This window comes from Salinactinospora qingdaonensis (genome assembly GCF_039539445.1).
Taxonomy (GTDB): Bacteria; Actinomycetota; Actinomycetes; order Streptosporangiales; family Streptosporangiaceae; genus Salinactinospora; species Salinactinospora qingdaonensis.
Window position 1 is genome coordinate 1 of the sequence record NZ_BAABDD010000012.1, and the last position, 57,671, is coordinate 57,671.

46 protein-coding genes are annotated in these 57,671 nt (G+C 68.9%); 29 read left to right on the top strand and 17 right to left on the bottom strand.

Going from position 1 to position 57,671, the window contains the following annotated elements:
- Positions 1-287 precede the first annotated feature (287 nt).
- Positions 288-848 (top strand): ATP-binding protein, encoded by a 561-nt coding sequence (locus ABD848_RS13990; protein ID WP_344971837.1) that lies wholly within the window; start codon positions 288-290, stop codon positions 846-848.
- 215 nt (positions 849-1,063) lie between these two features.
- Here the strand turns inward: ABD848_RS13990 and ABD848_RS13995 are convergent, their stop codons facing one another.
- Positions 1,064-2,005, bottom strand: coding sequence for a type IV toxin-antitoxin system AbiEi family antitoxin domain-containing protein (locus ABD848_RS13995; RefSeq protein ID WP_344971839.1), 942 nt, complete (start codon positions 2,003-2,005; stop codon positions 1,064-1,066).
- Positions 2,006-2,217: 212 nt separating this feature from the next.
- On the opposite strand from ABD848_RS13995, the gene ABD848_RS14000 reads away from it, so the two are divergent.
- Positions 2,218-2,445, top strand: coding sequence for a hypothetical protein (locus tag ABD848_RS14000; protein ID WP_344971841.1), 228 nt, complete (start codon positions 2,218-2,220; stop codon positions 2,443-2,445).
- A 1,100-nt stretch (positions 2,446-3,545) separates the two neighbouring features.
- Positions 3,546-4,559 (top strand): protein-L-isoaspartate O-methyltransferase family protein, encoded by a 1,014-nt coding sequence (locus ABD848_RS14005; RefSeq protein WP_344971843.1) that lies wholly within the window; start codon positions 3,546-3,548, stop codon positions 4,557-4,559.
- Positions 4,560-4,685: 126 nt separating this feature from the next.
- Here ABD848_RS14005 and ABD848_RS14010 read toward each other — a convergent pair whose 3' ends face one another.
- The 5 genes from ABD848_RS14010 to ABD848_RS14030 form a co-directional block, all read right to left on the bottom strand.
- Positions 4,686-4,976, bottom strand: a complete 291-nt coding sequence (locus ABD848_RS14010; protein WP_344971845.1) for a hypothetical protein — start codon at positions 4,974-4,976, stop codon at positions 4,686-4,688.
- Positions 4,977-5,284: 308 nt separating this feature from the next.
- Positions 5,285-6,022, bottom strand: a complete 738-nt coding sequence (locus ABD848_RS14015; RefSeq protein WP_344971847.1) for a hypothetical protein — start codon at positions 6,020-6,022, stop codon at positions 5,285-5,287.
- 38 nt (positions 6,023-6,060) lie between these two features.
- Positions 6,061-7,281, bottom strand: a complete 1,221-nt coding sequence (locus ABD848_RS14020; protein WP_344971849.1) for a type II toxin-antitoxin system HipA family toxin — start codon at positions 7,279-7,281, stop codon at positions 6,061-6,063.
- Positions 7,278-8,942, bottom strand: coding sequence for a DUF262 domain-containing protein (locus ABD848_RS14025; protein ID WP_344971851.1), 1,665 nt, complete (start codon positions 8,940-8,942; stop codon positions 7,278-7,280). The genes ABD848_RS14020 and ABD848_RS14025 overlap by 4 nt, the downstream gene beginning before the upstream one ends.
- Positions 8,943-9,450: 508 nt before the next feature.
- On the bottom strand, positions 9,451-9,945 hold the full coding sequence (locus ABD848_RS14030) for a MarR family winged helix-turn-helix transcriptional regulator (RefSeq protein ID WP_344971853.1): 495 nt from the start codon (positions 9,943-9,945) through the stop codon (positions 9,451-9,453).
- A gap of 233 nt (positions 9,946-10,178) precedes the next feature.
- Between ABD848_RS14030 and ABD848_RS14035 the strand changes: the two genes are divergently transcribed.
- From ABD848_RS14035 to ABD848_RS14070, 8 genes are all read left to right on the top strand, one after another.
- Entirely contained in the window at positions 10,179-10,838 is a 660-nt protein-coding gene (locus tag ABD848_RS14035; RefSeq protein WP_344971855.1) for a nitroreductase family protein, read from the top strand.
- An 83-nt stretch (positions 10,839-10,921) separates the two neighbouring features.
- Positions 10,922-11,596 (top strand): phosphoribosylanthranilate isomerase, encoded by a 675-nt coding sequence (locus tag ABD848_RS14040; protein WP_344971858.1) that lies wholly within the window; start codon positions 10,922-10,924, stop codon positions 11,594-11,596.
- A gap of 67 nt (positions 11,597-11,663) precedes the next feature.
- A complete protein-coding gene (gene upp / locus ABD848_RS14045; protein ID WP_344971860.1) occupies positions 11,664-12,329 on the top strand; it encodes a uracil phosphoribosyltransferase in 666 nt (221 codons plus the stop codon).
- Positions 12,326-13,249, top strand: coding sequence for an EamA family transporter (locus ABD848_RS14050; RefSeq protein WP_344971862.1), 924 nt, complete (start codon positions 12,326-12,328; stop codon positions 13,247-13,249). Before upp ends, ABD848_RS14050 begins: the two co-directional genes overlap by 4 nt.
- Positions 13,250-14,059: 810 nt before the next feature.
- Positions 14,060-17,893, top strand: a complete 3,834-nt coding sequence (locus ABD848_RS14055) for an amino acid adenylation domain-containing protein (protein WP_344971864.1) — start codon at positions 14,060-14,062, stop codon at positions 17,891-17,893.
- Between the two features lie 150 nt (positions 17,894-18,043).
- Positions 18,044-18,271, top strand: coding sequence for a tautomerase family protein (locus ABD848_RS14060; protein ID WP_344971866.1), 228 nt, complete (start codon positions 18,044-18,046; stop codon positions 18,269-18,271).
- An 18-nt stretch (positions 18,272-18,289) separates the two neighbouring features.
- A complete protein-coding gene (locus ABD848_RS14065; protein ID WP_344971868.1) occupies positions 18,290-19,234 on the top strand; it encodes a pseudouridine-5'-phosphate glycosidase in 945 nt (314 codons plus the stop codon).
- Positions 19,235-19,389: 155 nt separating this feature from the next.
- Positions 19,390-20,364: a ribose-phosphate diphosphokinase gene (locus ABD848_RS14070; RefSeq protein WP_344971871.1), complete on the top strand. Its 975-nt coding sequence runs from the start codon at positions 19,390-19,392 to the stop codon at positions 20,362-20,364.
- Positions 20,365-20,515: 151 nt separating this feature from the next.
- On the opposite strand, the gene ABD848_RS14075 is transcribed toward ABD848_RS14070, so the two are convergent.
- The 6 genes from ABD848_RS14075 to ABD848_RS14100 form a co-directional block, all read right to left on the bottom strand.
- Positions 20,516-20,890 (bottom strand): hypothetical protein, encoded by a 375-nt coding sequence (locus ABD848_RS14075; protein ID WP_344971873.1) that lies wholly within the window; start codon positions 20,888-20,890, stop codon positions 20,516-20,518.
- Positions 20,845-22,176 (bottom strand): hypothetical protein, encoded by a 1,332-nt coding sequence (locus ABD848_RS14080; protein ID WP_344971875.1) that lies wholly within the window; start codon positions 22,174-22,176, stop codon positions 20,845-20,847. The genes ABD848_RS14075 and ABD848_RS14080 overlap by 46 nt, the downstream gene beginning before the upstream one ends.
- Positions 22,173-22,883, bottom strand: a complete 711-nt coding sequence (locus tag ABD848_RS14085; protein ID WP_344971877.1) for an ABC transporter ATP-binding protein — start codon at positions 22,881-22,883, stop codon at positions 22,173-22,175. The genes ABD848_RS14080 and ABD848_RS14085 overlap by 4 nt, the downstream gene beginning before the upstream one ends.
- A gap of 242 nt (positions 22,884-23,125) precedes the next feature.
- A complete protein-coding gene (locus ABD848_RS14090) occupies positions 23,126-23,602 on the bottom strand; it encodes a hypothetical protein (protein ID WP_344971879.1) in 477 nt (158 codons plus the stop codon).
- Positions 23,599-25,368, bottom strand: coding sequence for a polymorphic toxin-type HINT domain-containing protein (locus tag ABD848_RS14095; RefSeq protein ID WP_344971881.1), 1,770 nt, complete (start codon positions 25,366-25,368; stop codon positions 23,599-23,601). The genes ABD848_RS14090 and ABD848_RS14095 overlap by 4 nt, the downstream gene beginning before the upstream one ends.
- A gap of 131 nt (positions 25,369-25,499) precedes the next feature.
- Positions 25,500-25,850 carry a hypothetical protein gene (locus tag ABD848_RS14100; protein ID WP_344971883.1) on the bottom strand — a complete coding sequence of 117 codons (351 nt, stop codon included), beginning with the start codon at positions 25,848-25,850 and terminating at the stop codon, positions 25,500-25,502.
- A gap of 604 nt (positions 25,851-26,454) precedes the next feature.
- Between ABD848_RS14100 and ABD848_RS14105 the strand changes: the two genes are divergently transcribed.
- Positions 26,455-27,270, top strand: coding sequence for an SAM-dependent methyltransferase (locus tag ABD848_RS14105; protein ID WP_344971885.1), 816 nt, complete (start codon positions 26,455-26,457; stop codon positions 27,268-27,270).
- A 293-nt stretch (positions 27,271-27,563) separates the two neighbouring features.
- Here ABD848_RS14105 and ABD848_RS14110 read toward each other — a convergent pair whose 3' ends face one another.
- A complete protein-coding gene (locus tag ABD848_RS14110) occupies positions 27,564-28,220 on the bottom strand; it encodes a TetR/AcrR family transcriptional regulator (RefSeq protein WP_344971887.1) in 657 nt (218 codons plus the stop codon).
- A gap of 189 nt (positions 28,221-28,409) precedes the next feature.
- On the opposite strand from ABD848_RS14110, the gene ABD848_RS14115 reads away from it, so the two are divergent.
- Entirely contained in the window at positions 28,410-29,174 is a 765-nt protein-coding gene (locus ABD848_RS14115; protein ID WP_344971889.1) for an SDR family NAD(P)-dependent oxidoreductase, read from the top strand.
- A gap of 156 nt (positions 29,175-29,330) precedes the next feature.
- Here the strand turns inward: ABD848_RS14115 and ABD848_RS14120 are convergent, their stop codons facing one another.
- Entirely contained in the window at positions 29,331-30,590 is a 1,260-nt protein-coding gene (locus ABD848_RS14120) for a hypothetical protein (RefSeq protein ID WP_344971893.1), read from the bottom strand.
- A gap of 215 nt (positions 30,591-30,805) precedes the next feature.
- Positions 30,806-31,090, bottom strand: a complete 285-nt coding sequence (locus ABD848_RS14125) for a hypothetical protein (RefSeq protein WP_344971896.1) — start codon at positions 31,088-31,090, stop codon at positions 30,806-30,808.
- 180 nt (positions 31,091-31,270) lie between these two features.
- On the opposite strand from ABD848_RS14125, the gene ABD848_RS14130 reads away from it, so the two are divergent.
- The 10 genes from ABD848_RS14130 to ABD848_RS14175 all read left to right on the top strand — a co-directional run bounded on the left by ABD848_RS14130 (position 31,271) and on the right by ABD848_RS14175 (position 45,775).
- Positions 31,271-31,600 carry a hypothetical protein gene (locus ABD848_RS14130; protein WP_344971900.1) on the top strand — a complete coding sequence of 110 codons (330 nt, stop codon included), beginning with the start codon at positions 31,271-31,273 and terminating at the stop codon, positions 31,598-31,600.
- 106 nt (positions 31,601-31,706) lie between these two features.
- Positions 31,707-34,007, top strand: a complete 2,301-nt coding sequence (locus ABD848_RS14135) for a PDDEXK family nuclease (protein ID WP_344971901.1) — start codon at positions 31,707-31,709, stop codon at positions 34,005-34,007.
- 228 nt (positions 34,008-34,235) lie between these two features.
- The gene (locus ABD848_RS14140; protein WP_344971903.1) at positions 34,236-36,041 is read left to right on the top strand and encodes a hypothetical protein; all 1,806 of its coding nucleotides are present in this window, start codon (positions 34,236-34,238) and stop codon (positions 36,039-36,041) included.
- Positions 36,038-36,757, top strand: coding sequence for a hypothetical protein (locus ABD848_RS14145; protein ID WP_344971905.1), 720 nt, complete (start codon positions 36,038-36,040; stop codon positions 36,755-36,757). The genes ABD848_RS14140 and ABD848_RS14145 overlap by 4 nt, the downstream gene beginning before the upstream one ends.
- Positions 36,754-38,628 carry a hypothetical protein gene (locus ABD848_RS14150; protein WP_344971907.1) on the top strand — a complete coding sequence of 625 codons (1,875 nt, stop codon included), beginning with the start codon at positions 36,754-36,756 and terminating at the stop codon, positions 38,626-38,628. Before ABD848_RS14145 ends, ABD848_RS14150 begins: the two co-directional genes overlap by 4 nt.
- Positions 38,625-40,406 carry an RAMP superfamily CRISPR-associated protein gene (locus ABD848_RS14155; RefSeq protein ID WP_344971909.1) on the top strand — a complete coding sequence of 594 codons (1,782 nt, stop codon included), beginning with the start codon at positions 38,625-38,627 and terminating at the stop codon, positions 40,404-40,406. Before ABD848_RS14150 ends, ABD848_RS14155 begins: the two co-directional genes overlap by 4 nt.
- Positions 40,403-41,149, top strand: a complete 747-nt coding sequence (locus tag ABD848_RS14160) for a hypothetical protein (RefSeq protein ID WP_344971911.1) — start codon at positions 40,403-40,405, stop codon at positions 41,147-41,149. Before ABD848_RS14155 ends, ABD848_RS14160 begins: the two co-directional genes overlap by 4 nt.
- Positions 41,146-43,626, top strand: coding sequence for a TIGR03986 family type III CRISPR-associated RAMP protein (locus ABD848_RS14165; protein ID WP_344971913.1), 2,481 nt, complete (start codon positions 41,146-41,148; stop codon positions 43,624-43,626). The genes ABD848_RS14160 and ABD848_RS14165 overlap by 4 nt, the downstream gene beginning before the upstream one ends.
- A 387-nt stretch (positions 43,627-44,013) precedes the next feature.
- Entirely contained in the window at positions 44,014-44,532 is a 519-nt protein-coding gene (locus tag ABD848_RS14170) for a fumarylacetoacetate hydrolase family protein (protein WP_344971915.1), read from the top strand.
- 46 nt (positions 44,533-44,578) lie between these two features.
- Positions 44,579-45,775 (top strand): FAD-dependent oxidoreductase, encoded by a 1,197-nt coding sequence (locus ABD848_RS14175; protein ID WP_344971917.1) that lies wholly within the window; start codon positions 44,579-44,581, stop codon positions 45,773-45,775.
- Positions 45,776-46,025: 250 nt separating this feature from the next.
- Here ABD848_RS14175 and ABD848_RS14180 read toward each other — a convergent pair whose 3' ends face one another.
- Positions 46,026-46,655: a helix-turn-helix domain-containing protein gene (locus ABD848_RS14180; protein ID WP_344971919.1), complete on the bottom strand. Its 630-nt coding sequence runs from the start codon at positions 46,653-46,655 to the stop codon at positions 46,026-46,028.
- 95 nt (positions 46,656-46,750) lie between these two features.
- On the opposite strand from ABD848_RS14180, the gene ABD848_RS14185 reads away from it, so the two are divergent.
- From ABD848_RS14185 to ABD848_RS14210, 6 genes are all read left to right on the top strand, one after another.
- Positions 46,751-47,779 (top strand): NAD(P)/FAD-dependent oxidoreductase, encoded by a 1,029-nt coding sequence (locus tag ABD848_RS14185; RefSeq protein ID WP_344971921.1) that lies wholly within the window; start codon positions 46,751-46,753, stop codon positions 47,777-47,779.
- Between the two features lie 998 nt (positions 47,780-48,777).
- A complete protein-coding gene (locus tag ABD848_RS14190; RefSeq protein WP_344971923.1) occupies positions 48,778-49,674 on the top strand; it encodes a hypothetical protein in 897 nt (298 codons plus the stop codon).
- A gap of 6 nt (positions 49,675-49,680) precedes the next feature.
- Positions 49,681-49,914 (top strand): hypothetical protein, encoded by a 234-nt coding sequence (locus ABD848_RS14195; protein ID WP_344971925.1) that lies wholly within the window; start codon positions 49,681-49,683, stop codon positions 49,912-49,914.
- Entirely contained in the window at positions 49,911-51,098 is a 1,188-nt protein-coding gene (locus ABD848_RS14200; protein WP_344971927.1) for a styrene monooxygenase/indole monooxygenase family protein, read from the top strand. Before ABD848_RS14195 ends, ABD848_RS14200 begins: the two co-directional genes overlap by 4 nt.
- A 126-nt stretch (positions 51,099-51,224) precedes the next feature.
- A complete protein-coding gene (locus ABD848_RS14205) occupies positions 51,225-51,923 on the top strand; it encodes a class I SAM-dependent methyltransferase (RefSeq protein ID WP_344971929.1) in 699 nt (232 codons plus the stop codon).
- Positions 51,920-54,865 (top strand): type I polyketide synthase, encoded by a 2,946-nt coding sequence (locus ABD848_RS14210; protein WP_344971931.1) that lies wholly within the window; start codon positions 51,920-51,922, stop codon positions 54,863-54,865. The genes ABD848_RS14205 and ABD848_RS14210 overlap by 4 nt, the downstream gene beginning before the upstream one ends.
- A 451-nt stretch (positions 54,866-55,316) precedes the next feature.
- Here the strand turns inward: ABD848_RS14210 and ABD848_RS14215 are convergent, their stop codons facing one another.
- Complete coding sequence (locus tag ABD848_RS14215; RefSeq protein WP_344971933.1) at positions 55,317-56,933, bottom strand: TROVE domain-containing protein; 1,617 nt, start codon at positions 56,931-56,933, stop codon at positions 55,317-55,319.
- Positions 56,934-57,671 lie beyond the last annotated feature (738 nt).

Consider the following 57,671-nt stretch of genomic DNA (forward strand, 5'->3'; position numbering starts at 1 on the left):
GTAGTTCTCGGCCAAGTCGGCGTAGGCGTACCGACGGACTGGGGGTTCGTCGCATGGATCGCAGTTTAGACCCCTCCACTGGCTCTGGCATTTTCCAAAGATGCCCTTGAGAATTGGCAAATGCCAGCTTATAGTTTAGAGTGTAGCAAGTGATCAGCGCATCACCCTGGGTCAATGAGGGTCGCGCTACTGGGTGTCCGCCCCTGTGTCCGGTGAACTTTGAGTCTTGCCGCGGGCGCCTGCACAACCCCTGGTCTGCTCCCGTGCCTGGAGGAGGAGTGTCTGTCATGCCCGCGCTTGCCCCGATGCCGCCGCTGCCTGAGGTCACCGTCGCGTTGGACGCCTTGGTGCCGCCGCTGTATCGCCACTACTTCAACCGTCGTCCGGATCGGCCCTACTACCTGTACCGTCGCTACGACTTCCCGGGCTTGACCACGTTCCTGCCGCTGGTGCGGGCTTTCCTCGACACGTGCGCCGCCGAGCGGGGCGGGGAGTACCGTTACCTGTTCGCGCTGCTGGGCACCGAACTGGCGAGCAACGCGATCGCCCACACCCACTCGGGGCGGCCCGGCGGCAACTATTCGCTGGTGGTGCGCCGCAGCCAGGCCGGGTTGACGCTGACGTGCCGCGACGACGGCACAGACGATCCTCCCGCCTCGGAGTCGCGGCTGCGGGCGGGCTCGCTGGCGGCCTTCACCGACCCTCAGCCCGACTCCCGGTCGGGCACCGGCTTGGCGCTGGTGGATGCCTTGTCGTCCTCGTGGGGCGACAGCGGCCCGGGTGGCTTTCGCCGCGTGTGGTTCCACTTGGCCTACGACTTGTCCGGTAGCGCTTGGCGCGACGCCTGACCCGCTGGGTCCTTCGGCCGGACGCCCTTCCCCTTGCCGCTTCACCCTCCCCCGGGGCGGCGGGCTGTCCGGCCTTTCCCGGGGTGCGCCCCGTATCCGTGGAGGGGGCGGGGCGCACCCCCATCACCGGCTGCCTGCTCGCGGCGAGGATGTCTGCTCGGCGATCCTCGCGGCCCAGGATCGCCGAGCAGACATCCTCGTGGCGGGTATGGGGGTCAGCGTAGGGCGTGGGTGATGGTGGCGACGATGGCGGCGGGGTGGTCGAGGTCGCGCCAGCCGAAGCGTCGGAGTTTCAGGTGGGGGTAGGCGTTCAGGAGGGCGTTCTGCCGGTGCCGGTCGCCCACGATCGTCTGCGGTCGGCTGTGGGGTTCGGCGCCGTCGGCCTCGACGAGCAGCGGCCCGGCGTCCCACCACAGGTCGCCGTAGAGGGTGGTGCGTTCGCCGGACAGGGGCAGCGGATGCTGTAGGCCGTCAGGGGTGATCCCGGCGTCGACGCAGACCAGGCGCACCCGGGTCTCCAGCGGGCTCTGCGCTCGCGTGTCGGAGAGGCGCCACCATGCGGCGGAGGCGGCGTTGCCGCGGCGTCCGGTGTTGCCGCGGGGTAACCGTGCGAATTCGGCGTCGCCGACCAGTCCGAGGTTGCGGGCGGAGTCCATGAGCGACACGGCGGTCTCCCGGTCGACCTCCAGCACCACGTCGCGCAGGGTCCGCCCCGGGGTGGTCATCCGCAGGCCGTCCGCCGCGTGGATCTCGGTGTGGGCGATGGCGCGCTTATTGGTGCGCACCCCTGGCATGACCGGGCAGCGGGTCGCCCCAGGGAAGGCCAGGTGGATCTCCCGGCGGTCCCAGCGGGCCAGCCCCCGCATGCCCCACAGGCGGGCGGCGGTAGGGCCGCAGACCACACCCGTGGGGCCGGCCGCGAGTCGGGCGGCGAAGGCCATCACCCGCAGCCGCCCCTCGTCGCTGCCGGTATCGACCGGAAGACAAGCCACTGCGTACACGCCGGGGTGGCAGCGGCGCCACTCCCCACGGCGCAGCAGCGTTCTGATGCGGGTGTCGTCGAGCCCGTGACGCAGCGCCTGGCTGCGGGTGATCAGGCCGTACTGCCTGCCGGCTGTGGCGAGGATACCTCGCAGTGCAGATCCCGATATCGGCATGCTTCCGACTGTGCCGACCCGCACCTCCGGCCGCCATCGCCTGCTTCCTGCCTGTGGACAACCCGCCGCCGGCGAGGTGGGGCAGCGAGGGCGGATAGTAGGCTGCCTGCTCGCCACGAGGATGTCTGCTCGGCGATCCTCGCGGCCCAGGATCGCCGAGCAGACATCCTCGTGGCTGTTTCGTCCCCGAAATCTTCACCTCCGAGGTTTCCGTGCGCACTGAGGAGTACCCGCTGCTGTCGGCCCGCCGGATCGCCGCCGGGGACCTCGCGGCGCGCGAGGTGACAGCCACCGCCCTGGAGTGCATCGCCCACCCCGCCGTCAGCATCCCCGCCGGACGTACCCCCGCCGGGGGACCCGTCGGCCTCCACCTCGTCGCCCCGCCGGGCCGCGAAGCCGACCTGCTCGCCGTCGTCTCGGCCGCCGAAGCGCACGGGTGATCCGCCGAATCCACCGAATCCACCGAATCCGCCGAATTCGTCGAGTCCGCCGAATCCGCGGCTTCACGCTGGCGTGGTAGCGCTCCCACTCCGTCGAGCGTCTCACCTGGGACGGCGTAACGGGCCCCGCGGGCCGCTCCACGCCGCCGGTACGTCCACATTCGGCCAACACGCTGGGCAGACAAGCTGGTAGCTTTCGCTAGGCGGTTGCTGATCAAGCACACCACACCGGGTGTGAGCTGCGGGGGTATCGGCGCCTACCAGGCTGAGCTGCCCCGTCGGCGCGGCGCCGCCGTGTCGCGTCCCACGTCCCGTCTCTGGACAACGAGGTGACCCACCCCCGCATGCGTCTCCCCGTCGCCCAGCGGCAGGCCGCTACAGCGCGCCACCTTTGGTGGACGCAGCGCTGCGCGGCCTCGCCCCGACGTCTTGCCGCGCCTGCCCGGTGAGGGCGGCTACGACGGCAGGCACGCTCCCGCCATCCGGAGAGCGGCCGCCGTGTCGCGCGACGCCCTCACCCGCCGTTCCCTGTCCCCGTCAGCCGAGGAGGCGACCGTCGACGTCGAGATAGCAGGCGCCGACCTGAAACTCCTCACCCCCACAGCGCCAGGCCGGATGACTGCGCCGCGCAGCACTCCGCACGCTTTCCGCGCCACCGGAGGGTGGATCGCCCCTACCGGCACCGGCTACCGTCTTCGGTACCGCTTCACAGCGCGGCAGCCGAGCGCAGAGCGTCGGTGGCCGAGCGAGCCACCGCGACCGCGCCGCCGTCACGCCGCCACCATGTCCACATCGTTCACCGCGCCGCCTCCGGCGACGGCGACGCGCTCCTCGAGGCACGCAGCCGGAGACGTCGCCCGCACCCGGCGCAGCCGCCGCCACCCCATCCCGACCGGGGCCACGCCTCGGGGCTCGCAGCGCCACACCGGCCGGCGGATCCACCCGCCCCGCATCCCTGTTCCACGCGACCGCACGCAGCTGAGGAACACGGCTCCGGAAAAAGCGTCGGTACCGGCATCGCCCGTCGACAACAGGGCAGCAGCCACATCACACAACCGAACACCGCGACCAGACAACGACGTCAGACGGGGGGAACCCGCGTGTCCACCAGCGCGACCGATGACGCCATCGCCCGTGCCGCCGAGGCCGTGAGCGAGGAACACTACCGCGGCAGCGACGGCCAAGCCGCCCGCCATACCACCGACACCGCGGTTATCCTGCGCCGCCTGCGGCTCCTCGATCTCCAGCCCGGCCAGCGCGTGCTGGAGATCGGCACCGGATCGGGGATGTCGTCGGCGCTGCTGGCCGAGCTCACCGGCTCAGAGGGCCGTGTCGTCAGCGTCGACATCCTGGCCAACCTCACTGAGCGCGCCGCGCGCCTGCACGCGGAAGCCGGCTACACCACCGTTACCACCCTGGCCCGCGACGGGCTGTCCGGTGCCCCCGAGTACGCACCGTTCGACCGGATCATCGCCTGGACCTCCCCGCCCCGCCTGCCCGACACCTGGCTCGCCCAGACGGCGCCCGGCGCGGTCATACTGCACCCGCTGCCCACGGCGCGGCTGGTCTACTCGACGGCGCTGCTGCGCTGTGTCGTCGATGCCGAAGGGGTGCCCATCAAGCCCAGCGTGCACCGCGCCGACTGTGTGCGCATGGACGCCCCCTACCGGGAGGCGGCCGAGACCGACGCCGCCGACGCCGCCACAGAGCAGGGCTACGTCTCGGCCGAGTGGCTGCACGGGCGCGGCGGCACCCTCGCCCGCGACATCCTCAGCGGGCTACTGGAGGCTCCCCACAGCGAGGACACCTACCTCACCTGGCCTGAGTGCGACCATCTGCGCCCGTGGCTCATCGCCCGTAGACCCCACCGGCTGATCTCGGCCGGGCGCGGCAACGAGATCGGCTACGGTCTCGTCGACGGCGACAAGGGCGAGCACGTCGCCCTGTTCGTGCTGCTGCCCCGGCCGCGCCTCGTCGCCGACAGCGCCCACTCGCCCGCCCTGCACCGGCTGCGCGCCCTCATCGACGAGTGGCACGCCGATGGACAGCCCGCCACCGACACCCACACCCCCGAGCTGCACCGCATCGAGGAGGGCTGGCGGATCTCCCTGTGACCGGGAGATCCGCACGGCCACCACGGCCGGCAGCGGAGGGTGGGGCGACGCTGCGGTCGCCCCACCCCACAGCGGCGTCTCTGGTGGCCGTGCGTGGTCACCGCGTTTCAAACCAGCGTCGCGGCGCTAGTAGACGTAGACGCTGTGCCCGTTGTAGAAGCGCTCCTCCTCGCCGGTGCCGACCTTGCCCAGCTTGCCCCCCGTGCAGTCGACGCTTGAGTAGACGTAGGCCGTCTTGTCGGTCAGGTTGTAGACGTGCAGCGGTGCGCTCTGACGATCGAAGCACCGTTTATCCGGTTCGTGGTATTTGCTGCCGTTGATGTACACGGTTCCCTGCGCGGCGTGGGCCGGGGCGGCGGAGAGGGTGAGGGCTCCGGTAGCGGCCAGGCAGCCCAGGAGAGACAGGACTCGACGCATGATCACTCCCTTCAGGAGTTAACTAACTACTCTGAGTAATAGTTGTGACTGTAGGTCTTGGCCTGCCCTGCGCGCAATGCCTTATGGCCAAGCAGGGGCTCCGGGGCTCTGCCGGTCGGGTGTGGCAGGCGCCCGCAGCAGGGGCACCGACCGGGCACGGTGACGCCGACGGTTCTCCCGCTGACTACCCCGGACTGTCCCTCCAGCCAGGGCAGGCACCGCGGCCGGCGGCCCGAAAGCAACGGGGCGACGCCCGCCGCGGCGCCCCGTCCCGCGGTCGTTCCCGCCGCGGGACGGGGCCGAGGCGTTCACCAGGGGGCGTCGGAGCGCTCGGCGACCTCGGCGGGGAAGAGTTCGATCTGGTTCTCCATGACGGGGACGGGCACCCAGGGCTTGTGCTCGGCGACGGCCCCCACGCACCCCTCCCACACCTGGTGTGCCTTCTCGGCTTCCTCGACCAGGTGTTGCAGTTTCGCCTTCTCCCGATCGGCGAGGTCGACCCGTTGCAGGTGGGCGGCGGTGACGGCCGCGCGGCCGAACTCCTCGGCTTGCCACCCCACCCCCTGGAGGTAGTCCGCGCAGTGGTCGGCCTGGTCCGTCCAGACGTCCACCTTGTCCCTGAGGGCGTCGCTGCTGCCTGGATCTGCCGGCATGCCCTCGTTCAGCCGTTTCACGGGGGTGTCGGCGACGGTCGCGGCGGCGCCCTCGTCGTCGCCGTCGCGAATCCAGACGAGTTCGGAGAGCCACCGCAGATCCACGGCGTTGAGTTCGGCGAAGGCGTCACGAAGTTCCGCCATCTGCTCATCGACATCGGGGAAGTCATGTTCCATGAGCAGCTCACCCAGCTCGGAGCAAGACTCCCGGATTCGGTCGACGATCTCGTCCATCCCCTCTTCGATCTCCGCGATCGACTGCGACAGCCGTTCCTCGATGCCTTCCAGGGTGTTCAGGCCGACCAGCCGCGGCTCCAGTTCGCGCAGGCGCCGTTCGGCGTTCTCCAACTCGGCGATTCGGCGGGAGAGGTCGGACTCCGGCGGTTCCGGCACTGTGTCTCCTGAAGTTGTGGGGGAGGGGCGGGCAGGGTTCAGTTCCCGAATCGGACGTCGCGGATCAGGGGGAGCGACTCCAGGCGGGCGTCGATGTGGGTGGCGACGAACCCTGGAACCGGCACCTCGCGTTTCACCTGGGGCCAGGTGTCGGTCAGCGCCGTCACGGTCTCGGCCACCACGTCGCGCACCCGCTCGGGGGCCAGCCTCGCGCGCTGGGCCAGGTGGCCGAAGTGGCGCAGCGTCACCGTCCGGGCCACCTGCCCGCCGTTGACGGCGAAAGCCAGCCGGTCGTCACGGAACGAGGCGTCGGTGTCGGCGTAGGCCGACACCGACACCAGGTCGTAGGCGGGGGACAACCGCGCGGAACGCCCGTCGGGGTAGCGCAGCGTCCAGTTCTTCAAATGGGCGTCCAGGTTGCCCATCACCACCATCGCCGCCAGTCGGCGCAGGTAGTCGTCGAGATCTTGAGGGCACAGCGCCGCGACGACCCGGGCGATGCCGCTGTAGGAGGCGTTGTCGTACTTCGTGTCGACGGCGACCTCCCGTACCTGCGCCAGGTCCTCCTGGTGGACGCGCCCGCCGTCGAGGCGGTCGAAGCGGCGCACCGCCAGCGCCGTCTCCCCTTCCGCCGCCACCCCGTCGGGCAGGCCGTGCAGTTCGGCGGTGGGCACCAGCCGCGTCTGGGGAACCTCGATTCCGGCCAGCCGCGCCCAGGTCAGCATCGCGTGCTCGTTGCGGGGTACGTCGGCGAAGCGCCGGTCGGGCAGCTTCACGATCCAGTTGCCGCCCTCGCCGGTCATCGGCAGCACCAGGCCCTTCTCCTCCCAGCGCATGGAGAACTTGGCCTGCACCCCCGCCAGTGAGAACCGCACCGGATGGTCGTGGGTGCAGTCGCTGTCCTCGCCGGGCACGCTCAACTCGCCGATGTCGGCGTCGGCGACGACGCGCACCGCCCCCGGAAGATCCTCGCCGATGTAGCAGATCACCCGGAAGTCGTGGGGCCGGGCCATGCCCAGCTCGTGGCCGATGATGCGGCGCAGCCCGCTGCCGCGCTCGGGCAGCAGGTTGGCGAACCACTCGGGTACCGAGCCGCTCGCGGTGCGCCGCTTGTGCGGGTCGGCTTCGAATCCCTGGCCCAGCACCGGATGGTCGGGGGCGCGGTCGGTGTAGTCGAACCAGGTGTTGCCGTCGAGGTAGCCGAGGGTGCCCACCCGGCGGTCGCCGAGGAACACCCCGGCCGTGCGCTCGTCGCTCATGCGGGGCCGTCCTCGCCTGCCGGCGCCGGGTCGGGGGTGTCCTCGAACAGGGTCGACAGCGCGGGGCCGTCGCGGAAGCCGAACAGGGCGTGGTTCTGTACGTGCTCGGCGATCACGGCGCCGGCCAGTTCGGCACGCCGGGCCAGGAAACCGTCGGTGTCGCCGTCGCGCAGCAGCCCCACGCACCCCTCGTCCAGGCACTGGCTGTGGAGCAGACGCTCGTCGACCTCTCCGGCCAGCAGCGCGTCGCGGACCTGGGCCGGTTTGGCGCCGGGGGCCACGACCCGGTTGGCGACGTTCTCGCCCGTCGGCCAGCCGATATCGAAGATCGGCGCGAGCAGCGGCGGCGGGCTGTCGGCCTCCAGGACCGAGGCCACGTCGACGGGCCGTCCGGCGGTCCCGTCGGCCCGCTCCGCCTCGGCGGTGCCCGGCAGCGGCAGCGGGCCGCGTGAAAGCAGACCGAGGATGTTGACCTTGCCCAGGGCGGCGTTGAGGCGGGTGTGGCCCAGGTCCGGGCGCCACACCGCCGAGTCGGGGGTGGGCAGCAGGCCGATGAGGCGTTCGGCACTGCCGACCGGGTCACCGGCCACGGCTTTGGCGTTCTTGCGCAGCCCCGCCGTGTTGCCCTGCGGGGCCACCCCGAGCACCGCGCCGCGCCACACCCAGCGGCGCAGTAGCTGCGCGGCGCGTCCCCGCGGCGGGCCGAACAGGGCGGCGAAGCGGGCGAGCACCGGCACGAACAGCGCGTAGGGCAGTAGCTTGGCGTGGGGGATGTCGGCCTCGTCGCGCAGGAAATCCACCACGTGGCCCAGCGCGTCCCGCGTGGCGGTCAGCGCCGTGTGCAGGTCGTCGGCGCCGTCGAACTCGCGGCGGAAGTCCCGGTCGACCACGGGGTCGCGGACGGCCAGCACGCTCTGGGTGAGCAGCTGTTCGGGCAGCCGGCCGAAACCGAAGCCCGCCACGTCGGCGCCCAGCGAGGTGAGGTCGCCCAGCGCGCGGTCGTCGCGGGAGGCGTGCAGCGCCCGGAAGATGTCGGCGCTCTTGAGCGCCTTGCCGTAGGTGTTCAACCGGTCGAAGATCTCGCGCAGCGTCGTCTCGTCGTCGCCGGTGACCACGTACATCGGCAGCCGGTAGTCGCGGATCGCCGCGATCACCGCGTCGGCGCGGTCGATCTGCTCACCGGTGAGGTGGGGCCGCTCGCGGATCCAGGCGTTGGCGGCGGCGGTGTCCAGCGTCAACGACACGGGCAGCCAGTCCGCGTCGGGACGGCGGCGCCGCGACAGCGAACGGAACTCGCCCGTGGCCAGGTCGTAGTAGACACGGAACCGCGGGTCGACCGTATCGTCGGTCGCGGTGAGCGCCCCCACCAGGCTCGTGATGCGCTGCTGGCCGTCGACCACCCAGTAGGCCGCGCCGGTCTCGGGCGCGGCCACGCTGAGATGGCCCACCGTGACCGTGCCGGCGGCGGCCGGGCGCTGCCACACCAGCAGGTTGCCGATCGGGTAGCCGCGCAGCAGGCTGTCGAACAGCCGCCGCACGTCCACGCTCTCCCACTGGTAGGAGCGCTGGAACGACGGCAGCCGCAGCCTGCCCTCGCGCGCCCACGCCACGAGGTCGCCGGGGCGCGCCTCCCTGATCTCGGGGCGGGTCACCGGGGCCACACCGCCTCCCTCCTCGGTTGCTGCACCGAAAGGCTATCGAAGGGCGCCCCGCCACACGGCCCCATGGCCGGGATCGCCGGAGCACGGGCCGCGCCCGGTCTCTTTACCCGAACGGCTTTGCCATCTCATCAACCGCGTGCCGCGGCTGGTCGCCGAAGCGCCGGCCCGCTACATCGCACTGCTGTCCACCGTCTGCGTCTCCGAGGCCCCTGATCTTGCTTGAGATCGGCAGACAGCGTCTGATTTGGGGTATTTCATCCATCGGAAAGAGCGGAGGGTGTCCATTCCAGCGACGCCCTCCGCGGCTCATCCGGGGGTTGTGCGAGGTGTGATGGCTTGCTGTGATTTCTTTATTGCTTTCCGTTACTTTCGGGGATCTTGTGGCATCACTGGGACTCCGGCTTGCACACAAGGCGATTCGTGGATGACCAACCGTGATCTCGCCACGATTCGCCCGACTTCGGCCTTGCTGTTCTTCGCTATGTAGCTGTTGTCGACGGTCTTGGCGTTAGGACGTGTCGCCCAGCGATTCCAGGAGCTTGCGCAGCAGCCGACTCAGCTCCTCGCGGTCGGCGGCGTCCAGGCCTTCGAGGACGCGGTGCTCGTTGGCCACATGGCCCTCGGCCATCCGGTTGGCCAGTTCCAACCCCTCTGGGGTGAGGGAGATGAGTAGCTTGCGGCGGTTTTCCGGGTCGACTTCCCGCGTGACCAGGTTCCGGTTGACGAGCCGGTCAACGCGATTGGTCAGCGCGGCGGAGCCAACCATGGTCGTAGCGACGAGGTCTTTGGGGCCCAGGGTGTAGGGCGGTCCCGAGCGCAGCAGTGTCGCCAGGACATCGAACTCCCACGGTTCCATGCCCTCTGATGTGAAGTAGCCCTTTACCTCGCGCTCCACCAGTCGGCACGCCCGTGAGAGTCGTCCGATCACCGCCATGGGAGAGACATCCAGGTCAGGGCGCTCCTTCGCCCACTGGTCCAAGAACTTGTCAACCGCATCTGTCATTTCAAACTGAACCTTTCGATGTCGAAATTTCTAAGAGCCTATCATCCCCCCACCTTGGGGTTCCTATGCCGATTGACTCAGGGTAGTGAGTTGATCACCAAAGGGGAGGTGGTGGGGTGCAGGCTCTGGATAGTGGCGTCTAACATTTTGATGTTGAACTGTTTGACTGGACTGTCTCGCTATGTCTATGATTTTGCCGTCTTAAGGTTCGATATCGAAAGGTTTGTGGGTGAATGATGAACCCCGCCAGCTACAGTTCGGTGCCTGACGCCATCCGGGCGCGCCGCACCATCCGCCACTACCAGCCCACCCCCATCCCCGCCGACCAGCTCCGCGAGCTGCTCGACCTCACACTTGAGGCCCCCTCTAGCTGGAATTTCCAGTGCCGCTCGGTCGTAGTGGTCTCCGACGAGGAAGGCCGCGAGGGCCTCGTCAGGGCCACTGACGGCCAGCCCCAGCCCGCTGAGGCCCCGGTCACTCTAGTGTTCGTCGCCGAGCTCCAGTCATGGCGCGAGGACCAAAGCGACATCTACCAGCAGGCCCGCGACAACGGGGCGTGGAACGAGGAGTTCATCGCCATGTTCGCCGAGGCCGGCCAGGCATTCCAGCACGACCTCGCCGAACGCGGCCTGCTGCGCGAGTACGCGGTCAAGGACGCCATGATCGCCGCGACCTACTGCATGCTCGCCGCCACCAGCATGGGCTATGCCACCGCCCCCATGAACGGCTGGGACGAGCAGGAGGTCAAGAAGGCCATCGGCATCGACGGCCGCGACGACCTCGCCATCGCGCTGCTGCTGTCCATCGGCGTGGCAGCGGAGGAGCGGCTGCACCCCGGCCGCAGGCCCCACGAGCGCAACGTGTTCTACGGACGCTACGGCCAGAGCCGCTGAACGATTCCCAGCAACACCGACCGGTTCGGCACGGGGGCGTCCCGCCCCCTGCCGTCACCCACGACACTGCCAAAGGAACTGACATGGAGCACTTGGTCCAGGTAGCCGGCATCATCGACGCCGACGAGGCGAGCATGCTGTGCGCTGAGGGAGTCGACTGGCTCGGTTTCCCGCTGCGTCTGCCCTCCGGTAAGGACGACATCTCCGAACCCGACGCCACGAAAATCATCGCCGACATCCCGCCGCCGCACGCCGGCGTGCTCATCAGCTACCTCACCGACGCCGAAGAGGTCAGCGCCTTCTGCGCCGAGCTGGGTGTGACCGCCGTGCAGTTGCACGGTGACGTGCCCGCCGACCAGCTCCGCAAGCTGCGCGAGATCCACCCCGACCTCTACGTTCTCAAGAGCCTGGTGGTGCGCGAGGACAACGCCGAGGAGCTGCTGGGTCTGGTCGACGAGGTCGCCGACGCGGTCGACATGTTCATCACCGACACCTACAACCCCGCCACCGGCGGCAAGGGTGCCACGGGACTGCTCCACGACTGGTCAGTCAGCGCCGAGCTGGTGCGGCGCTCCCCGAAGCCGCTGATGATGGCCGGCGGCCTCAACCCCGACAACGTGGCCGACGCGATCGCTCAGGTGCGCCCCGCCGCCGTGGACGCCCACACCGGCCTAGAGGGTCCGGACGGGCGCAAGGACCGCATGAAGGTGCGCACGTTCGTCACCGAGGCGCGCCGCGCCTTCGGCGAACTCCGCTGACCCCTCCTGCCGTGGGCGGTCGCCCACAGGTGGCCGCCCTCCGCCGTCCCCTTTAGGAGAGCCAGTCATGACCATTGGGAGCAACGTCCACCTGCTGCCGCAGACCAACCAACTGCGGGCGATGCACACGATCATCCGCGACAAGAACGCCACCCGCGAAGATTTCGTCTTCTACTCGCGTCGGATCATCCGCCTGCTGCTGGAAGCAGCCATCGACCTGCTGCCCTTCGACAAACACGAGGTGACCACGCCGGTCGGCGAGACCTACCAGGGCACCAAGCTCGCCGCCGAACTGTGCGCGGTACCGGTCATTCGTGCAGGGGAGAGCATGGAGGCCGAGATGTGGCAGCTCCACCCCGGCCTGCACGTCGGCAAGATCCTCATCCAGCGCGACAAGAAGACCAAGCTCCCGCGGCTGTACTACTCGCACCTCCCCGACGACATCGACCAGCGTCACGTGCTGCTGCTGGAGCCCATGCTCGCCACCGGCGGCTCCGCGATGGCGGCGATCCGGGTGCTGCTCGACGCGGGAGTGCCTGAAGACCAGATCATCTTCGTCAACTTCCTCGCCTCCCCGGAGGGGTGCGAGGCCGTCGGCGACGCCTACCCGGGGGTGCGCATCGTCACCTCCGCCATCGAAGAACGACTCAACGACAACGCCTTCATGGTCCCCGGCATCGGCGACTTCGGGGACCGCTACTTCGGAACGAGGGACTCGGGGGCCACCAAATGACCGGCAACCGGATAGTACTCAACTCGGCCCTGACCGCGCTCGCACCGGCGATCTGGGGCAGCACCTACCTGGTGACCACGGAGATGCTGCCTCCTGACAGTCCTCTGCTGGCCTCCACCGTGCGGGCGCTGCCCGCCGGGCTGGTGCTGCTGGCGATCAGCCGCACCTTGCCCCAGGGAGTGTGGTGGTGGCGGATTCTGGCGCTGGGTGTGCTCAACATCGGCGCCTTCTTCTATCTGCTGTTCGTGGCCGCCTACCACCTGCCCGGCGGCGTGGCCGCCCTAGTGATGACGGTCCAGCCGATGATGGTGCTGCTCCTGGCAGCGCTGCTGCTGAAGGACAAGATCCAGCCCATCCACGTGTTCGCCTGCGTGCTCGGCGCGGCAGGGGTGGCGCTGCTGGCGCTGGGGCCACAGGCCGACCTCGACCTCATCGGTGTCCTGGCCGGGCTGGGCGGCGCCGCCAGCATGGCCTCGGGCATCGTGCTCACCAAACGGTGGGGCCGACCCGAAGGCGTGGGCGTCCTGACCTTCACCGGCTGGCAGTTGACCGTCGGCGGCCTTGTCCTGACGCCGATCACGCTGTTCGTCGAGGGACTGCCCAGCCAGATCACGCCGCTCAACATCACCGGTTTTCTCTATCTGAGCGTCATCGGCGCCCTGTTCGCCTACGCCATCTGGTTCCGCGGCATCGAACGGCTCCCCGCGCTGGCGGTGTCGTTTTTGTCCTTCGCTAGCCCTCTCGCGGCGACCATCCTCGGCTACCTCGTCCTCGGCGAGACGTTCACGCCGTTGCAGACGATGGGCGCCTTGGCAGTCATCGCCGCCGTCGTCCTGGCACAACCCCGCAGGCGGTCCGCCGGCGACGACACTCGGCAAGCATCACACCAACCCGAGAAACCCCTCAGCCGTGCGTCGTAACCCTACAGCGGCCAGTCGAGTAGTCCCGAGATGGTCGATACACACAGGTGGACAGCCATCATGCCAACGACGAGTCGCCCCGCTTCCTTCACGAAGGGCCACCGCCCAACCGCAGCCGGCGCGCCCACAGGCGCCCAGCGGACCGCGGTGCTGTGGCGGTGGGCTATCCGGGGGAACGGTGACCGGCCAGGCCCCCTCGCGTCGCTAGGTGAGCTGAACACGTCCGGGCGCCGCGGCATCCCCGTGTCGCGGCGCCGCCCCGCCCCCGCACATCCGAGTCCGACGGGCCCCACCCGGTCGCACCGACACGCCTTCGTGAACCGCGCCCTTCACAACGCGGGCGCTTCTGCCCTTACCTGAACCGTTGCCGCCGGTGCGAGAGCCCAACCCCTGCTCCCTCGCCCGGGACACACCCCGACACATCCCCTGCGAGAGTGTCGAGCCTCCACTCCTCATCCCCAAGGTCACTGGCCCATGTACATAGCGAGATCCCGCTGCCTCGGTAGCCGCGATCCACCGCTACGCCCGTCGCCGCGGCGCCCCAAACGCGAACCGCGGCGACGTCCGACCGCCCCTGCCGCCCAGCCAGAGCCACCAGGTGGACGGCAGAGGCCGGCCTTAGCCCGGCACCAGAGTGCACAAACCACGCTCCCCGGGGAGCTGCCGACTCCCATCGGGAAGCAACGCACTCCTCGTGCCGATGCCAGCGCAGATTCACGTGTCTTCCCTGCCGTTGGCATCACAGCCGCACCGCCACCCGGTCCGGCCGTAGGAAACCCACCGAGAATCACACCAGTTAGGAGTATAGCTTTGGAGACCATCCAGGTCAGGGCTCGAAGACAGAACACTCTCTCTGCCGGCTGTCTGCCCGAGATGCTCCTGCACCAGGTTGCGACCCAACCCGAGGCCACAGCAGTCGCCTGCGATGACCAGTCCCTCACCTACCAAGAGCTGGCGCAGTCCAGCGGCCGACTCGCCACCTACCTGCGCCACCTGGGCGTAGACACCGACGAGTGCGTCGGTCTCTACGTCGAACCCTCCCTAGACCTGGTGATCGGGACCTGGGGCGTGCTCTTCGCCGGAGCCGCCTACCTGCCGCTCTCGCCGGAGTACCCCAACGACCGGCTGCGCTACATGATCGAGCACAGCCGTACCCGGGCCATTATCACCCAACCGCACCTGGCAGAACGGTTGGCCGAACTCGCGCCCCACGGCACGCAAATCGTCACCCTGGCCGACACTCAAGACGCGGGCGAAGCGAGCCTGCCCCAACCGAACCCCGAAGATCTCGCCTACGTCATCTACACCTCCGGCAGCACCGGCAAACCCAAAGGTGTGATGATCGAAAACCATAGCGTCGTCTCACAGATGCGCTGGCTGCACGCCTGCGGCCACCTGGACCGCACCACCACGGTGCTGCAAAAGACCCCGATGAGCTTCGACGCCGCCCAGTGGGAGATCCTGGCTTCCGCCGTGGGCGCGCGCGTGCTCGTCAGCCCGCCCGGCAGCTACCGCGACCCCGAGGCGCTGATCTCCACCATCCTCAAACACGAGGTGACCACGCTACAGTGCGTGCCCTCCCTCCTCCAGGCGCTGCTCGACACCGAAGAGTTCCGGCTGTGTACCACGCTCAAGCGCGTGTTCTCCGGCGGCGAGCCGCTCTCCCGGCAGCTCGCCCGCCACTTCATCGACGAGCTGCCGTGGGCCTCGCTGGTCAACCTGTACGGACCCACCGAGTGCACCATCAACGCCACCTCCCACCTGGTCGACCCTGACACCCTCGACGAGGGCACCGGTGCCGTTCCGATCGGCCTGCCCGTTGACAACACCCAATGCTTCATCCTCGACGACACCCTGGCCCCGGTGGAGATCGGGGAAGTCGGCGAGCTCTACATCGGCGGCACCCAACTGGCCCGCGGCTACCTCGACCGGCCCGAACAGACCCAGGAACGGTTCATCGCCTCGCCGTTCGTGCCCACCGAACGGCTCTACCGCACCGGCGACCTCGCCTCCTGGAACGAGGACGGCACGATCCAGTTCTCCGGCCGGGCCGACAACCAGGTCAAGCTGCGTGGCTACCGCGTTGAGCTGGAGGAGATCTCCCTGGCCATCGAGGAGCACACCTGGGTGCGCCGCGCCGCCACCCTCGTCACCGACGACGCCAGGACCGGCTTCCAGAACCTGGTGGCCTGCGTCGAGCTGAACCCCAAGGAAGCCGCCCTGATGGACCAGGGCAACCACGGCTCCCACCACCAGTCCAAGGCGAACAAGCTCCAGGTGAAGGCCCAGCTTTCCAACCCGGGCCTGCGCGAACCCGTCGAGCTCGCCCACCGGCCGGTGGTGGAGCTGCCAGGCAAACAGGAGTCCGAACAGCAGCGCCGCGAGGTCTTCGCCCGCAAGAGCTACCGCTTCTACGAAGGCGGAGCGGTCAGCCGCGCCGACATCGAGCGGCTGCTCGCCCCACGCACGCTCCCCGACCACTCCCGCGGCCTCGACCAGGTCAGCTTCGCTGAGCTCGGTCAGATCCTGCGCTGGTTCGGCCAGTACCACAGCTCCGAGCGGCTGCTGCCTAAATACGCCTACGCCTCTCCCGGCGCGCTCTACGCGACGCAGTTGTACCTGGAGACCGACGGCGTGGCCGGCCTGGACGCGGGCGTGTACTACTACCACCCCATTGACCACACCCTGGTGCGCGTCGGCGACGCTCCCACCACCGACCGCCCCGGCCCCTACCTTCTGGTGCACTTCTCCGGCAAGAAACGCGCGATCGAGCCGGTGTACAAGAACAACATCCAGGAAGTGCTGGAATTCGAAACCGGCCACATGCTGGGTGTGTTCGAGGAAGTGCTACCCGAGCACGGGCTCACCATCGCCCCCCTGGACCACATCCCCTCCGTCAAAGACCACCTCGACGTCGCCGAGGAAGACTACTACCTGGGCACGTTCGAGATCGGCGCCAACGACGGCCGCCCCCCGCAGCGCGCCGTCGAACTGTACGTGCAGGCCCACCCCGACCGGATCGCTGACCTGCCCGCCGGCCAGTACCGCTACACCAGCGGGCAGTTGGAACGCATCTCCGAGGAGCTGGTGCTGCCCAAGCACGTCATCGCCATCAACCAGCGCGTCTACGATCGGGCCAGTTTCGGCATCACCGCCGTCAGCCGCGAGGACCGGGCGTGGCTGGAGTACGTCAGCCTCGGCGCGCAACTGCACCACCTGCAACGCAACAACCTCGGGCTGGGCTTCATGTCTTCGGGCTACAGCTCCAAGACCGGCCACAGCCTGCCCGCGGCGCTGCGCATGGACGACATCCTCAGCTCCTGCGACATCACCCCTGGCGCCTCCTACTTCTTCCTCGGCGGCAAGGTCAGCGAAGAACAGATCCACAGCCAGGGCATGTACGAGGACTCCGTCCACACTAAGGGCCCGGCCGAGATCATCAAGGACGAGCTGGCCAACTCCCTGCCCGACTACATGATCCCCAACCGTGTCCTCGTCTTCGACGAGCTGCCCTTGACCGCCAACGGCAAGGTCGACAGCAACGCCCTGGCCGCCTCCGAGCAAGTCACCTCCGCCGACACGGCAGCCCCCTACGTGGCCCCCTCGACACCGTCCGAGCGGTGGCTCGCCCACGAGTGGGGCAAGGCACTGAAGTACGACAGCGTCTCCATCGAGGACGAATTCTTCTCCGCCGGCGGTAACTCGCTGATCGCCGCTTCCCTGGTCAACAAGATCAACCGCGAGTTCGGCACGCAGTTGCCGCTCCAAGTCGTCTTCGAGAGCCCGAAGCTGGCCGATCTGGCGGCCCGCATCGACAACGACACCAACGAGCCCTCCTCCCGCCTCGTGCCCCTCAACAACCGCGACAGCGGGAAGTCCCCCATATTCTGCTGGCCGGGCCTGGGCGGCTACCCGATGAATCTGCGTCTCCTGGCGCGGGAGGCAGGCGGCGACCGGCCCTTCTACGGCGTGCAAGCTCACGGGGTCAACGCCGGGGAGACCCCCTACGCCACGATCCGCGAGATGGCCACCGCCGACGTGGCCGAGATCCGGCGCCGCCAGCCCACCGGCCCCTACACGCTGTGGGGGTACTCCTTCGGAGCCCGTGTGGCCTTCGAGACGGCGTGGCAACTGGAGCAGCTCGGCGAAGAGGTCACTGACCTGCTGCTGATCTGTCCCGGCAACCCGAAGGTCCCCGGCGCCGAGGAACACCGCCAGCGGCGGGTGGCCTCCTATGACAACCCCACCTACGTGACCATCCTCTTCTCCGTCTTCGCCGGCACCGTCAGCGGGGCCACGCTGCGCGAATGCCTCCAAGCCACCCACGACGAGAACAGTTTCGTGTCGTTTGTCCACGGCTGCTACCCCGAGCTGAGCGAGGAGCTGATCCGCAGGATCACCCGGATCGTCAGCGAAACCTACGAGTTCGAGTACACCTTCCGCGAACTGGCCGAACGCCACCTCAACGCGCCGGTGACCATCTTCAAGGCCACCGGCGACGACTACTCCTTCATCGAGGGCCATTCCGGCTACTCCGCGGTTCCCCCCACGATCGTCAACCTCAGCAACGACCACTACAGCGTGCTGAAAGAGGAGGGCGTGGCCGAGCTGGCCTCGGCGATCCGCGCCAACTCCACCGGCTGACCGGCCGTTTCGCAGCCACGTCCGACGACCTCCGGCAACCTCTGGCACCACAGCGGGGCAGACCGAACCCCCGATCCGGTCTGCCCCCACCGCCAAGCCAAAGCCACCCGACGAGAAAAGTCACCCAACGAGAAAGAGAGAGGAACAACCATGCCTCACGTCAACATCAAGCACTTCCCCCGCGAGTTCACCGAGGAACAGCGGCAGCGCCTTTCCGAGCAGATCACCCAGCTCATCCTGGACAACTTCGACACCTACGAGGGCGCCGTCTCGATCGCTTTGGAGCCGGTGGCCAAGGCCGACTGGAAGGAGACCGTGGTCGGCCCGGAGATCACCGAGCGCCAGCACCTGCTGCTCAAGGCACCGAACTACCGCTAAGCAGTGAAAGGAACACACATGAGCACCCACAGCAGCATCCCGCTGGTCTTCAGCGACGAGGTCGCTGAGGCTCTGCGGGTGGGCGATCCGGTCGTGGCGCTGGAGTCCAACGTCATCACCCACGGCTTGCCCTATCCCGACAACGCCGTCGCCGCCAGGAAGGTGGAGAGCGCGGTGCGCGCCGGGGGAGCTGTCCCGGCCACGATCGGCATCGACGCTGGACGCTTCATCATCGGCATGGACGACACCGCGATCGAGCGGTTCGCGTCGACCTCCGGCATCCCCAAGGTCAGCAGTAGGGACCTGCCCATCGTCCTCGCGCGCGGCGGCATGGGAGCCACGACCGTGGCTTCCTCCGTCGTCGCCGCGGAGCTGGCAGGTATCCCGTTCTTCTCCTCGGCCGGCATCGGCGGGGTGCATCGCGGGGCGGAGACGACGATGGACATTTCCTCCGACCTGATCCAGTTCACCCGATCCAAGGTGGCCGTGGTCTGCGCCGGCGCCAAGAACATCCTCGACCTGAATCTGACGATGGAGTACCTGGAGACGCAGTGCGTGCCACTGATCTCCTACCGCTCCGACGACTTCCCCGCCTTCTACTGCACCTCCAGCGGTATCCCCAGCCCGCACCGCGTCGACGACGAGGACGTCATCGCGCGCGCGGTCGAGAACCACTGGGCGGCGGGCAACAACAGCAGCGTTCTCATCACCACCCCGCCCCGCCCCGAGGACGCCGTCGACCGGGAGCAAGCCGAGGCGGCGATCGAAGAGGCGATGCTGCTCGCTGAGAAGGACGGGGTCAGGGGCAACGCGATCACCAAGTACCTGATGCGCGCAGTGGACAAGGCCACCGACGGGCGTACCGCGGAGGCCAACATGGCGGTGCTCGTCAGCACCGCCGAGGTCGGCGGCCGGCTCGCCGCCGCCCACGCCCGTTTCCGGCGCGAGACCGCCGCCGGCTAGCCCCACCTCCGCACGACCCCACAGGAGCCCCCCATGCCCACACCGGCACAGCCGGTTGCCTCGGTCGCCGCCGCCCTGGGCGGCGGCGCGCCCGGCGGCTGTTTCGGCTGCCACACCCGGCTTATGAGACGGCCTCACCGGCGAAAGGAGAGCGCGTGACTGGCGTTACGACGTCCGGCGAGCGGAAGCTGATGCTCTTCGCCGGCCGGTCACACCCGGAGTTGGCCCAAGAGATCGCCCAACAGTTGGGCACCGAGCTGGTGCCCACCAAGGCGGTCGACTTCGCCAACGGCGAGATCTACGTCCGCTACCACGAGTCGCTGCGCGGCGCCGACTGCTTTTTGATCCAGAGCCACAGCACGCCGATCAACACCTGGATCATGGAACAGTTGATCATGATCGACGCGCTGAAGCGGGCCTCGGCCCGCAGTATCACCGTGATCGTGCCGTTCTACGGCTACGCCCGCCAGGACAAAAAGCACCTGGGGCGTGAGCCGATATCGGCTCGGCTGATGGCGGATCTGATGAAGACGGCCGGCGCGGACCGCGTCGTCACGGTCGACCTGCACACCGACCAGATCGTGGGTTTCTTCGACGGCCCGGTGGATCACCTGTTCGCCCTACCGGTGTTGGCCGACTACATCGCCGACAAGACCGACCGCGACAACCTGACGGTGGTCTCGCCCGACGCGGGCCGTGTCCGCGTCGCCGACCGCTGGTGCGACCGGTTGGGTGCCCCGCTGGCCATCGTGCACAAGCGACGCTCCGCCGAGGTGGCCAACCAGGTCACCGTCCACGAGGTGGTCGGCGAGGTGCGCGATCGGCTGTGTGTGCTGGTCGACGACATGATCGACACCGGCGGCACGATCTGCGCGGCGGCTGAGGCACTGTTCGCCCACGGTGCGCGTGACGTCATCGTGACGGCCACGCACGGTGTGCTCTCCGACCCCGCGGTCGATCGGATGAAGAACTCCAGTGTCAGCGAGTTCGTCTTCACCAACACGCTGCCCACCCCCAGCGAGACGGGGCTCAACGAGGTCACGGTGCTGTCGGTGGCGCCGCTGCTCGCCCGAGCGGTGCACGAGATCTTCGAGAACGGCTCGGTGACCAACCTGCTGACCGAACTGTGACCCCACCCCCGGCCGTGCCGGCGGCGGCCCCGGCCGGGGAGCGGCGGTCATGGCCGCGGGGAACAGCGGCCGACCGCCGCTGTGCTCGGCTGTCGCACCTCGGCGACAGCCGAGCAGAACCATCCGCCCCATCACCGCGCCTCATCGACTGCTATCTCTCCATAGCCAAGGCGTTGCGCGCCCGCCAGCCTCCCCAACAGGCCAGCAGAGTGGAGCCGACCAGCAGCCACACGGCCTGCATCCAAAGCGGGAGAAGGATCAGGGCAGCGGTGACCACGGGCCAGGCCAGGACCAGCAGGGCGAACAGGCCCGCGGTGTGCCAGATCACGATTTGCAGTACAGCACTGTTGCCCAGCGGAGTGTCGTAGCCGATCCAGAGGTGGGCGGGCAGGGTGCCGCGGTAGAGGTTGACCAGCGCCGCGGCCACGGCGGCGGGGACCAGGGCGAGCGGCCCGAAGGCGGTCGCCGTCTCGGCGCCCACTACGAGCATGGCGGCGGCGAAACAGCAGACCAACACGTCCAGCACGAGCAGCGGCACCAGCCCGTGGAGCAGCCCCAGGACACCCGGTGAGTGGGGGAAGTAGCGCGCCAGGCGCGGTTCGACGGCCTCGCTGCGGGCGCCGCCCAGCAGTTGGGCGGCGGCGAGGTAGAGCAGAGTGGGAACCGCCATGGACAACACCACCGTGAAGGCGTCGCCGACATGGGGCAAAAGCCGGGGCAGTGCGACGGCGAGCAGCGCCAACAGTCCGGCGCGCGTGGTGGCGATGGGGGAGCGCGCCATGTTGAGCGCGTCGCGCCAGGCCACGGTGAGCCAGGGGCGCCGTGGCGGGGCAGCCGCGACCGGCGCGGACGCGCGCGGTGCGAGCCGCCGAAAGTGGTGTCCAGCCAACTCGCGTCGATCAGCCAGAAGCCGCTGCGCACTCCCGAGGCCGCGGCGGCGTGGGCGGACAGCAGTGGCAGAGGAAGGCAGGGCAGCAGCCGCATCGCCACCACCGCCGTAGCCGCCACCAGCCCCGCCAGCAGCAGCGCCGCCGCCTCCGGCCAAGCACCCGGCAGGCGGACCGGCCCCATCATGACCTGAGCGGCCCACCCCCACGGCCCCGACCACAGGGCCAGCACCCCGGTCGCCGGCGGCACCGACTCGCCCCAAGCGAGGGGGCCGCTGACGCCCAACATGAACAGCGCGGCGTAGTAGATCGGCCGCCACGCGCGCAGCGCCCGTTCTCCCCACGCTGTGGCCAGGGTGCCCAACGTGGCGGTGAGCGCACCCAGCAGCGCCCCGCCCAACCCTGCCCACGCCAGGGCCACCGCGAGGTTCAGCGGGAGGGGCAGCGTAGTCTGCCACAGTCCGATCACGGTGACCATCCCGGCCACCGCTCCCAGCGCCGCCCGGGTCGCGATCGAGCGCCACAGCGCCGGGACCAGCACGGCCGCCCGGTCGATCGGCAGCGTTAGTACCCAGTCGACGGTGGCCGGGTCGACCCGCACCGGCCCGCGTATCGTGGCGTCGTAGCTTCCGACCCACAGCACCAGCAAGCACATCCCGGGCAACGCGAACGGCAGGACGTCGGCCAGCGCCTGGGCCCACGGCAGCGGGATGGTCGAGATGGTCTCCACTGCCTCGCGGGCGGTCGTGACCAGCCCAGCGACGGTGAGCGCACCGACGAGGAGTACCACATACACCCGGTAGGCGAGGTCGCCCAGGTGGTTTCGCGCCCGGACGGCGCGGTGGCGGCGTAGCCGCTCCAGTACCGCTGCGGTGCGCTGGGGAAGCGACGCCGGCTCGACCTCCGAAGCGTTGCCGAGCGTCACGGCGCACCTTCCGGCTTCTCCTCGTCGCCGCCGCCCTCGCCGGCCGACTCGTCCTTCTCCTCCTCGTCGTCGGTGTCCTCGGCACCCTGGCCGGCCGTGAGCGTGACGACCCGGTCGGCCAGGGCGTCCACGAACTCGGCGTGGTGGGTGGCCAGCAGGATCGCGGAGTTCTCGCCTTTGAGCGCGTGCAGTGTCTCGCCGAGCCAGTGCCGGGCCGCGCCGTCGAGGTGGTTCTCGGGCTCGTCCAGGATCAACAGCCGCGGCCATGGCGGCAGCAGCATCACCGCGAGGGACAGCAGTTGTCGCTGTCCTTTGCTCAAGGTGCGCGGGCTCGCGTCGGCGTGATCGGCTAGCCGGCAGCGGTGCAGTGTTTCGGTCACGCGCTCTTTGGCCCGGTCGCCTAATCCGTGCCCGGCGGCGACGAGTTCCAGATGTTCCCGCACGCTGAGGTCGGGGAAGTAGGCCACATCCTCCAGCGCGAACACGGCGCGCCGGAATTCGGGGTCGGCTGGACGCGGCGCCTCCCCTAGGACCGCGATCTCGCCCTCGGTAGGGTGATCCACTCCGGCGGCCAGCCGCAGCAGCGTCGACTTACCCACCCCGTTCGCGCCCGCCAGCACCACACATTCACCCGCCTCCACCCGCAGGCTTACGGGGCCGATCACCTCCCCCGCACCGTAAGCGCGCACCACACGATCGAACAGCACGATAGAAGATTTTTGGAGGGTCACAGCAGTCCTGGGTGCTTCTCGGGGAAAGGTTTTTTATGTGGCCGGCCGCGTCTATGAAAAAAGAGGGGCGATTTCTTGGTTTTTGGCTTGGTAATCTGGCTCGGTGTTTTCAATTTCTTGCTTGATAAGAGTGGAAAAGTCTTTTGCTATGCGGATCTCTCTTTTGGACGGTTCACCACCTTCCTGTTGCCACCCAAAAGTCTCAGATGTAGAGTCCCCTAGGTTTTTCCTCTCTGGCTGAGGTTGTGCTTGCTTCGATATATTTGAAGTGTTTCTTTCCAAGAAGCTTTGTGAAGTTCCTCCTCGTCCAGGATGACGATGGGTTCCTCGTTCTCGCCGCAGATTCCGTAGATCTCTTCCGCGATTTCATCGGTGAGCAGATGGTCGTAGTGAAAGGACCCCTCGAAGCCAAGCCATGCTAGGTTTCCGCCTTTTATACACGCTTGCCTAAGACAGGACTTGAGATACTGAAGTGGGTCTGTTGGCAAGGTGTCAAAAGTAAGGTCGTATTCGAATATATTCACTCCTTGTAGAGTCTCATCTTCATCTTCTAGGTGAAATACCTTTGTCTTTTTTGGTTTGGTCCCCTTGATATCGAATTCGAGCTTCGGTGCTCTGGCTGACTCTGTGACGACAAACATACTGACCCTCGGTGTGATGCCGTCCCAGCGAAGATTTTCTAGGACTTGACTCACTCCAGACCCCATTTTTCCTTGTTTTCAGGTCCTGGTGCTACCGCCGAGATGACACGCCCTTTATAAGGTCCTTCTTTTGCGACGAACACCACAACCGTTACTCCGTCGACCTCTCCGGCGAACGCGTTGCTCGGTGTGCCTCCAATTTTCCATGAGAACTTTTTTCTTGGGTTTGTTAAAATTTTGGAGGTCTTTGCTTCGAATGTCTCTCTCTTCTGAGAAACACTTCCCTTGTTGGGGATGATTCCATCCTCGATTAGATGGCGCATCGCGTGCCCGCCTCCCTTACGCATCCCTTCGAATGCGGAGGAGACGCTCTCCTCGGAGAAATTCTCAGCACAGTCTTCCGGAGAATTATGTACGAGAAGCTCCGTTGTTCCTGCTCCGACATGGTATGTGTGAAACTCTGCGACGGTAAGGTTGTGGACGCGCTGGTTGGGCACGGTTTGGGACTCGACTGCCGAGACCTGGGCCCAGGTGCCGGCGCTGGTCTGGAGCCAGGTGCCGGGGTGGAGGTCGGCGGCGGGAACCCAGCTATCCCGGTCGGGGACCCAGAAGGGGTGGCTATGGGTTGCGGTGACCGTGCCGGTGTCGCCTTGGCCGTCGGTGACGGTGATCTCGACCAGTGTTTTCCGGCCGTCGCTGTGGATGAGGTGGGTGACCTCCCGCGGCTCCACCTTCCCCGTGGCGGGGTCGGCGGCCAGTACCCGCTGGCCGGTTTCGATGTCCTCGATCGGCGAGGTCGAGCCGTCGGCCATGAGCACCGGTGTCCCCGGCAGGAAGCTGCTGGGGGCGCAGTCGGTGCCCACCTGGGAGCGGTCGTCGTCCCGGCCCTCAGCGCGCACCGTGCCCTCGCCGGGACTCTCGTCGCGACCGCCGCGGTCACCGTCGTCGCCGGCCTTGGCGAGTTTGGACGGCAGGGACGCCCACCGCAGCGGATTGACGAAGTTGAGGCCGTTCCATAGCGCGATGGAGTCGGAACGGCCGTTGCCCGACCCGTCCTCCCCTTTGGCCTCCCAGTACTCGTCAGTGAAGATTTGATCGAGGGTCAGCGTCTTGGCCAGGTGGACCGGTGACGCCTCGGCGCGCCACAGGGCGGTCGCCCAGTAGTCGCCGAAGCGACCGGAGAGAGCGCCCAGGTAGTTACCCTCGTCCCAGCGCCGGTCGAAACGTTCGTCGTCACCGTTCCAGCGCTCGCCGAAATCATCGACCCACATGTCGACGGTCTGTTTGGTGCCTTCGACGGTCTCCTCGGCATAGTCCTGGACGTACTCCGCGGGATCGTCCCAGAAGTCGTTCCACCCTTGTTTGGTGGAGTCCCAGGCGTCGAGGGCCAAGTCCTGGCTCGTGCCACTGAACTGGTCCCACCAACTGGCCTGTGAGCCTCCAGTGTCGGAGAGCTTCGCGAAGGTGATGTCGGCCCCGCCGCTGAGATCGTTGAGCGCGGTGTCGATCACCGGATCGCTTTCACCTTCGTAGAAGGCGTTCTTGACACCGCCTCCACTGCCGCCGCCGATCGGTTCAGCGGAACCGCCCTCACCCAGGGATTGCCCCTCCTCAGGGCCAGATGAGGAGGCTGCCGTGTCAGGAGCAGTCCCCTCGCCAGGGCTGAGAGTGCGCTCCACAACACTGTCGATCGAGGAGGCGATCATCGTTGGTAACCCAAGGCCGATGAGAACCGCTGCCACCCCTGCGACCAAGACGATGACAGCGGTGTATTCGAGCAGGCTGGCGCCCCGGTCGGGATCGTGGATGCGTCGAAGCACGGTAGCTGTCCATCCGCAGGAGGGGACAGGGAATGAACGCGGCACATCGTAGCTTCACGTGACGCCACCGGTACATAGAATTATTGGCTCATAGCTTCCAAATCACTGTCGGGATATCTCAACTGTTTTCGTTATCGCTGGTCACGAGGGCGCTTGAAGAAATCACGTGATTCACGTCGCAATACGAACACCAGGGTGAGGATAGGCAGGATCAGTTGTGTCAGTCCGCTGGTGTCGCCGCTGCCCAGCACGACCAGCGACATCACGATCCGTACCGCTTGCAGTGCGACGATCGCCCAGAACAGAATCCGCCCTCCGTTACGCAGCCGCAGGCCGAAGGCCAAGGCGAAGATGCCGGGCCAGCACACCCACAGCAGGTAGGCGGTGACCGCACCGTTGAAACCGCCCACGACGAAGCCGACGATGACGGAAAGGCCGTAGAACCCGGCCGCCACGAACAGCAGAACTCGCGTGATTTTCACGGAGGCGGGAAGACGAGAGCGCACGAGAGCATCCTTGTGATCGATGGGAGGTTCGCAACGCTAACTCTAACCATCTCTTTAAAGGGAGAGATGATGGGAAAGATGACACTGGTCTCAGAGATGTTCGCCGAAACGCTGTTTGGGGTCTCACCGATATAGAGTGCACGCCACATGAGCGACAGACCCGCGGAGCTCTACCTCAGGAGCCCACGCCGCCTCAGAGAGGCGGCCCGGCAGTACCCATGCGTCTCCCTTGGTGGGCAGGGGGAGGCTAGGTTCTGTTTTTGGAAGGGGCGGCGAGAACAGGCGGTGGGGAAGTAGGTGAGCGCGTGCGCTGCCACTCCGCAGGCTGCCGAGATCGCGCAGCGATCGAGGCACGAGCGAACGAAGAATATCCCCACAGCCCCCATACCCCAGCCGTCCGAAAAACAGAACCTAGTGCTCCTGGACGCTCCTGGGAGATGAGTTACGACGGGGGCAAAGTTGCGAATTAGCCTCCTCATATCGGACACTCAACGCGATCTACCGATGTCGCTAGTGTAATCGACCCCCACATGCCGGTTTTCGTGCATCGCCCCTGCTCGCTTGACCCGAAGGCTTCGCTATGACTGACGGCCCACGTTCGCTGCCTCCCGAGGTCGACATGACCACCCCCAGCGCGGCCCGCCTCTACGACTTCTACCTGGGCGGCAAGGACAACTTCCCCGCCGACCGGCAGGCCGGCAACGATCTACTCGCCCGCATCCCCGAAGTGCGCACCATGGCCCAGGCCAACCGGCTGTGGCTGCGCCGCGTGGTGCGCTACCTGGTCGCCGAGGCCGGAGTGCGCCAGTTCATCGACATCGGCTCTGGCTTGCCCACCGCCGACAACACCCACGAGATCGCCCACCGCCACGACCCCCAAGCGCGGGTGGTCTACGTCGACCACGACCCCATCGTGCTCGCCCACGCCCGTGCCCTGCTGGCTGAGGACCCCGTCACCACCGACGTGGTCCAAGCCGACCTGCGCGAGCCCCATACGATCCTGCGGGCGCCGCAGACCCAGCGCCTCATCGACCCCGAGCAGCCGGTGGCGATCCTGCTCGTGGCCGTGCTGCACTTCCTGCGCGACCAGGACGGCCCCCACGAGATCCTGGCCCAGCTCCGCGAGGAACTGGCTCCTGGAAGTTTCCTCGCCGTCTCCCACGTCGAGAACGACACCATGCCCGAACGCGCCGAACTGCTCGAACAGCTCTACGCCGCCACCTCCTCGCCGGGACAGACCCGCGGTTACGCCGAGATCGCCGGCTTCTTCGAGGGGTTCGAGCTGGTCGATCCCGGTCTGTGCCACGTGTCCGACTGGCGCCCCGATCCCGACGAGCCCTACTACCCGCCAGAACAGGCGTGGGGCTACGGCGGGCTCGGGCGGCTCGCCCGCTAAACCCTCACTCTGGGCGACAGCCGGCACCACGCCGGCCGTTACCATCCCGGTGCGCTCCTGTACCGCCACGCTGGCCACATGCCGCGCCGACCCTACGGGAATGAGCACCCCCGGCACGGCGCCAGCCCACGCCGGGGCCAGGTTCTGTTGTTCGGACGACTGGGGCCGCGGAAGGGTTCTTCGTTGGCTCCTGCCTCGATCGCTGCGCGATCCCGCCGGCCCGCCAGACGACAGCGGAGGCGCTTACCCGCTTGCGCTCACCGCCCACCCTCGCCGCCTTTTCCGAAAACGACTTAGCCGCTCTCCCCGAAGGCGGGAAGGCCCGCGGCGGCGGTCAGCAGCGCCCGACGCCACACGTCGGTAGTCGTGTCCCCGCCGGGGCCGTGCCATGCCCGCTCCTCGGCGGCGACACGCAGCGCCACATTGAGGATGCCGGCCTGGACACGCACCTCCAGATCCTCCGATGAGCCCCCCGCCCGCTCGGCGAGGAACCGCGCGAGAACAGTCTCGGCCTCGTGGTGCACCTGCAACCACACCGCCCTGAGCCCCGGCTCGGAGTGCGTCATCCGGATCAGCTCCCACACCGACTCCTCAGCCGGGAAACCGTCCGTGTCCGGAAGTCGCGCCTGTGCCAGAAAATCGGTGAGGGCGACCTCGCGGGGACACTCCCGCAGCAGCTCGACGAAGGCGTCCAGCTTGCTCGTCAGCAGCGGGCGCACACAGCTCTCCTTACTGGGGAAGTAGCGCCACAGCGTGCGCGCCGAGATGCCCAGGACCTCGGCGATGTCCTCGCCGGTGGTGGCCGCGACCCCCCGGGTGGTGAACAGGTGGACAGCGCTGCGGGCGATCTCCAGTCGGAAGGCCGCCTTGCGCCGCTCGCTCATCGGCGGACGCCCACCCGCGTGCTGGCTTTGCCGTGGCGGCAACGGATCGGTGTGGCCGGCGGCCATGTGCGGTACCTGTCCTTCCTCTCCCCGCTGAGCTCAACACAGGGGACTTTACTGTTCCCATTATGTCAGTGAACGACATAATGTCGGTGAAAGACAGATACTTGTGGCTCGTCAGGAATCCCGTGGTCTTTGGCCTGCACTGCCACACCCCTGCTGCCCCGACGGCAGCCTTACGAAGCGGAGGACACCGTGTCCGACTCAGGTCTTACCGGCAAGAACACCATCATCACCGGAGGCGGCTCCGGAATCGGGCGAGCCGCCGCCCTGCGTTTCGCCGCGTCCGGCGCCAACGTCTTGATCGCCGACCTCAACTCCGAGACCGCCCACGCCGTGGCCGCTGAGATCAACGACGCCGGTGCGACCGCGACTGTGGTCACCGGCGACCTCAGCGCCCAAGCCGTCGTCGACGAGGTTGTCTCGACCGCCGTCGAGCGTTTCGGCGGCGTGGACGTGCTCGTCAACAACGCCGGGATCATGGATGACATGTCGGCCACGGCCGACGTGAGTGACGCTGTCTGGGAGCGGCTGATCCGCGTCAACCTGACGGCGCCGTTCCTGCTCATGCGCGCCGTCCTGCCGCACATGCTCGCCAACCAGGCGGGCGCCATCGTCAACACCGCCTCGGAGGCATCGCTGCGCGGCAGCGCCGCCGGCACCGCCTACACCGCCGCCAAGCACGGTGTCGTCGGCCTGACCAAATCCGCCGCGGTGATGTATCGCGACCAGGGCATCCGCGTCAACGCGGTCGCCCCTGGCGCCACCATCACCGGCATCACCGTCGACGCCGACCCCGAGGCCCGCGGCCCGCAGGTCGTGGGGGCTTACGGCCAGAACATGGGCCGCATGGCCCAGGCCGACGAGCTCGCCGCCGCCATCGCCTTCCTCGCCTCCGACGCCGCCAGCAACGTCAACGGCGTCATCCTGCCCGTCGACGACGGCTGGTCCGCCGTGTGAGCCCGGGGGCCAGCCACTCTCGCGCAGCCTCCCGCAGCCGTGGCCGCTCGAACAGCGACCACGGCCCCGGGTCGCGCACACAGGGGACGATTGGTCGATGGCCGCCATAACGCCCCGCGCCGATGAGATCTCCGGCGCTGCCTCCGTTTCGGGGACTCAGCCGTCAACCGTGCTGCCCTGTCGCTGATCTGCGGCCTCACTGGTGTTAGCGGCGGTCGCCAGCGCCTCCAGCAGGTCGGCGCGCGCCTCGTCGTCGCGCAACGCACCGGCCCAGGCCGTGGGCACGCTCGCGGCGTGCTCGCGCAGGTGGCAGGTGAGGAAACGATCCAACGCCGCCTCCGGGTTGGCGGCGTAGACGGCCGGATGCCGCCGCGCGTGGTCGAGCAGCATCGTCACCGTCCACCGCAGCCAGGTGTCCTCGTCCGGGGGCACCTCGGCCGTCGCCGGGCGCGCTTTCTCGACGGATTCCTTGACCGGTGCCTCGACCGGCGTCGCGTCCTCGACCACGGGCCGGTAGGGCGCTCCCCGGCTGCGGCCCCGCGCCGCCTCCAGCAGCGCGAAATGCTCCGGCAGCCGCTCGGCCAGGCGCGACAGCACCCCGCAGAGCAGCCCGGCCAACCCGCGGGCGCTCACCCCGGCCAACTCCTCGCCCAGCCGCACCCGACGCCACTGGTCGGTGGTGCGCGCCCGCGCGGCGTCGGCGCCCTCGGCGCGCTGTTCCAGTTTGCGTAGTAGGTACTCGGCTGTGGCCACCGACACCGGCGGCGCGTGGCGCCGCGTGCCCACCGAGCGCCCGGCCAGGTCGACCACCGGAACCGTCCCTGAGTCGCCGGTGTGGCCGGAGCCGTCGCTCTCCGCCATCGCGCCGGCGCGCTGCACCGGCTCGTCGGGCAGGTCGGCGGCAGGGTGGCCGAAGCCGGCGGCCAGGATCAGCGCGGCCAGTGCCTCCTGCTCCAACACCGTCGGCGCGATCGCCGAGGCCACCATCCGCTGACGCACCCAGCGCCGCGGGCGTTCGGAGAACGCGCACCGCAGCGTGCCGCCGGTCGAGACGGGGTAGACGTGGCGCAGCCGGGCGAAAGCGCGCTCGGTCTCGGCGTCGTTCAGCGCGAAAGCCAGGTGGCGCACGGCTGACATCAGAGCGCTACGCCCCTGCGCCAGGCAGTCGTGCGCCTTGGCCATGCGCGTGGCGATCCTTGTGGCGTCCCCGCCACCGTGGTCGCGGCACGGGCAGTGCTCGGCCAGCAGGGTCAACGCCGAATCGAACTGCGCGGCGTGCAGCGCACAGGACTGCAAGGACCACACCGGCTCGTGCTCCCAAGCGCCGGGGCAGTCGCGGCAGCCCGACACGGTGGTGAGGGCGCGCAGAAAGTCGACGGAGTCCAGCAGTTCAACGAATAGGCAGCACGTGCTCACGATTCTTCGCCTCCCGGAAACGGGAGCCAGGGCCCTTCCCCAGCTCTTCCGGGAAAGCGCAGATCACGAAGGATCGGAACGTATTGCCGTGTAACCCGACACACCCACGCCGACTGGCGAGAACGCCGTCATGGTGGCGCGCGTGGCCGAGAGGAAGCATAGGCGACTTTTCGTACGGACGGCAAAACCAATTCCAAGAACGGGGCGGCCGTGGCTCAGTCCTGCACTGGGCCGCGCCGGTAGCGTCGGGCCAGCCGGGCCAGGTGGGGGGCGATGTCATCAGCGGTGACCTGCGGCGGCTCCGGCGGTTCCGGACCGTCGACGCTCTCGGCTGTCCCCGTCGCTCGCTCGCCCCGTTCCTCGTGCTCCTCAGCGGTCAGTTCGTCGCCGATCTCAGCGAACCGGTGTCTGACGTAGGTCTCCAGCCAGGCCGTTCCGCCGCCCTCATCGGCGGGAGGAGGCGGCGGCTCGGATGCCGGCCGTTCGTCGTCGGGGTCCATGAGTCCCTCCTTACCGACCGTGGGACGTCGCCCGTGCCTCTCGGACAGCAGCCCCTTGCGGACACCCCTTGTGTCCCAGAGGAAACCGTGTCCCAGAGGAGGAGACGGCGCACCGCGAACCCGGGATCGCGGCGCGCTCCACCCGACCCACGACGGCAGGTCCACAGGAAGGAGACGCCCATGCGGCTGGTCAATCTGACTCCGCACGTGGTGACGATCTTCGATGCGGCGGGAGCCGTCATGCACACCCACGCCGCCGCCGAGGCGCCGGCCCGAGTCATGGTCACGCGCAGTGACGACGGAACCATCGAGGGCGTTCCCATCGTGACCGAGCACTACGGCCGTGCGGAGCTGCCCGAACCGGTCGGCGATGTTCGCTACATCGTCTCCGTGGCCGTCGCCCTGGCCCATCCGGAGCGGGCGGACCTGCTGGTGCCCACCGACCTGGTCCGTACCGAGGAGGGCACGGTGGTCGGCTGCCGGGCGCTGAGTCGCCGAGTGGCGGGCTAGTGGCCGATCAAGGCCACGGGCCTACCGATCACCCGATTTCCGCCCCGGCTCCCCGCACGGTGCGTTAGATATGAATTTCCGCAGAAACGGCACGAGAGAACAGATGATGAGCGATAGCCCCCTGCCGGATGACTCCCCTGACACCCTGGTCGCCCTGGTCGGCTCCAGCCCCACCCCTGCGCTGCTCTCGGCACTGACCTTTACTCCGGGGCACCTCGTACTGGTGCACAGCGCCCACACTGCCCGGCGGGCCAAACGTGTCGCCGAGGTTGCCAAAAAGCTGTGTCCCGAGATCGAGCGCATCGCCCCGATCGAGCCCTTCGACCTGGGCAAAGAGGTCAACGACTTCCAGACGGTGGAGGGTCGGCTCCAGGACCTCATGGAAAAGCTCGGGGAACGGCCGTGGCGACTGTGCTACACCGGCGGCACCAAGGTGATGAGCGTCAGCGCAGCCCTCTGCCACCTCGACCGGTTCCCCGACCGGCACGAATGGCGCAGCTACCTCGACGTCACCACCGACGCCCTATGGTTCACCGACGGCTCGCGCCACCCGGGCGGCGTCGCCGCCGGCTCCCTGGAAATCGAGAAGCTGGCTCATCTGCACGACGTCACGTTGCGTTCCTTGGTGGAGAGACAACAAAGGCAGCAGAATGCCTGGCGGCGCGGAGAATTGGACAAACTGCCCGAAGACGAGCAGAACGAGGCGTGGGTATACGGCCTGTTCCGCGACAGGCTGCCTGAAACTCGGGAGTGGGACGTACAGGGCAACCAGGTGATGAAGGACCCCACCAAGTCCAAGGACAATATGGGTGAGTTCGACCTCGTGGTCCGTTACAGGCACCGGGTGCTGTGCGTGGAGGTCAAGAGCAACCCCAACGGCATCTTGGACGCCGCTGGCTGGACCATTGCCAAAGCGCGCCGGGCCTTCGGCTCGGCTACCCAGGTGCTCTTCGTCCATGCCGGAGCGCCACGGCAGGTCTCTCCCCAACAGCTCAAGGACTACAACCCGGACCTGAACGGGGCGGGAGTTTTCGTGTACTCGCTCGAGGAGCTGAAGAACGACTTCCGTTACGAGCGCGATCTGAGAGAGGCGTTCTTCGATCCCAAAAAGGTGAAGAACCCTCCCCAGCCAAGCGACCTGCCCGCCTTTACGGACACCTCCACCTCTCCTCACCCTGGTGACAAGGACGGTCCGCTACTGCTGATGGGGGTGGGGGGCAGTCATCTCGCGATTCTCGCCGCTGTCCACGCGCACGCACCTTCCCATACTGTGCTGCTGCGCACCAAGCAGAGCGAGGGGGCGGGCCGCGGTGACAGCAACCTGAAACAGGCGGTTCGGCGGGCGATGTTCGCGGTCGAGAAGCCTGAGGAATTCGGCAAATGGTCTCAGCAACTTGCTGATGGCGAGTACCTTCGCTCACTCCCTCGCGGAGACCGGAAAAAGCTGAGGGGACGCGCTGATCATGAATACGGGAACCATGTGAATTTCGAAGGCACACCGGAGGAAGCCGCCAGTGTCGCGGGCTTCGCCGAACAGGGGAGCATGAAGATCGAGAAGTACCGCCCCGACGGTGCCCCAATCATTGCTGACATCACCACCGGTACCAAGGCGATGAGCTTCGGGTTGGCGCTGGCCGCCCAGGCTTATGGGGGGTGTGTCACTTACCTGTCGCCGTTCACTCGCCGTCTCTCCTGTCGCACGCACGGCACACTCGACTCGTTCGGTCCGGCCGCCGTGGATTGGCCACTGGTGCTGGATGGCTACGAACCGCTGCAAGGTCCGCTGCGGGACTGGGTCGAACCGGAGATCGCCGCACCGCGGATCGACATAGAGGCGTTGGAGTTGACCGCGGTGAAACTGTGTGAGTTGACCGGCTCCAAGCCCACCACCGTCTGGGTGGACACGACGGTGCGTGCTGGTGGTACCTCAGAAGTTTCGCGGCCCTACTGGTACTCCGCCCACCGGCGGCCCACGCTCATCGTTACCATCGCCGACCGCGCAATCGGGCTCGCCGCTCCCTCATGGTGGCGGTGGCGGTATTCCTCTTCCGAGGAAAGGTACGAGTGGAAAAGGATCAGCAAGGGGGATTGGGCGCACGCGGTGTTCGCCGCGAACGAGATGTTGAAGACGGCGTGTGGCCCAGTTGGGCGGACCTTAGCGCTGTATCGCCCTGAGGATGCGGAAGACGTAAAGCGGACCAAGGACTTGATCAAGTGGCTCTCGTGGCCCACAGACGAGCCCGACAAGAGCGCCCACAACCAAGACGGCACCGCCCGGGAGATCACCGGCCACGAGGAGAGCCACCGCCCCAAGCCGCTCTCCTGCACCCCCGAGACCCCCAAGTTCCGTGAAGAGCTTTCCAAGCACCTCACCAACCTCGGGCTGCCTCGTGTCCCAGAGAAGTAGGTAGCCGGCGGTCAGGCGTGTCCGAGAGGAGACAGCGCGCCGCCCCGCTCCGGCCCTTGACCAGCCGGTCGGTGCGAGGCAGCGACGAGCCCATCGGTGCAGCGGCGGCCTCGCCTCCGCTGACCGGTGGCTTCGATCCGCGAAGTCATGCACATTCCGCGGGAGGTCGCCCCCTGCGGGCGCACTGCCGCGCCCACCCCACAGTCAACCCCCTGAAGAGAGGACACGATGACCCCTTCGCCCCCACCGCCCGAGGAGCCAGAGTCCTGGGTGGCGGAATCCGGGGTGCTGGTCGGTGTCGACCTGCGCGGTATCCAGACGTTCGTCTACGAGGGCCATCGGCTGCTCGACGCCGTCGGCCGGGCCGCGCTGGTCGCCGACCTCACCGACACCGACCCTTGCAACGGCCACGGCATCGGTGGCCTGCTCGCCGGCGTCGACGAACACAGGGTGCTGCGCGACGCCGGCGGCGCCCTCAGTGTCGCCTTCGGTGACGCCCAGCGGGCCAAGGAGTTCACCGCCTGCTACACCCGCTGGCTGCGTGAGGTCTCCGACCAGCTCGTGCCGGTGGTGGCACACGTGGCGTTCGGCCCGGAGCAGGAGGCGCCATCACTCGCCGAGGCCCAAGAGCGGTTGAACAGGGAACTCGTCCACTCTCGGCGAGGCCCTACCCACACCCCGGTCATGGGCTACGGCGTCACCGCCCTCTGCGGCGTTACCGGTCGCCCCGCCGAAGTCCTCGACAACTCCCGCACCGACCGCTCCAACCCCAACCGCTCCCGTCCGGAGCGCGTCGCCCGCGACGTGCTCCACGCCCGCTGGCGCGGCCGCAACTGGCACGACGAGCACGCCGAGCGATGGCTGGCTCAGGCGCGGCCCGAGATCGGCGGTCAACAGCTCGGCCTGCCCCGCAGCGTCGAGCACCTGGGCCGCGAGATGGGTGACGTGAGTCGCCAGGCCGTCATCCACATCGACTTCAACGACCTGGGAGACACCCTGCGCGGGCACCGGGAGAACCTGGCCGCCGACGGCGAGGACCCGATCGCGGGTATGCGTGAGGTCTCCCAGCAGATCCACACACTGACCAGTGGGCTGGCGAAGGCGATGACCACCGCCGTCGCCGACAGCCTGTATATCGATGACGACGGTAAGCCGGTCATCACCGGCAGCGGCGCCGACGGGCGACTGCGCGCCTACACTCACCCCACCCGCGGAGTGCAGGTGCCGGTGCGGCCCATCGTGGTGGCCGGCGACGACCTCACCATCGTCTGCGATGCCCGACTGGCGTGGAGCCTCACTCGCTTCGCGCTGCACTGGCTCGACACTGTTCCCGACAGCGCCGCCGCCCCCGACGATCCCCGCCTCCCGTTCACCACTCGCCTGGACGAGCCATGGGCGCGTACGGCGCTGCTGTCCCGACACGACGGCGAGTGCCCCAAGACCGGTGTCCCCACCACGAAGGTCGGCATCGCCGTCCAGCCGGTCGGCTCCCATCTCATCGCCGCTTACCGGATTAGCGAGGAACTGTGCCGTCTCGCCAAACAACGGCGTGCCGAGGAGATCGATCCGGACAACTACTTTGACCCCAAAGCCAGTGAGCACGTGGTGGCGTGGTCGCTGGACTTCGACGCTCCCGAGCACGTGATACGGCGCTTCGAACAGCGTCATACCTCCGAGGAGGGCGAGCCGGGCGCCCAACCCATGCTCGGCACCGAGTTCGAGGAGTTCCTCGCCTACGGCTTCGACCCTCAGCAGCCGACCAGTCTGCGTGGCTCGCAGTGGGAACCTCACCGTTCCTGGCTGCTCAGCGAGTTGCCCGCGCTGCTCGACGGTGGTGCGGCGCGAGGCGCCCTGGACGCCGAACTGGCCCGCCGCGCTTCTCTCGGCTTGCCCACCGAGTTGCCTCCCTGGCCCAGGGGCAAGAGGAACGCGCTGCTGCGCGAAGCGATCGACCTGCTCGACACCCACCTCGACGTCGATCTCGCCGCGGCACCGAACGTGTCACCGGCCACTATCGAAGGGGGCGCCGCATGAGCGAGCACCCCACCCGGCTGCTCGTCACCCTCGCCTCACCCGCCCTGTTCACCGGGCCGAGCCAGACCGGAACCAACGCCGACACCGATATCGTCACCGACTCCCACGGCCTGCCCCAACTGCCGCGGCACCGGCTCAACGCGCGGCTGCGCGAAGGCGCGGTGCTGGCGGCGCGCTCCGAACACACCGACCACGCCGCCGCCCACGTGCTGACGGACGCCGCCGTCGACCTGTTCGGCAGCAAAGCCGGCCACGAGCTGCGGAACCTGCGCGTCGGCCATGCCCGGCTGCCGGAGTCGGTGCGCGCGGCCGTCGCCTGGGCCATGCGGCAGCGCGGCGGCAGCATCCCCGAGCGGTTGCGGCTGGCCCGAGCGGTCACCGAGGCCTACACCGGCTACGAGAGCGGCACCGAGGTCGACGCCGACGGCGCCCCCGTCGACGGCCGGTTGCGCACCAACCGCGCGCTGCGTTCCGGGCTGCGGCTCGAAGCCGAGCTGCGCTGGGCCGTCACCCCCACCGAGGGCTACGTGCGGTTTCTGGCCCGTGCCGTGTTGGCCACCACAACCGCCGGCGCCAGGGTCACCCGCGGGCGGGGGCGGCTCTCCGTGGCGCTGGCCCCGCCCGGCGGCAGCGACCCCGAGCAGGCCCACGCTCACACCGTGCGGCTGGCCGGTTTCACCCCCGCGGCCGACACCCCGAAAGGAGAGGGTCGATGAGTACCCTCACCGGATACCTGCCGTTGCGGTTCCTGCTCACCGGCACCGCCGTACTGCTTAAGGACTTCTCTCCACTGCACCACGAGACCGAGTCGAGCATCTCCGGGCGGACCCAGCGCGGCATGCTCGCTGCCGCACTCGGAAAACTCGGTTACGGTCACCTGATCGACGACTGGATCGCCTCCGGGAAGTACATCCGGTTCGCGCCCGCGCTGCCCCGGACGGAGGACAGTGACCGGCCTGCCACGGTCGCCGTGCCGACTCCCGCCGCGCTGCACCGGGTGAAGTCCGACGGCCGGGACGAGCACACCTTTCTCGACGTGCTGGCCGCTCCGGACGAATCCGAGCTGGGCAAGCGTATCGGCGGGTTCATCACCCCCGACCTGGAACAGCCGGTCACCGTTGCGACGCGCGTCGAGCAGTACCTCGCCGCGTCCCGCGACGGCGCCACCCCCTTGCAGGGGGTGCCGTTCCTCAACACCATGCTCGACGCCGGCCAGGTGTTCGAAGCCCGCTGGCAGTTGCGCGCCGACAGCACCGACGAGCTGGCCGACCTCGCCGACCGCATCCTGGGGGTGCTGCATGAGGCCGCCGACATCCTCGTCATCGGCACCGGCGCCACCCGCGCCCACGGCGGCGGACTGCGCATCACCCCTGTCAACGGGCGGGAGCTGCCCCTGGCCCAGAGCCGCCTCGACACGCACCGGCCCGACTGGGGCGAAGGGGAGGAACGCGACCTGGTGCTGCTGGCTCCCGCGCTGGTCACCGACGCCACCGGCGAGCCCCGCCCCGAGGCGTTGCCGCGACGGGTGCTGGAGCTGGCCCACCGGGTGCTCGGCGCGGACACCGTCGAGCTGACGGGCGACCTGGTGGACCCCCAGCGCGTGGAGGCTTACCACACCCGCTACCACAGCGCCATGGCCGCGCGCTGGACCGCCGCTGCCGGCTCGGTGGTGCGGCTGCGCGCCCATCGCCCGATCCCAGCCGAACAGGTGCGCCACCTGGAAGCCGAGACGGTGGGGCTGCGTGCGGCCGATGGCTTCGGGTGCTTCGTGGTGCTGCCCCTGCGGCCGGACAGCGGCAAAGGTCCCGGGGGAGAGGTACCGGACGGTTTGGACTGCCGTCCCGTAGCCACGTCCACCGTCCACACCGACGCCCCGGTGCTTCCCGCCGGAGTCGATCCCGAGCAGCTTTGCCCCGTCACACTGGCCGATGGCGAGACCGCGCGGGTCAGCTCGCAGTGGCCCGATGCCGTCCTGACCGGCGGCGACACCAGCCCTCACCCTGAAGTGCGGGAACTGTTCGACCGGCTGCTGTGGGCAGCCATAGCCGAGCCGGTACGCGCGCAGGCCCGCAGCCTGGTCGCCCGAACCGGTCCCGCCGACCTGCCCACCCCGAGCCTGCTCGGGCGGCTGCGCGAGGTCGCCACCCACAACCCCGCCGAACCGGCCGCCGAGACCCTCACCACGCTCGCCCGTGTCGTGGGCGGCGACGACGCCGAACCGCCATCGCCGCACAAGAAGTTCTCGCCCCCCGCTCAGCACGCGGTCGCCGCAGCCAAGGTGACGCACAAGGGCGGCTCGGTACCGCTGCGCGACTGGCTCGTCCGCGCCGCCGCCTCTGACACCGCGGCGCAGTGGTGGCAGCGCTACGGCCCCGACGCCACCTGGGAGATCGCCCAAGTCGACCTCGCCCGCGACACCGACAGCAGCCGCCCCAGCGACGCTGCTCAGGCATGGCTCGACGATCCCGCCAACCGCGCCCGGCTGGCGCGGCTGCTCATCGTCACCTGGCTCGCCGAAGCCGCCCGCCGCGCCCGCGACGACGACACCACCGGCAGCACCGGCCAGCCCGGAGAGGAGCGCCCGTGAGCACCCCCCACCCCGTCGACGCTCGGCTACGCGAGGAGTTCGTCGCCGGCAACATCCGCCAACCCAGTGTGATCTGGGAGATCACCACCCGGCTGCGGCTACTCGGCGACACCCACATCGGCGCCGCCGCCCCCACGGGGGTCCACGCCGCCGAGAGCGACGTGGACCTGCTCATCGACCGTGACCCCACCAACGGTCACCCTCGGCTGCGTGCCACCACCCTGGCCGGGCTGCTGCGCCACCACCTCGCCGACCACTTCGGCCGCGGGGACAAGGGAGCTGAGCCCGAAACGGTCGCACACCTGTTCGGCAAAGCCGACATCCGCGACGACGTCGACGCCCCCGAAGCCAAGGTCGCGATGAGCCCGCTCGACCTCGACGACGCCCACGGCGAGCTACCCGAGCACGAGCCGGTCGCGGTGCGCGTCGGCAACCGGGTGCAACCCGACAGCGGCGCCGTCGCCCCGGGCATGTTCTGGCAGACGGAGGTGCTCCCGGCCGGGACCGGGTTCGCCGTCACTCTGCGGCTGCACGTCACCGAACACGCCGACGAGGGGCGGCTGCTGGCGCTGCTCGCCCTGGCCGCCGACGGCCTGTCCGGCCCCGAGCACGCCCCCGGCATCCAGGTGGGTGCGCGCACCGGACGCGGCTTCGGCACCGTGCGCGCCGAGACGTGGCACGCCCGCCGCCACGATGTGCGCACCCCGCAGGGCTGGGCCGACTTCTTCGCCCTCACCTGGCAGCAGCGGTGGCAGCGGGCGCGCGAGGCGCTGGCCCCCGACACTGGGGCCGGTAGCGTCATCCGCTTGCGTGACTGCCTCACCAGCGCTTTGAACAGCGGTCATAACGCGGCCGCAGAGGCGGCGCGCAGCCTCGCCACGAACCTGGCCGAGTTCGGCGTCGACCAGCGGGCGCGCGACGAGCTGCGCCTGAGTCTCGCGGTCGGCGAGCGCCCCACCGCCGCGTTCCTGCCCAGCGGTGACGGCGACACCGGCGGGGACACCGCGACTCGGCCGGGCCTGCTGATGGTCGGCGACACCCCACGCACCGACGACCTCGTCCAGGTCGACCGCGCCCACCGCAAACGGCCCCGCGTCACCGACTCCGGAGAGCTCGTTTCCCAACCGCTGCTCGGCGACAGCGCCCTGTTCGCACTGTTCAAACGGATCGGGCGCCGCCTCGTGCGCGAGCTGTCCGGTCAGGCGCACCGCGACGACTGGCCGGCCGACAGCCCCGCCCGTACCTGGCACACCCGCTGGTGGGGCGGCGAGCCCGAGGACGCCGAAGCGCCGAAGCCCACCCCGGCCCGCGTGCGGCTGCGCGAGGCGCCGACGGTCAGCGGCACGGAGCTGCTGACCACCCGTAACACCATCGACGCGCTGTTCGGCGACACCGTCGACGGCCGGCTGTTCACCGACCGCGTCCACGCCGGCGGCGGTTCCCAGTTCGTGCTGGACGTGCGCGAACCCGACGACGCCCTGCGGGGACTGCTCGCGCTGATCGTGCGGGAGCTCTACACCGTGCCGATGGACAGTCTCGGCGGCGGCGCCGGCGTGGGGCATGGCCGGGTCGCGATCACCGCGGCCGAGCTGGTGCGCCACGGCCCCGGCGGCGAGCCGGTCACCGTCGATCTGCTCGCCGCGCTGGACGAGCCCGGCGGTCGGGAACGCGCACAAGTCGAGGAGTGGCTGGCCGTGCTGCGCGCGCAGGTGCGGCCCCAGCGGGAGCAGGCGCCCGACCGGCAGCGGGCCGACGAGAAGGAGAACGCGACGACATGAGTGCCGACGCGACCCCGCGCGGGGTGCGTATCACCGAACTCGACCACGACACGATCGCCGGAGTGTTCGCCGACGTGTTCGGGCAGCGGCGGCGCTGCACGGCACTCGACGCGCTCGACCCGAACGCGCAGCAGTGGCTCCTCGCCGAGCTGGGCGACACCCGCATCACCGGCGGGTGCTCCGACGGCCAGTGGCAACTGGCCTACTCCAACCCCCAAGCCGATCGGCTCTCCGGCGAGCACGGCGAAGCCTGGCGGCTGCTGGAGCTGGTGGTGTTCTCCGAGAACGCCCAGATCCGGATCGGAGAGGTGGCCGAGTTCGGCCACAGCGCCGTGGAGGACCGTGCGGAGAGCGAAGCCCTCCCGTCCTACCTCAAGCCCCGCGACCGTTCGTTCCTGCTGCTGGGAACCGAGACCAAGCCCCACCGCGACAAGGTCGCCGGCGGCCCGCCCATGACATGGGGACGCGAACCGTCCGGCTCCTGGGTGCTGCACCCGTTGCCGCACGCGGACTGGAAGGACTTCGGGGTGACGCGGCCGACGCGACAGGAACGCGAACAAGGCCGCACACCGGTCAGCCGCGGAAGTTGGCTGTGCCTCCGGGAGTACTGGGCCCAGGACGAGACCACCGGCGCGGTCCACGTGGCCTTCCACCGCCTCACCGGCTACCACGCCGGCGACAAGCCCGCCACCTCCCTGCCGACCCAAGCCCCCTCCGCACTCGACCAAGGAGACGACGAATGAGTGAGCGACGCGATGTGCCGAACCCAGGGCAGGTGGGCAAGAAGATCGCCGCGTCCAGGCAAGGGCAGCAACAGCCGCGACCGGCACCGCCGACCCAGCGGACTGGGCAATCCCGACCGCAGCGCTCCGCCGGCCCCAACCGTCCCGCCGGCCGGCAGCCCTCCGCCGGCTCGAACCAGCAGGGCGAGCGAAGGGTCGTCGACCCCGGCCCCGGCCACGACCACGGCTACCGCGCCGTGTCCCCCTACGGCCTGGTTCCGCTGTCCGAGCGGCCGATGCCCGCAGAACGTTTGCACAGTGGTCTTGACGTCTCCCAAGGTGAGCTGCTGCGCAGTCACGACCGCCGGGTTCCCGGCACCCACACCGGGTGGATCGAAGTGGACATCCGCAACCTCACCCCGCTGTTCGTCGGCGCCACCCAAGAGGAGGAGCGCGAACAGGCCGCGAGGTCTCTGACGATCGACGGCTCACCGGCCATCCCGGGGGCCTCGCTTCGAGGGATGGTCCGTAACTACCTGCGCATGTTCACCGGCGGCGAGACCGGCCCGGTCAACACTCCGCAGTTGTTCTTCCGCGCACCGGCCAGCTCACACCGAAACGATCGTGCTCGCACGGTGATGCGGGGTCTGAAAGAGCAGTACACCAAGAAGCGCCACGGTATTCCGCCCAGCCCACCGTGGCAGCCGGTGACAGCCGGGTTCCTTCGCCACGAAGCAGACGGATGGCGGATTCACCCGCTGGCACTAGACCGACCCCTACAGATTCGGTTGAGCGACTTGAAGCAGGACTTCGAGAACTGCTTCCCGGAGGATTTCCCCTCGTTCGAGCTGCCGCCTATACCCGGAGTCCAAGAGCAGGACAAGGTCGACAACTATGTACCCGGTGAGTTTCACCGCGAGTTCCAGTACCTCAAGGTGGTCGCGCTGTGTCCTGAGGTCGAAGTGAACCCCAGAAACCCGTTGTATGAGTACAACTTTCGGGCGATGGCGGTCCTGCCCGAAGGGGAGTCCATGGAGGAGGGCGACGAGGGCGACGTTCGCGAGCGTCTGCAAAAGCACTGGAGCGGGCGATTGGAGAAGGCCAGGCGGGAAGCAGAGAAACGGGGCAAGCGCGGGCCAGAGCTCCTCTTCACCAAGGAGCCCCACGAGATCGTCTCGATCCGCCAGATCCCCGCTGTCCTGGTGCTGACTGGGATCACGGGCGAGCGCAAGAACGCCTACCTGTTTCCCACTGAGGGGACCAAACCTCCGCTGCCCGTGCCCGAGTCGCTGGTGCGCATGGTCGATTCCGCCGATCAGGTCACTCAGTTCCAGCAGCGCAACTTCACCGACGAGGTCGCCGTGGGCGGCAAGGACCCGCAACGGCGCAAGCTCCGCGAAGGAACCTACGGCACGCTGGCGCGCAACGCCGACGAGCCGGTGTGGTACCAGGTCGAAGAAGGCGAGGTCGTCTCCTTCGGCCGCGCGGGAAGCTACCGGGTCGCCGTGCGGGGGCCTGAAACCAATCCCATCCGCGACGCCGTCCCCGGCGAGGTGTTCAGCCCTGAGAACACGGACAGGGAGGGCCGTGGCCGCCGGGTAGACGTGCCGCGGGCGATATTCGGCGACATCGACCTGTTCGACGAGCGGGTCCCCGCCGCGCGGGGACGGGTCTCGTTCGGCAACGCGGTGAGCACCGACAGCCCCTACGAGTTCGAGAACCCGCTGCGCGTGGAGCTGCTCAAACCGGGGCGCACCTGCTTCACGAACTATGTGCTGCAACCCGCAGGCAACAGGTGGGGCGAGGAACCTGACCTGGTTACCTGGGCGCACGAGGGGACGGTTGACCTCAACGGCTACAAGATCTACCTGCACCGCCACGACGAGCAGACGGACCGCTACGCCGAACTGCACCCCGACCAGGTGGAGCCGGGTGACACCAAACGCGACGTGCTCCCGCTACGCAGCGGCCTCACCTTCCGCGGGCGTATCACGTTCTCCAACCTCACCGACGCCGAACTCGGAGCGCTGATGCGGGTGCTGCTGCTGGACAACCCCGCCGACGGCGGCCCCGCGGCCACCCCCTCACACGCGCACCGCATAGGGATGGGCAAGACGCTGGGCATGGGCAGTGTCCATATCCGGCCGCGGCTGCACCTGGTCAACCACGAGGAGCGGCTTACCTCGCTCGACCCGCACGCCGGCATCCACGAGGCCACCGAGGGCGAGGTGCGCGGTTACCTGGACGCCTTCGACACCGCCCTGCTGTCTTGGGAGCAGGAGCAGGCCGAACTGCCCTCGAACGGCAGCAGGCCCAAGCCCGCCCCTCCGAAAGACTGGCGCTCCGTCGAACGGGTGAACGCCCTTCTGCTCGCCGCCCGGTGGCGCGACCGATTGCCATATGCGTGCACCCGTCCCATGGAACTGGACGAGTTCGCGCTCTACCCGGTGCTGCCCACCATCGTCGAACGCTTTGACCACTGCGGCACCCGTGGGTGATCCGGGCGTTTACCGGCGAGTCCTCCCGATAGGGGAGGTGGATGATCGAGTCGCGGTCGGGCAGTTGTGACTTGACAGGCACCCTGCTGGCACCGGCAGGGGCACCCCCTTCCGCCCCGACATGTGAATGGCGCGACCTCGCCGCAAGCGTTTCGGTTCGTGGCCAGGTCGGCTCCTCGCTCTTGCAGGTTTTCGAGGGGGCGGTCAGGTCAGTGCCGGCGACCCCAGGGGGTGTCGAGCGCGGTGATCTGTCCGTGGCGCCGTCACCTGTCAGGCTCTGACCGTCGGCACCGAACACGGCCTCGACCTGTTCCGGTTCAGCGATACCCCTTCTTTGGAACGACTCCACCGGGGCCACGTCCAGATCGATCCGAAGGGAAGCACCGCGTGAAGCTCACCGCCATCCGCAGCGTTGCCGGAACCCGCGCCGCGCGCGTCGACGACAACGGGCAGGCCGGCCTCGGCTGTGCCGACCTAGAAAAACTCTCGGTCCGGCCGGACCGGCGGGCGTTGGCGGCCTTGGCCACCGCCAGCCGGCCGGCGCTAGAGCTCGTCGAGTTCGCTCCCGCTGTGCCCCGGGCCAGCGAGGCGGTGTGTGTCGGGCTCAACTGTCGCCCCCACATCCTGAAGATGGGCCGTGACCTCCCCGAGCACCCCACCCTGCTCGTCAAGTTCGCTGAGGCACTGCTCGGCGCCGCCGACGACATCGACCTCGCACCCGAGTCCGACGCCGTCGACTCGGAGGCCGAGTCGACCATTGTGGTCGGCGCCACGGTGCATCGCGCCGACGAGCCCCCAACCGCCGACGCGGTCACCAAGCGCGCGGCCGGGGGAGAGGACGCCGCCCTCGCGGAGTGGCTCACCGGTAGAGCCCCCCACGCGCCCGGGCTGGGCCCGTGGCTTTGAGACGGATACGGCCGGCGCGAACGGCCCGTGCGACGGAGGTAGCGACATGAGTGAAGGTGTCACGGCTGGCGGCGGCAGCGACGTCATCGTCGTCGGCGGCGGTATCGGCGGGCTCGCCACCGCCTACGCCCTCGCTAAGGAAGGGCAGCGGGTACGGGTACTGGAGCGGGCCTCCCGGTTCGCCGAGGTCGGGGCCGGGTTGCAGATGGCGCCCAACGCCACCCGCATCCTGCGCGAGTGGGGCATGCTCGATGCCGTGCTCGAAAAAGGGGTGCTGCCCCGCCGGCTGGTGTTCAAAGACGCCCTCGACGGCCGGGAGCTGACCCACCTCGACTTGGGGGAGGAGTTCCAGGCTCGTTACGGCGCGCCCTACGTCGTCCTCCACCGCGGCGATTTGCTCGCCATCCTGGTCGAGGGCTGTCGCGCGGCCGGTGTCGAGCTGGTGCCGGGCACCGACGTCGACGACGTCGAGATCGGGCCGGAGGCGGCCGTGGCCCGCGCCGGCGAGCACGAGTTCAGCGCCGACGTGCTTTTGGCCGCCGATGGTCTGCACTCCTCGCTGCGCGTCAAGCTCACCGACGACGAAGCCGTCTGTTCCGGATACGTCGCCTACCGTGGTGCGTTTCCCGTCGCCGAGCTCGACCGTGAGCTCGACGACCGGGCACTGGAGGAGGTGGTGGTCTACCTGGGGCCGGGCCGCCATCTCGTGCAGTACCCGCTGCGGGGCGGAGAGCTGTTCAATACCGTGGCCGTCTTCGAGTCGCCGTCGTACCACCGTGGCGAGGCCGACTGGGGCGGCCCTGAAGAGTTGGACGAGGTTTTCGCCGGCGCGTGCGACCAAGTGCGCCGCGGTCTGGGATCACTGTGGCGCGACCGCCGGTGGCCGATGTACGACCGCGAGCCCATCTCCAATTGGGTTTCGGGACGGTTCGCCCTCACCGGCGACGCCGCCCATCCGATGTTGCAGTACCTCGCCCAAGGCGCCTGCCAGGCGATCGAGGACGCGCACTGTCTGTCGACGGAGTTAGCCAAGACGGCCAGTGCCGACACGCCGCGCTGGCCCAGCGCCTTGGCGGCCTATGAGCGGGCGCGTACCGAGCGCACCGCCGGCGTGCAGCGCGCGGCGCGGGTGTGGGGCGACATCTGGCACGTCGACGGGCTTGCCCGACTGCTGCGCAACGAACTGTTCACCGACCGCGACCCGGCCGACTTCAAGCACATCGACTGGCTCTACAGCCTCTAGCTCGTCTCGTCGTTTCGCCGGTCCTTCGCCGCGCCACCTCGGCGGCGCGGCGAAGGACCGGCGGTTGTCGTGGCTGGAGCGCGGTTGTGGCGCCGCGATCGACACAGGCGTCCCGCTCCGGTGGGGTGGGAGCGGTTCGTCCTGGGGTTGTCGCCGTGGGTGGGCCGAGCGAGGGGGCGGTGGAGCGTGCCGCGTCCCGGAAGGCGGTCCTTCTCCAGGGCAGTACCGACGCGCGGGAACTCCCCGCCTGTTAGGCGAGCCCGGCCGTTCGTGGGCGCTGCGAGCGGTCACGAACGGCCGGGCGTGCCCGCACGTGGATTCGTTCGCCTTGCGGACCGAAGAGGCTGAGGAACTCCGCGGGCTGTTCCCCGGCGTTGGTGAAGGCGTGGGGGATACGGGTGTCGAACTCGGCGGCTTCGCCGGCGGTGAGGATGAGGTCCCGGTCGCCGAGGGCCAGCCACAGCCGTCCGGAGAGCACGTAGAGCCACTCGTAGCCCTCGTGGGTTTGCTGCTCGGGCCGCACGCCCGCCGGTGGCCGTCCTGCCGGCAGGATTTGCTTGTAGGCGTGTAGCCCACCGAGGTAGCGGGTCAGCGGGATGAAGGTCTGGCCGTGCCGGGTGAAGGGCTGCGGGTGGATGCGGGGGTCGCCGGTGGCCGGCGCGCCCACGAGCTCATCCAGTTGTACCCCGTACGCCTTGGCCAGCGGCAGCAGTAGTTCCAGGGTCGGTTTGCGCTGGCCGGACTCCAGCCGCGACAGCGTGCTCAGCGAGATCCCGGTCGTTTCGCTGAGCTGGGCCAGCGTGGTGTCGCGCGTGCGTCGCAGGGCCCGCAGCCGCGGGCCCACCTCGTCGAGCACCGTCGAGAAGTCGTCATCGGTCATCTCTCTATTTGCTACCCCGGCAAAGAATTTTGTCAAACCGTCTCAGGAGGCCACACCATAGCCTGAGAACGGAAGAAGAATGCGGGGGCCGACATATGGAACAGAAAACCACGAACACCTGTGACGGGGACGAACAGCGCTATGAGGTCGTGGTGGTCGGTGGTGGCGCGGCCGGGCTGGGCGGGGCGCTGACGTTGGGGCGAGCGCGGCGCTCGGTGCTGGTCGTCGACGCTGGGCAGCCGCGCAACGCCCCGGCTGACGGGGTGCACGCCTACCTAGGGCACGAGGGCACACCCCCTGCCGAGCTGCTGCGCATCGGCCGCGAGGAGGTGGCCCACTATGGGGTTACATTCTTGACGGGCACGGTCGTGGCGGTCCACCGCGAGGGTAGCGACGACACCACCGATGCTGAAGGTGGTGGGGACTTCCGGGTCGTCCTCGCCGACGGTGCCACGGTGCGTGCCGCGCGGTTGCTGGTGACTACCGGTCTGGTCGACGAACTGCCCGACGTGCCCGGTGTGGCTGAGCTGTGGGGTACCGATGTGGTGCACTGCCCCTACTGCCACGGCTGGGAGGTACGCGACCAGACGATCGGCGTCTTGGCGACCGGTCCGCTGGCGGTCCACCACGCCCTGCTGTGGCGGCAGTGGAGCAGCGACGTCATCCTTTTCTCCCACACCGCCGGCGACCCCAGCGATGAGGAGCGCGAGCGGCTCGCCGCCCGAGGTATCGCTGTGGTCGAGGGCGAGGTAGCCGCTTTGGAGACCGTTCACGGCCGGCTGTCGGGCCTGCGCCTGCGCGACGATACCCTACTGGCCTGCCAAGCGCTGGCCGTCGCTCCGCGCCTCACCGCCCGCACGGACCTGCTCGCCTCCCTGGGGCTGGAGCCCACCGACCAGGAGATGGGCGGGCACGTGATCGGCAGTCACATCGCCGCCGACGCAATGGGGGCCACCGCCGTCCCCGGCGTGTGGGTGGCCGGCAACGTCGCCGCTGTAAACGACAAGGTCATCAGTGCCGCCGCCGCGGGGGTGCATGCGGGAGCGGCCATCAACGCCGACCTCAACGAGGAGGAGACCCGCCGGGCCGTCGCCATTCATCGCGTGGCCTTGGCGCACGGGTAGGTATAACGCGCGTCGCGGCCGATGGGCAGGCCGTGGCGCACCATCGTGGTCGAGCACGCTCTCCCTGCTCATGCCGGGCGGCCACCACAGTCCCGTCGCGGAGCCTGCCTCGCACGCTGCGGCCGGCGGTGAACAGGGGATGGTGCCGGCGGCACGCGTCGGGCCCCGTGGGGGCCGTCCGATACGCTTCACGACTGCCTTTTGCGCCTGGTCATACCTGCGGTGAGCGTAAAAACAGGCAATCTTCGCATTGTTGCTTATGGGGGAGATTCGGGGCTTAATTCGCTTGCGAAGTGCGAATGTAGTGGCTGGCGATTTCATGTTTCTCAGAGAAGAACCCTTCAAGAGACATGAAAACGGACATAACGGATATGGTGGGCTGGTGTCTCGTGTCCGACTTGGGGGGGGATTTGCGGTCTGGCTTCATCGTGCAGCGAGAGTGATGATTATTACATTTCTAGGTTTTCGGGGTGCTTGGCGTCGAGGAGATAAAAGAATCTCGACTGGCTGCTTTTGAATCTCCCCTTGAGGGGCACGCAGGGGAGAGAGGTTCGCGGCCCTTCTCTCCGGCGCCGTGCCATGGCTATTGTCCAGGTGGCAGCGTTACGGGGTATCTGATGGGAGCGCACTCAACCGGCGGGGCGCGGTGGCGAGAGGGCCGGGGGCGCAGGCCACAGTTCCAGCCCAGCGACCACTGCTGAGCTCGCGGCTGGGGAACAGAGGAATCTACCAGAATCTTCAGCGAAGGAAAAATGTCGCTTTCCGGGCGAAATCGCGGTTAATCAGAAGTCGGCCCAGGTCATCACCAGTCTGCCGACGGGAAAGCAATGCCCCCTGTCGCAGGTGGCGATCCTGACAGCAGCGGTCGACAACCGTAAACGAAAAGTGAGAGCTTATTACTATCGTCACCGGTTTCCCCTCTTGCGCCGTAAGATCCCCCGAAGTAGCCATCGGTCAAAATTTGAAAGTAACCTCCCATGTCTTCAACGCCTTCCCTCTTGGCTGAACCAGGCGCGGGAATCCGTCTCTTCGCCCGTGATCCACTGCTGATGCACTCGCTGGTGGAGCCGCATCCCCACCAGTATTCACTGGTGACGGCGGAGACCTTGGCTCCGTTGGCGTGGGAGGTGTGGACGGCCGTGTGGCCGGGCGCCTCGGTGGCCGAGATCGCGCTCTACCTGGGCCGGCCGGTCGGCGCGGTGCTGGTGGGGCTGCATGAACTTCTCGGGCACCGTTCCTGCGGCGACGACGAATTGGTACGCCTCCTGCCCACCGTTGCTCCTCTCGACCCCGCCGCACCCGCTGTCCTGCGGCGGCTCGCCCACCTCACCTCCCCTCCGATCGAGCTCGGCACCATCACCAGGACGATCCGCTCAGCCAAGGTCGTCGTCGCCGGCGGCCCCACCGCCGACAAAGCTCGATTGCTGGCTACCCTGACCGGTCAACCGGGGGCGAGACTGCCGGTGAGCCTCCCGCTCCCACAACAGGGCGCCACCACGGAGTCGGCGGTGTCCTTCGTGCGTTGCGCCACCGCCCCTGACGAGGCGGTGTTGGCGTTCGCCACCCCCGCCGAGGCCGACGGGGAGCGCTTCATGTGGCACGACCTGGTCCGCGGCGCGCTGGGCGCGATCGTGGCCGTCGACGCCCGCCGCCCACAGGAGGCACTGCCCGCCTTGGCCGCTTGTCGGCGACGCGGAGTGGTCCATGTCCTGGCGGTCACCTCGCCCTCGTTGAACGCGGCCACATCGGCGCGCCTCCGCGCCGACCTGGCCCTTTCCACAGACACCCCGGTGGTCGCAGCCGACCCCGGTGACCACGCCACCCCACTGCGTGTGGTCGAGACGCTAGCTGAGGCAGCGCGACAGCGCTGGGAACACGAACACGCGGAGGACTGAGCGGTAATGAGCAAGCTCCTGATCGTGGGAGCGGAGCGGTCAGGGCCGCGCCTGGCCCGCGGGCCGCTCATCCGCGGCTGCGCGGTGACGGGAGCGACCACGCGGTCCTCCGAGGCGATCCCCGCCTCGACGGTGGACGTGGTGCCGAGAGCGCCCCGCCCCACCACGACATGGCCCGCCGCGGGGGCCGTACCGGCCGCGGCCATGACCCCAGTAGGCAACAAGGAGGTGCAGCGGTGAAGGTGGCGATCGTGGGAGCGGGCCAGTCGGGGTTGATGCTGGCCCACGAGCTGCTCGACGCGGAGGTGGAGGTGGAGCTGTTCACCAACCAGTACCCCGGCGAATTGCGGTTCGGCAACGCCGAGATCACTCAGGTCATGTTCCCCTCCACCCTGGAGGCCGAACAGCAGGTGGGTTTGGACCACTGGTCGGATCGCGCGCCGCGGTTCGGCACCGCCAGCCTGTCAGCCCGCCCGCCCCAGGCCGATCCGGTGGGGTTCGTGGGCGCCCTCCCCGGTCAGGGGACGGCGGTAGATCCGCGCGAGAAGATGGCCGCCTGGCTGGAAAGCTTCGACCAGCGTGGCGGGCGCGTGCACATCCACGCCGTCACCGTCTCCGAACTGGACTGGTACGTCACCGCGGGGCGTTACGACCTCATCATCATCGCGGTGGGAAGCGGTGAACTCGGCGCGCTGTTCCCCTTGGACGCCGGCCAGGAGCAGGCGGCGCATCCACGCGCGATCTGCCAGGTCTACCTGGAAGGGGTGCGTCCCGGGGAGGCGGACTTGCAGGTGGTCACCACTCCCTATGGGGAGATCTTCCAGGTGCCCATCCTCACCGGCCATGGGCCGGCCCACAGCGTGTTCCTCAGCGCACGCCTGGACGGTCCGCTGGACTGCCGCCCCGACCAGGGGCGTCGGGTCGATGCCCACGCTGAACTGATGGCCCGGCTGCGCCAGTTCACCCCCGACCTCTACGAGCAGTGCGCGGCGGCCGAGCTGGTGGACTCGGGGGCGGCCATCCTCACCCGCACTAAACCGGCCCGGCGCCGTCCCGTGGGCTACCTGCCCTCGGGCGGGGTTGTGCTGGGCATGGGCGACACGGTGCGGCCCTTGTGCCCGACCACCGGCCAGGGGTGGGCCGGCTCCACCCGCGCCGCGCTGACCTACCGGGACCACATCCTCGCCCAGGCCAAGGACGGTGGCCCGTTCGACGTCGACTTTATGATCCGCGCCTGTACCGACTACGACACCCACTTCGTGCAACCCGCTAGCGCCTTCGTGCACATGATCGAGAGTTTCTGGTCGGGCCAGCTTTCTGAGGAGGAGCAACAGCGCTTCCACCAGGCCGTGGCCGATCCCGAAGCCGCCAACGCCTGGTTTACCGCCTGGGACAACCCCAGCCTGTTCGTCTCCGCTGACTGACCGGGGCGGGAGTGGCCGCCACCCCTGCGGCGTGAGGCCCCAGGCTCTCCTTCGTCATTTCTGTCCGTTTTGTCATCGATTCCCGTGTCATTAATGGATGATCCCCCCATTGAGATGAGGAACCCCATGTCGTCTCCTCCGGCCTCTTCGCCTCCCGCCGCACCAGAGGGCGCCAACCCAGGTCTCTACACCCGTCTGACGATGCGGTGGCGCTACACGCCGCAAGTGATCTGGTGGCGCCACCCCCGCGTGTGGGGCGTGCCCAACCCCGTGCTGCACACACTGCTGGCCGCCCACGCCGGCCAGGAACACCTGGAAGTGGGCGTGGGCAACGGTTACTTCCCCAGCCGCTTACCCGCCTGGAGCCCGGTGCGCACCCTGCATTTGATGGACGTCAACCCCGCCTGCCTGGCTATCGCCTCCCACACCTTGCGCCGCCGGTTCACGCTGCACAGCCACCACCACAGCGCGCTGACACCGTGGGAAAACCTCGCCGACGACAGCGTGGACTCGATCAACTCCTATATGACCCTGCACGCCATCGAACGCACTGGCATCGGCGACCTGGAACCGCTGGTCGCCGAGGCTCACCGGGTAACCAAGCCCGGCGGATGCTTCTTCGGCGCCACCATCGTCCCCAAGGGCGCCGGTGTGCACCTCAAGCCCAGCGCCGCCCGGCTAATCGAGCAGTACAACGCCGCCGGCGTGTTCTCCAACGCCAACGACTCCGTCGAAGACCTCCATGACCTCTTGGAGGGCCACTTCGCCCACGTCACCACCCGCGCGTTTGGCTGTGTGGCCGTTTGGGAGGCGGTGGTTAGATGACGGTTCCCACAGCTACCCCTGCCCTGGTGGGGATCGGCTGCCGCCTGCCCGGAGACGTGCATGGCCCGGCCGCGTTCTGGGAGTTCCTGGTCGAGGGGCGCGACGCGGTAGCGCCGATGCCTGAGCACCGGTGGAAGGTGATGCGCGACCTGCTGGCCCCCGAGGACCGGCCCGAACAGCCCTGGCGGGCCGGCGCGCTGGCCGACATCGACGGCTTCGACCACGGCTTCTTCGGGATCTCAGCAGAGGAGGCCGCCGTCATCGACGCCCAGCAGCGGCTGCTGCTGGAGGTGGTCGTCGACGCGCTCTACGACGCCGGTATGTCGCTGGAGTCGGTGGCGAGTCGGCGTATCGGCGTCTACGTGGGGGCTGCCGCGCCCGATCACGCCACGTTGGCTTTCGCCGCCGGTGAGCGGCCGGGGATGCTGGCCGCCGGCGGGATCGGCGCGAGTATGCTCAGCGCCCGCGTGGCTCACTGTCTCGACCTGCATGGACCGGCCGTGACCGTCGACACCGCCTGCTCCAGCGCGCTGACCGCCACCCACCAGGCGTGCCGCGATCTCGCCGTCGGCGATGTCGACACCGCGATCGTGGCCGGGGTCAACCTGCTGCAAAACCCGCTGATCACCCGCGCCTTCGTCGACGGTGGGGTGCTCGCACCGGATGGGCGGTGCAAACCCTTCGACGCCGCCGCCGACGGTTACGTGCGTAGCGAGGGTGTGGCCGCCGTCGTCCTCACCCACTGGGGGGAGACTCTCCCCGAGCGCGACCGGGTATACGCGCTGCTGCGCGGTAGCCACATCAACACCGACGGCCACTCCCGAGGTGGACTCTTCGCCCCCAGTAGCCAGGCTCAGGCCGCGCTGCTGCGCGACACCTACGCCGTCTCCGACATCGGTATGGACGAGGTGGACTATGTGGAGGCCCACGGCACCGGCACCCGCGCCGGCGACCGGGTGGAGGCCACGGCCCTGGCCGGGGCGTTCGCCCGCCCGCCCGAGCAGCCGCTGTGGGTGGGTTCGGTCAAATCCAATCTGGGCCATACCGAGTCCGCAGCCGGCCTGGTCGGTCTGATCAAGACAGCGTTGAGCCTCCACCATGGCCGCATCCCGGCCACGCTGCACCACACCCAACCTCGCCCCGCGCTGGCCACTCTGCCGTTGGAGGTGGTCACTGAGGCGCGCCCCTGGCCCGCCCAGGAGCAGCGCGTGGCCGGAGTGTCCAGCTTCGGTTACGGCGGCACCAATGCCCACGCCGTCCTCACCAGCCCGCCCGGGCCGCAACGCTCCTCGGCGGGTGCGGCCACGCCCGAGGCCGAACCCGCCGGGCCGGTGGTGCTGCCGCTGTCCGCTGCCACTGCCCAAGGCGTAGCCGAGACCGCCCAGACGTGGGCCGAGCACCTGGACGAACAGGCCGACCTCGCCGCCACGGCCGCGTTGGCCACCCACGGCCGCGACCACCGCGCTACCCGTGCCGCCGTCATCGCCGACTCGGTGCCCGCCGCACGGGAGGCGCTGACCGCGCTGGCCGCGGGGCGCACACCCCCCGAAGCCGTGGGCCCCCACACCGCTGCCCGGCAGCGGCGGATGGTCTTCGTCTTCCCTGGACAAGGCGGACACGACCCCGCCATGGGCACGCTGCTGGCCCAGCGTTTCCCCGAGTTCGCCGCCACCGTCGAACGGGTGCAGGCCGCCTTGGCCCGCCACGAGGGCCACGAGCCCTGGACGCCGGGCCGGGAACCGCGCGGAGTGGCCGGCGTGCAGCAGGCCACCTTCACCGTTCAGGTGGCCCTGGCCGAGGTGTGGCGCACCCGCGGGGTGATCCCCGAGATGGTGGTGGGCCATTCGCTGGGCGAGGTCGCCGCCGCCCACGTCGCCGGAGTCCTTTCCCTCGACGATGCGGCTCGCCTGGTGTGCGCGCGCAGCGCCGTCCTCGCCGACGCCGCAGCCGAGGGCGGCCTGCTGGCCACCGCCCTGGACCGCGAGCAGGTCACGCAGGTGCTGGCCGAGGTGGGCGGCCAGGTCAGCGTCGCCGCCGACAACGGGCCCGGCCACACCATCCTCACCGGTCCCCACGAGGTGCTGACCACCCTGCGGGATCACCTGGAGGAGCGTGGCGTCTTCGCCCGCTACGTGGCCGAGAGTCCACCCGCCCACAGCCGCTTCCTCGACCCCTACCTGAACGACTTCGCCGCGTCCATAGCCGGTCTGCACCCCCAGGCCGGCCATGTGGGCATGGTCTCCACCGCCACCGCTGAGACGGTCGCCGGCGAGTACCTCGACACCGGATACTGGACCCGCCAGTTGCGCGTACCGGTGCAGTTGCATTCGGCCATTCGCCACCTGGCCGAACAGACCGACAGCGCCTTCGTCGAGATCTCCCCGCGCTCCGTGCTCAGCCACGCCATCGAGGACACCTTGACCCACCACCACCTGCCCGGAGCCACCGTGGCCCCCGGCTCCTCTTCGACCGGTGACGAGCACACTCGCCTCCTGGCCGCCTTCGCCGGCCTCTACACCCGCGGCCACACGCCCGTATGGCCCACCGCTTCCCGGTGGCGCCCCGCCGAGCTACCGCCGCCGCACTGGCACCGCGACACCGGTACCGACGCCACTCCCGCGGCGCCGCTGGCTGACGCGCTGGCCACGGCCGCACCCGAGCAGCGCCGGGCGCTGGTGGTCGAGGCGATCCGCGGCATCGTCGCCGACCTCAGCTCAGTCCCTCTCACCCAGGCCGACTACGACGCCGAACTCACCGCCATCGGACTGGCCTCGCGTGACCTGCTGGTGCTGCGCGCCCAGTTACGCGACCTCCACCCGGCCCTCGCTCAGCTCGACGCCGCCACGATCTACCGCGCCGCCACGATCAACGCCCTCGCCGACACCCTCCTGGAGCTGTTGCCCACTCCTGCCCCCGAGCCGGTCGAGGCCGTCACCTCGTGACCGGGCCTCCTCATTGAGCTGTGCCGTCCCTCGACGCCGGCTGCCCGGCAGCGTCGAGGGACGGCACACGGCCGCGGGCCGGCGCCCTGCTCCCCCTGGTGAGAGCGCCGGCCCGCGTGTACTCCCCTGGAGTTCAGGGGAGTCGCACCCGAACGGGAGCCGCGGGCGAGTCCACCGCTCGCGGATCGGCGGACGCCCCCACGTTGCTGCCGATCCCTAAAGCGCTGTCTCGCTGTGTCGCTTCCGAACGAGCGCGCGCCCAGCCGCGGGCCGAACCCGCGGCCGGTCTGTCCCCGCTGCCTGGGCCACCGCTCACGGATGCGCAGCGGTGGCGTCCTCCGCAGCGGGGCGGGAGCTGAGGGGGCTACCGGCCTCCTGCCGGCAGCCCTCGCCAACGGCAGCCGCCGGGCGCCGGAAGCCAGGGCGCGGGTGCCCCGCTGCCCCTCGACTCCTACGCCCGACACCGACGCGGCCAGCGCGGCTGGCGCGCTGCCGGCGCCAGCCACGGCCACCGGCCCCGCTTGCCGTCCTCGATCAGCGGAACCATCCGGAACGCGGCATCGCTCAACCCGGCGAACAGGTGCCGGTTGCCGTTGCCCGAGGGGCCGTGGCCCCACCGGTACCCCAGCAGGTTCCACGTGTAGACCGGCACTCGCCGCGGCACGGCCCGCGTCGGCTCCTCACCGCCGGCTCCGGCCCACCCCTGCTCGTCAGTGACGATGATCACCCGGTCGTGGCCGCGGTAGTGCCTGCGCACCGCGTCGGCACTGTTCGTGCCGCCGCGCGCGCCCCAGAACCGCTCGGTCACCTTCAGCAGCGCATCCCCCGCGCCCAGTGCCACCCGCTCGCTGCTGGTGTCGAACTGCACCAGGTCGGCCTTCCGGCAGCGCAGCGCCAGCGCGGCACCGAAGATCTGCGCGGCGTCGGAACCGGTCAGTTCGGAGCGCTGCGACAGCGGCGCGCCCATCGAGCCCGACTGGTCGACCAGGACCAGGGTCCGTCCCGCCAGCTCGGGCACGTTGGCCAGCGAGTGGCCCAGCGCCCGTTCCAGCGCGGCGCCCCAGCGTAGGCTGGTCACGGAGCGGTAGGCGGCCAGGAACCGCATCGGCAACTGCCGCGAACGCGCCACCTCGTCAGGGTCGGCGAGCTGGGCGGCCACCGCATCGGCAACCTCGCCCGATACGCCCGCTTGGTCGAAGTTGCGCAGGTTACGCAATTTGGCCATATACCCCATCGACGGCAGCATGGCCTGCCACGCTTGAGCATCCATCGGCCCCTGTAGCCACCCGGCCAGCGCCTCCCACGTCATGCCGGCGCGCGCCAGCGTGTCGGCGGCGTCGGGGCGGCGCAGCACCTCCCGGCGCCGCTGCACCGGTAGCGCCATCAGCTCCGCGCGCGCCCGCAGCGTGGCCAGCTCGCCCGGGATCGGGTTGTCCCGCTGGTGGCGCCGGTCCAGCGTGTGCCGGAACAGCGCCCCCTGGCGCTCGTCGCGCGCGGCGGGGTGGGTGAGGTCGAGCACGTCACCGAAGCGGAAGCCGCGGCTGTCGGTGTCGTATTTCAGCAGCGCACGCTCGGTGTACAGTCGCGTGGCCGCGTCGGCGACACCCCGCTTGACCGGCTTGGGGATGGTCCGACCGTAGCGGCCCACCCAGTAGGCCAGCGCCTCGCCGGGCTCGTCGGGTCGGCGCAGCACCGAGGCGACGAGCTGTCGACTGCGCCCGTGCAGTCCCGCGGCCAGCCGCGCCTTGGCCGCCTCCAGGGCTCCCACTAGAGGCGCCGAGCGCAGGTTGGCCTCCTGGCGCAGCCAGTACAGCAGGTCGGCCAGCCAGTCGACGTCCTCCACCGCCAGCGCAGCGACCAGGGAGCGGAACCGCTCGTCGCGCTCCTCGGCGGCCTCGTAGAAGGTGTGCTCGCCCACCATGTTGGACACCGCCAGCACGAACAGCTCCGAGCGGGCGTCACGCAGGTAGCCCGGCGCGCCCTCGTAGGTGCGTCCGGAGGCGACGGTCTCGCTCATCAGCGGGCCGGGGGCGTGGGGGGCGGCGGTGGGGCGGTTGAACTTGGCCATACGCACACCTCGAAAAACTTGCGGTCAACAAATGGACACCGAGAGTGGGCGTTCGCGACCACGCTGTGCCGCAGTGCCCGAGACCGAGACGGCCACGGAACCGTTAGTGCTCTACCGGGCTGAGCTACACCCCCGTGGTGGGGGTGGCGGGATTCGAACCCGCGGCCTCTCACTTACAAGGTGAAGTATCCGTTGCCTGCGCACCGGGCACTGACTGGCACGTGTTGTCGCGACGCCCCTCCCGAGTCCACGGCGATGACGGTTCCCGTTGCCGCCACGGCGAACCGTGCGACAGTGCCGGAGTCGAACCGGGTGGGTCGCCAGAAGTATCCGTCATCTACGCACCGGGAAGCGCGTGCTCATTAACGTATCGAGGGGGATCGCCCGAAAGCCACTCATTTTTGCCGCGATAGGTCGGCGACGGCGAGGGCTGGTGGCGGCCGGGGTGGCCTGTGGGGTGCGGCTGCGCTGGGGCGGGCTTCACCGGGGGGCGTGTGAGAGTGTCATGGCGAACCTCGCCCCCGAGGGGGCTGCCGAGAGCGCGAAGCGGTCGAGGCACGAGCGAACGAAGGACGTTCTCCCCTCCGCCGCCCCGTGTCGCCGGCCCCGCCACGCAACGCCCCGTGGGCCAACCGCTCCCGTCGCCGCCCCTCCAAGAAGCACCTGGTCGCCACGGGCTACGAGGAGAGATGGCTCATTCCTCTAGGCGCCAGGGCAAGCCGCACAGGTGCCCTTCCC

What these genes read in the sequence shown, in the direction of transcription:
- ABD848_RS14140 (WP_344971903.1), top strand. Translation starts at nt 34,236, where the DNA reads ATGACCCCTTCGCCCCCACCGCCCGAGGAGCCAGAGTCCTGGGTGGCG.
- ABD848_RS14135 (WP_344971901.1), top strand. Translation starts at nt 31,707, where the DNA reads ATGAGCGATAGCCCCCTGCCGGATGACTCCCCTGACACCCTGGTCGCC.
- ABD848_RS14185 (WP_344971921.1), top strand. Translation starts at nt 46,751, where the DNA reads ATGGAACAGAAAACCACGAACACCTGTGACGGGGACGAACAGCGCTAT.
- ABD848_RS14130 (WP_344971900.1), top strand. Translation starts at nt 31,271, where the DNA reads ATGCGGCTGGTCAATCTGACTCCGCACGTGGTGACGATCTTCGATGCG.
- ABD848_RS14010 (WP_344971845.1), bottom strand. Translation starts at nt 4,976, where the DNA reads ATGCGTCGAGTCCTGTCTCTCCTGGGCTGCCTGGCCGCTACCGGAGCC.
- ABD848_RS14210 (WP_344971931.1), top strand. Translation starts at nt 51,920, where the DNA reads ATGACGGTTCCCACAGCTACCCCTGCCCTGGTGGGGATCGGCTGCCGC.
- ABD848_RS14125 (WP_344971896.1), bottom strand. Translation starts at nt 31,090, where the DNA reads ATGGACCCCGACGACGAACGGCCGGCATCCGAGCCGCCGCCTCCTCCC.
- ABD848_RS13990 (WP_344971837.1), top strand. Translation starts at nt 288, where the DNA reads ATGCCCGCGCTTGCCCCGATGCCGCCGCTGCCTGAGGTCACCGTCGCG.
- ABD848_RS14145 (WP_344971905.1), top strand. Translation starts at nt 36,038, where the DNA reads ATGAGCGAGCACCCCACCCGGCTGCTCGTCACCCTCGCCTCACCCGCC.
- ABD848_RS14150 (WP_344971907.1), top strand. Translation starts at nt 36,754, where the DNA reads ATGAGTACCCTCACCGGATACCTGCCGTTGCGGTTCCTGCTCACCGGC.
- ABD848_RS14060 (WP_344971866.1), top strand. Translation starts at nt 18,044, where the DNA reads ATGCCTCACGTCAACATCAAGCACTTCCCCCGCGAGTTCACCGAGGAA.
- ABD848_RS14110 (WP_344971887.1), bottom strand. Translation starts at nt 28,220, where the DNA reads ATGGCCGCCGGCCACACCGATCCGTTGCCGCCACGGCAAAGCCAGCAC.
- ABD848_RS14160 (WP_344971911.1), top strand. Translation starts at nt 40,403, where the DNA reads ATGAGTGCCGACGCGACCCCGCGCGGGGTGCGTATCACCGAACTCGAC.
- ABD848_RS14180 (WP_344971919.1), bottom strand. Translation starts at nt 46,655, where the DNA reads ATGACCGATGACGACTTCTCGACGGTGCTCGACGAGGTGGGCCCGCGG.
- ABD848_RS14035 (WP_344971855.1), top strand. Translation starts at nt 10,179, where the DNA reads ATGATGAACCCCGCCAGCTACAGTTCGGTGCCTGACGCCATCCGGGCG.
- ABD848_RS14050 (WP_344971862.1), top strand. Translation starts at nt 12,326, where the DNA reads ATGACCGGCAACCGGATAGTACTCAACTCGGCCCTGACCGCGCTCGCA.
- ABD848_RS14065 (WP_344971868.1), top strand. Translation starts at nt 18,290, where the DNA reads ATGAGCACCCACAGCAGCATCCCGCTGGTCTTCAGCGACGAGGTCGCT.
- ABD848_RS14040 (WP_344971858.1), top strand. Translation starts at nt 10,922, where the DNA reads ATGGAGCACTTGGTCCAGGTAGCCGGCATCATCGACGCCGACGAGGCG.
- ABD848_RS13995 (WP_344971839.1), bottom strand. Translation starts at nt 2,005, where the DNA reads ATGCCGATATCGGGATCTGCACTGCGAGGTATCCTCGCCACAGCCGGC.
- ABD848_RS14205 (WP_344971929.1), top strand. Translation starts at nt 51,225, where the DNA reads ATGTCGTCTCCTCCGGCCTCTTCGCCTCCCGCCGCACCAGAGGGCGCC.
- upp (WP_344971860.1), top strand. Translation starts at nt 11,664, where the DNA reads ATGACCATTGGGAGCAACGTCCACCTGCTGCCGCAGACCAACCAACTG.
- ABD848_RS14105 (WP_344971885.1), top strand. Translation starts at nt 26,455, where the DNA reads ATGACTGACGGCCCACGTTCGCTGCCTCCCGAGGTCGACATGACCACC.
- ABD848_RS14195 (WP_344971925.1), top strand. Translation starts at nt 49,681, where the DNA reads ATGAGCAAGCTCCTGATCGTGGGAGCGGAGCGGTCAGGGCCGCGCCTG.
- ABD848_RS14175 (WP_344971917.1), top strand. Translation starts at nt 44,579, where the DNA reads ATGAGTGAAGGTGTCACGGCTGGCGGCGGCAGCGACGTCATCGTCGTC.
- ABD848_RS14165 (WP_344971913.1), top strand. Translation starts at nt 41,146, where the DNA reads ATGAGTGAGCGACGCGATGTGCCGAACCCAGGGCAGGTGGGCAAGAAG.
- ABD848_RS14020 (WP_344971849.1), bottom strand. Translation starts at nt 7,281, where the DNA reads ATGAGCGACGAGCGCACGGCCGGGGTGTTCCTCGGCGACCGCCGGGTG.
- ABD848_RS14030 (WP_344971853.1), bottom strand. Translation starts at nt 9,945, where the DNA reads ATGACAGATGCGGTTGACAAGTTCTTGGACCAGTGGGCGAAGGAGCGC.
- ABD848_RS14215 (WP_344971933.1), bottom strand. Translation starts at nt 56,933, where the DNA reads ATGGCCAAGTTCAACCGCCCCACCGCCGCCCCCCACGCCCCCGGCCCG.